Here is a 57,671-nt window from a genome sequence, read left to right as displayed (position 1 = left end):
AAAGCATATAGAAATCAAGATGATGCCAGAAGCAGAAGCAGAAGCAACATTCTGTTTATGGTTAATCAAAGATGAACACTTGCACGAAACAGAAATCGAACTGAAGCTGTTTCTCGCCCATCCTGAAGATCCGAAATATCGTGCTGCCTCCTGGGAGACTGATGGCAGACAAAAACCCTCATTTCATTACAGCTCACCCAGTGTTTTACAACTGTTTTATGCCAAAGCCGGTTATATGACATTAGGCGTGATGCTGCTGTGCATTGTTGTTTTTATACTTCAGATGTTTGGATTACAACAAACGATGTTCAATCTGCTCCATTTCCCGGCCTCTCAGAGCGAAGGTTGGCAAATCTGGCGTTGGGTTACTCCTGCATTTCTGCATTTTTCTGTCCTGCATATCATATTTAACCTGTTGTGGTGGTGGTACCTGGGGGGCGACCTTGAAAAACGTCTGGGGGCATTGAAGTTAGCGAACTTGCTGATATTGTCTTCAGCCGGCTCTGGCATCGTGCAGTATTGGAGCGATGGTCCGAGGTTTGGTGGGTTATCCGGTGTGGTCTATGCGTTGGTCGGTTTCATTTGGATGATCGGTTGGAAGCGCCCTGAACTAGGGTTATCAATCCAGAAACCGTTACTTGGTTTTATGCTGGTCTGGTTAGTGATTGCTTTTGTACAGCCCTTTATGACTATTGCCAATAGTGCTAACGTTACCGGATTACTGATTGGGATGGGACTCGGATTGTATGAGTCGAAACGTGCCCCGGCCAACGTGTAGTCAACCGTTCGCGCGCTGTGTACAGATGTCGTTAACCGATCATGGAAACGGACAGGCCGTCTCTTTTCAGCAGACGGTCTTTTGTTGAGTGCTGTCGTTATAAATTGAGATTACTGATAAATATATTTAGTAAATAGTAAGTCAGCGACGATGGAACGTCCGGTTTCCGGCAGAAGCAAATCATTGATTTTTTTCACCAATGTCTTCCTCAGATCCTCTCTGCCTGCAAGAGAGCGAATGGTATCCGCAGTCTGTTTTCCCATCAGTTCGACCACGGTATCGCGAATCAATGGCTGATGTTTTTCGATGATCGGTAGATCAGAATTATTAGCGACCATAATTTCGATACGCACTTGAATATATCCAAGCTCTTTTCCTTTGGTAAAGAAATTGGTAGTTAAATCGGGTTCCAACGTAAAATAGGCAAGTTTTGGAGCGCCTGAATCTTCAGCTGCGTTGCTAAGAGAGACAGTAAACAGGCCTGTCATAAGAATGATGAGGGCTAAATAACGTTTCAGCATAATAATGTTATAATCTGACAAAGGTTGATGATATTCGAATCGCTCTAGTCTTGTTACAATAGTTTACCCGTTAGTAACAAAGTTGACAGCCTTCGACATTCGCTTCAAAACAATATCCTAATCAGGATATTATGCAATCACAAAGGCATTCACATAAAATAGTAGTATGCATCAATCAGTTTCGCCTTATCTATCGCTATTAAACCAGATAATCTGGCAAGAATGCGAAAACTTTTATTTTCCGACGCCAAAGATTAGATACTGGTTACAAGAACCGGGATCGCTTTCTCAGTTGATGAAAAACTATTGTCAAACGCTATCCGTTGAGGTACTCCGGCATGACTGGGAAAAAACGTCATGGCTTTCGGCGCAAGAGCAAGACTTGTTAGATTCGCCGCAACGATGCCTGATTCGTCAGGTGTTACTGTCGGGAGATGAAACCCCGTGGGTTATTGGTTACACGCTGATTCCACAATTGGAGCAGAGTGATTTGTCGAATCCGATCTTTCAACTGGGAGCAACTTCACTTGGGGATTTTGTCTTTCAGTCGGAGGATGTTCAACGAGATGCGCTACAGGTCGCAAAAGTGGATACCGAAGATGGCGTATTGTGGGCGCGTCGCTCAAGGCTATGGATGGCAAATCAACCTATGCTGGTCACAGAACTATTTTTACCGGACGCCCCTGTGTATGTGAAGGAGAACAAAGAATGACTGTATCAAAGGCAAAAGCATACTGGCAATTGATGCGAATGGATCGTCCCATTGGTTCTTTGCTGTTGTTATGGCCGACGTTATGGGCATTGATTCTTGCTGCCGAAGGCATTCCGGATCTGAATGTTCTGTTGGTCTTTGCACTTGGTGTTGTTTTGATGCGTTCAGCGGGCTGTGTCATTAATGACTTTGCCGATCGCCATGTTGACGGCCATGTTCAGCGAACGCACATGCGTCCTTTACCGGCAGGTCTTGTGACTGAGAAAGAGGCGGTCGGCTTATTTCTGATTCTCTCATTGTTCTCTTTCGCGCTGGTGTTGACGATGAATAAGCTCACCATCCAGCTCTCCTTTGCTGCGATTGTATTGGCATTTATTTACCCGTTCATGAAACGTTATACGCATTTACCGCAGGTTTTTCTGGCACTGGCTTTTAGCTGGGCGATTCCGATGGCCTGGGCGGCACAATCCAACAGCCTGCCGGGCGTGGTCTGGTTTATTTTTCTGATTAACTCAGTCTGGACCGTTGCCTATGATACCCAGTATGCGATGGCTGATCGGGAAGATGATTTAAAGATCGGGGTGAAATCAACCGCGATTCTGTTTGGTCGTTTTGATAAGCTGATTATTGGTATTCTTCAACTGATCACGTTACTGATGTTGATTGGGGTAGGGGTGATGTATCAGTTGGGGGCTGCGTTTTATTGGAGCATCCTGATCGTCAGTGGATTGTTTGTGTATCAACAGCATTTAATTCGACATCGTCAACGGACTTTGTGTCTGCAAGCATTCCTGAACAACAACTATGTCGGCATGGTGATTGCGGCGGGACTGTTGATATCTATGTCGTTCAATTAAGCCATGCATATTGACCATCCGGATAACAAAAACGGCATCATTTGATGCCGTTTTTGTTGGTCTCAATAAACCCAATGACGCTTTTAATCAATCAGGTAGATACTCTCTCTGATCGTCAAGCGGATTTCAGGATAGAGCAACGTGAACATCAGTTCAGACAGTTGCTGACACTTTTCCGCACAGAGTTGCTGATCATGGTTGAGATAACCTTGCTGTTTCAGGGTCGTCATTAAGGCAGTGAAGACGCCTTTATCAAAAAATTCCGGCGCATTGATCCCATGGAGTCGTCCCAGACGGCGGGCAATTTCCTGACTATTTTTCTCGAGCTCGCTTTTACCCATATCCGGTGTCGAGACCAGTAGATTTAACGTAATCGCATAACGTTGCAGCGTTTCGGAAATCGTTCTGCCGAGTAAGATTAACACCTGTGTTCTGGCTGGATTGATAGACACAGTGTCGTCTTCATACTGGATTAACTCCTGCCGCTGCAATTCACGCAGATAAGCCTCAATATGTTCATTGAGTGCTTCCGGCTGATAACTCAGGAACAGCTCTTGCTGGATGAACGGATAGATGAGTGCTACATAATGGCGTAGTGTCTCGAGCGGCAGATATTGGTGACTCACCAATATCTGAGCAATCAGTGACGGCAGCGCCAACAGATGAATAATATTGTTACGATAGTAAGTCATGAGAATCGACTGGTGACGATCCAGTGAGATGATTTCACCAATACTATCGGATTCGATCAAAAACTTGTCGAGAGATGTTGCATGACTAACCAGCGATTCGGCACTCTCTGTCGGGACGGTCATGGTGTCCGAGTAAGGGACATTCCGCAGCAGGTTAAGATAGCAGTCGATCTGCTTGATTAAGTTTTCCCGGGCAAGGGCACGCTGACGGGATGCAAGCAGCGCTGTCGCACATAACGTCATCGCATTCGCTGCCGCAGCATCATTGATGCGGGTCATCATCTTGTTTGCCAGTTGATTGACCAGCGGTGTGATCCACTGAGGACGACTATTCCCGACCCGGTCAATATCTTGAGTCCAGTCCGGCACTTCTTCATTCAAAAACTGATTGAGCAGGATCGGTTCGCCAAAGTTAACATATCCTTGGCCGAAGTTTTTCAGTTTCCGAATGGTGCGGATCACCAGACTGGCATTTTCTTTTTCTTTTTGCTTACCGCGCAGCTCTTTGGCATAGGTTGAAACTTCCATAACATGTTCATAGCCAATGTAGACCGGCACCAGCGTGACGGGGCGGTTGAGACCTCGCAACATGGCTTGAATCGTCATAGCCAGCATCCCGGTTTTAGCAGGGAGCAAACGCCCGGTACGCGAACGACCCCCTTCACTGAAATACTCAACGGAGTAGCCTTTGGCGAACAAGTCCGCCAGATATTCGCGGAAAATCGTTGAATAAAGTTTATTCCCTTTAAAACTGCGGCGGATAAAAAACGCTCCGCCGCGGCGGAACAAAGGACCGGCCGGGAAAAAGTTCAGGTTCAGACCCGCAGCAATATGGGGCGGCACCATCCCTTCGTGATACAACACATAAGACAGTAACAGATAGTCCATGTGACTCCGGTGACATGGCACATAGACAATCTCGTGACCATCTTGAGCCAGACGGCGTACACGCGCAGCGTTGTGCACGTTGATACCTTGGTAAATCCGGTTCCAGAGCCATTTTAGCAAGCGGTCACTTTTGCGCACGAGAGAGTAAGAGAAGTTTGCTGCAATCTCATCTAAGATTTTCAGGGCTTCTTTTTGTGCTTTTTTCGGTGAAATGTTTTTCGTTTTGACTTCTTCATTAATCGCATTGCGAATGGCTTGTGATTGCATCAAGCGCTGGAGTAATACTTCACGCTCCGGCAGTTGCGGCCCTGAAGCTGCCAGCTTCTGGCGAGAAAAATGAATTCGGGCAACCCGTGCAACTTTATGGGCAATTGCTGCATCCGTGCCGTGACTGTCTGCCATATAACGCAGCGAAACAACCGGGCTGAAACGGACTAAGCAATCTCTGCCAGACAGCAATACCGCCTTGGCTTTTTGTGGGCCGTTCATGGGTTCCAGATAAGCTTTGCTCTGATTTTCCTTACCGGGTTTTCTGCCCCAAAGTACTGAGGTTGGCAGGAGCTGAATATCCAGTTCAGGGTTGGCCTGATGTAACGCGAGTAACTCAGTAAATTGCGTCACGGAGCCTTTCGGCACATCTTCATCACTGCGGATTAGCGTCGGCCGGGAGGCTATAAAAATATAACGTGTGAGTTTCTTCCCATTGATTTCTAAAGGCTGAAATGGATCCGGCAGCCCTAGTTTCTCTGTCTGTTGTTTTAAAGTCAGCAGATCAACGGTTGATTGAAACGGGAGTGCATAGACAATCGGTTTCTCCAGATCAATCTGATGATCAGCAATTGGATCAGCAGGAACAACTGTACTTTTGGTCAAAGCAGAGACAGGGATTGTTAGTAGTGAACGTGATACTGATTGTCGGACTGACATAAAAGCTCGGACTCTCAAGAATGAATAACGAAAGTGGGGCCGGATCGTCACGATATCAAGCATGTGAACCCAGCCACCGGAATGTTGTCTAGGATAACAGAAACAGGGTTAACCTTTTACTATTCACGACTATTTTTGTGTACGACTACAGTTCTCGGCCATCGTCGTGATAGTATTCACCCTGCTGTCGGATGTCGTTATTCACATGTGCCTGTTCACGTTACTTAATCGGAAAAATCTATGCAAAATAAACCAGCTCAAGGCTTGAGACGTATATTGAATGCTGCCAAATATTCCTATCAGGGCATCCGCGCCGCGATTATCGGTGAAGCGGCTTTTCGGGAAGAGTTAATTGTATGTCTGATCCTGATCCCCATTGCCTTGTTCGCCGATGTGACGCAAATCCAACGTTTATTGCTGATCGCGTCATTGCTGTTTGTCTTGATCGTTGAGCTATTGAATAGCGCCATTGAGGCAGTGGTCGATCGTATCGGACTTGAGCACCACCAACTGGCGGGGCAAGCTAAGGATATGGGGTCGGCAGCCGTGTTGCTCTCGATTGGGATGTCACTCTATATCTGGGTAGATATTTTCGTATTTTAACGCTTTGAAAGATTCACTTTCCATTTATCAGAATACTGGATATACTCACAGTTAACTGTATAAAAAGACAGGTGAATTATGAAGCCTTTAACACCACGCCAACAACAGGTCTTTGATTTGATCAAAAGCCGGATTGAAGATTCCGGAATGCCACCGACTCGGGCTGAAATTGCCAAAGAGCTGGGGTTCCGTTCTGCCAATGCGGCTGAAGAACATTTGAAAGCACTTGCGCGTAAACAAGTGATTGAAATTGTTCCCGGCGCCTCTCGTGGGATCCGTATTTTGCTCGATTCAGCGAATGACCCGGTTGAAGAAGGTCTGCCGCTGATTGGTCGCGTTGCTGCGGGCGAGCCGATTCTGGCGCAGGAACATGTCGAAGCGCACTATCAGGTTGATCCGGCGATGTTCAGACCCCAAGCTGATTTCCTGCTACGCGTTCATGGTGAGAGTATGAAAAATATCGGCATCATGGATGGCGATTTGCTGGCTGTGCATAAAACGCAGGATGTCAGAAATGGTCAGGTTGTCGTTGCTCGTGTCGAAGATGATGTCACGGTCAAACGACTGGAGCGTCAGGGTGCCAAAGTGCTGCTCCATGCAGAAAATGAAGACTTCACTCCAATTGAAGTCGATCTCACTTCTCAGGAATTAACCATCGAAGGGGTCGCCGTCGGAATTATTCGTAATACCGATTGGATGTAACCAACGGCTGGTGAAGCATCTGACTGTGTAAGTTATTGAGAACATCTCTCAATAACTTGCTAATGGTATTGATATTCATTATCATCTAAATCAACTTTAGAGGATGATGACAATGTCATATTATTGCCGGAAGCATCGAGAACACTATCAGATTCCTGCGCATCTCGTTGAGCCGTTGTGGTTCAGAAGCCGGGAAAGCTTAGCTGACAACGGCCTAATTTATGATCCGATTGCTGCACAAGCCTGTTTATCCTGTCAGGTGGCGCTCGATTGCTGGGATGGCAATCTTGATCAGAAGCAGTTGTTACATGTCACGTTGACACAAATCTGTGACCAACAGGTCCGCGAGTTCCTTTCTACCTACCCGGATGCTTGGGTGATTAACGTCGGTGCCGGTTTAGATACGCGATTCTATCGGGTCGATAATGGTCGTTGTCACTGGCTGGAAGTGGATGTATCCGAACATCTGATCTGGCGCAAGCGGTTATTTCACCCCAGTGAACGCTATCAGCATATCAATGGCAGTGTGACGTCGCTGACATGGTTAAAAGAGATCCAGATTTCTGAGTCTGCTCCGGTGTTGATTCTTTGCGAATATGCTTTGCTTGAAACACAAGCTGAACATGTGGCTGCTTTTATCAGAACCCTCGGACTGACCTTTCCTCATGCCCATGCATGCCTGTTGCTTGCCGGAGATAAAACCGCGACCCGTTTAGGGCAACAGCTGGGATGCAGTGCTTACCAACATGGATTCGCCACCCCAGAACATGCGGTACTGAACTGTCTGCCGTGGGTCAAAGAAGTACGCCGCTTTTCACCGCTCAATTATCCTTGTCGCCGTTGGAAAATCTGGCACCGTTTGGTGTGTTATCTGACGACTTGCAAATACCGTTACACACCGGTGGTCATGCGCTTCTACTGGTAAAGTTCGGGCTTGATGAACAACCACCAAGCCCGGTATGAAATACAGACTATCCACCCCCCGGTAACATCGGGGAGCACGATTAAAACAGCCGATTTAAACCATTCAACGCTGCAACCCGGTAAGCTTCCGCCATGGTCGGGTAGTTAAAGGTCGTATTGACGAAATATTCAATGGTGTTGGCTTCACCTTTCTGTTCCATAATTGCCTGACCGATATGAATAATCTCGGCTGCCCGTTCCCCGAAACAGTGAATTCCAAGAATCTCCTTGGTTTCCCGGTGGAACAGAATTTTCAAACTCCCCACATCGGTGCCGGCAATTTGTGCCCGTGCCAAGTGTTTAAACGAAGAACGACCCACCTCATAAGGGATTTTGGCATTGGTCAGCTCCTGCTCGGTTTTGCCGACAGAGCTGATTTCAGGAATGGTATATATCCCGGTCGGAATATCTTCAATCAGCTGACTGTTACTCGCACCGAAGGCAATGATTTGAGCAACAAACCGGCCTTGGTCATAAGCCGCACTGGCGAGACTGGGGTAGCCAATCACATCCCCGACGGCATAAATATGTTCAACTTCGGTCTGATAACTGCGGTTGACTGCCAACTGGCCGCGCGAATCGGCTGCTAATCCGAGCACTTCGAGATTTAACCGATCGGTATTACCCGTTCTGCCATTAGCATAGAGCAGGCAATCGGCTTTCATTTTCTTACCTGATTTCAGGTGAACAATCACCCCGTCCTGACAGCCTTCAATACGCTGATAAGTTTCATCATTGCGAATGACAACCCCGTTATTCCAAAAATGGTATGACAATGCATCGGAGACTTCATTATCGAGAAATGATAATAAGCGGTCACGGGTATTGATCAGGTCGGTTTTCACCCCAAGGCCCCGGAAGATCGATGCATATTCACAGCCGATTACCCCCGCCCCGTAAATCAGAATATGGCGCGGGTCGTGCTCTAGGTTCAGGATCGAGTCACTGTCATAGATGCGCGGATGATTAAAATCGACATCATGCGGCTGATAGGGGCGCGAACCGGTAGCGATGACAAACTTATCCGCGGTATAACGCTCTTTGCTACCGTCATGTTGAAGCACTTCGACTGTATGACTATCGATAAACTGAGCGACGCCAAACAGTAAAGTACATTTGTTGCGATCATAAAACCCCTGACGTAACCGGGTCTGCTTATCGATGACAGATTTAGCATGCAACAGGATATTAGGGAATGTGGCGTGAAGACTGGTGTTGTTATGGCAAAACAGCGGATTGCTGTTAAATTCGATGATACGGCTGACGGCATGTCTTAAAGCTTTGGATGGAATCGTCCCCCAATGGGTACATCCGCCACCGACACTTTGTTCTTTTTCAACGATGGCGACATTCAGCCCTGCTTTGGTCAGCCCCATCGCGGCACCTTCACCGCCGGGACCACTACCGATGACAATCGCATCAAAATGATGAGTCTCTGACATATGACTTCCTGATGAATATTCGTTGGTTTTTTTGGTGAGTATATTGTAACGCACTATTTTAGTGGATCACTGTAACGAATCATTGTAACGGATTATTTACTTGTGTCGCTGTTCTGCCAAGCGATCAGTGATAATGATCGCTGATACTGCCATGAAATCAGTTTGAATAGACAATTTTGTGCGGGATGAGATATTGTTGATCGATAAAACAATAATTCGCGTTATAGTAGAGCGTTTTTTAGCTGTGATTTAGGAATTGTACGCCATGGGAATCCGTGCTCAACAGAAAGAAAAAACCCGTCGTTCATTAATTGATGCTGCTTTTCGTCAACTGAGCGCACAACAGAGTTTTTCCAGTTTGAGCCTGAGAGAAGTTGCCAGAGAAGCGGGTATTGCGCCGACCTCATTTTATCGTCATTTTGATGATATGAATGAGTTGGGTCTGACGATGGTTGACGAAGGGGGGTTATTACTGCGGCAACTGATGCGTCAGGCACGTCAGCGTATTGCGACCAGAGGCAGTGTGATTCGCACCTCGGTGGAGACGTTCATGGAATTCATCGAAAATAGTCCCAATGTATTTCGGCTATTATTGAGAGAACGATCAGGAACCTCCTACGAATTTCGGGCAGCGGTTGCCAGAGAGATTCAGCATTTTGCTGCCGAGTTGACTGAATACCTCGTCCTCAATGGTCTGGCGCGAGAAATTGCAGCCCCTCAGGCCGAAGCTTCCGTCACCTTAGTATTCAGCTCCGGCGCTGAAGCGATGGATCTGGGTAAGAATGAGCGGGATGAACTGGCAGAACGATTAATTACTCAGTTAAGAATGATAGCCAAAGGTGCAGCAAGTTATCGGATTGCACGTAAACATCAACAGAGAGATGGAGTTGATTAATGTCGGATAAAAATACTTCAGAACGCAAGAATCTGATTCTTGCTTTTATTGTCGGCGTGTGTGGCGATGCCATTTTGTCTTCAATGACCATGAGCGAAGTCGCGTTTTCTATTTTCCCCTGGATAGCCTTAATTCTGGCGGTTCAGGCGCTTTATCAGGAGTACTTGCGTCAGCCCGTTTCAGAAGATTTTCCGCTCGTCGGTTTAGCTTGTTTTTTTGTCGGGGCTTTCGGACACTCGGCTTTTGTCAAAGCACAGTACCCTGATGCGGGTTCGAATTTTTTCGCGATCGTCGTGGTCCTCCTGCTGATGATCTGGATTGCCCGTAAAATGGGGTATTGGGGAAAACACTAACCCTGTACTGATATGGGTTGTTCATGTGACAAGCCGCCGTGGGAACACCATTCAATGATTTAGCGCCACACCGCATAGTAAAAGCCGGTCAGTTTACTGACCGGCTTTGTTGTTTGTGAAACGACTTTTTTCATCATTCTATCGCTGGCGTATGTGCCGGAGACAGTGAGTCTGCTGCGAGAGTGGCGTTCCTCTATTCTTCAATCACCGAAACTTTGCGCCATGCATAATCTTTAAAGTCACTTCTTTTGAAATCATAACGTTGAATAAATTTGTCAATCAACTGATCTTGTTGTTGCGTGGTCAGGTGCGTGCTCTTCGATGAGATAAAAAATAACCGCTCCTTGCCGGCAAAATTCTCCGAGGTCAGCATGTATGCGTCTTGGTTCATTTTTCCGCCATTGAGCAGCGCTTGGCTCAGAATAAAACTGCGACTGAAATGACTTTTATCCAGTTGGTATTGTTTGAGATCTTCTTGCGTCATATTGGGGTTTCTTGCTAAGAACTCTGCACGCTCCGCTTCAGTGACCGGTTGAATTTTAGTGATCCACAGTGAGGAATCTTGCTGATGCTTGTCACCGGGGTAATAGATGGACTGATTAATGTAATAATCCATCGTTTCAATATAGATACCAACCCGGTAGCCTTGTGTATTCTCGTGGCTCAAAAAGAGCGAGATGGGATTCATACCATTTTGAACATAGTCCTGATCAGCGTTGCGAAAGCTGGGGTGTTTCAGATAGTCCTGAATCTCTTTGACATAGCTGGAGAAACCGTACTGATTCGGGATCATATAGCCATTCAGTGGCATTTTGGCATTGGTATAGACGTAAAAAGACCCCAAGTCTTTTTCTCTTTGTTCGAGTGTTGTTTCGGCTTGCTTTAAGAGGTTGTATGCTTCCTGTTGCCTTTGATGATGCACATTGTTCATGATATTGACGGTATTCTTAATGGCAAGTTCATCTTGTTGTCGTTTCCATGAAATGCCCTGTAATGCCGCAATAAAACCGACGAGCAGACAGACAGCAACGATGAATTCAAGCTGACGCTTTTTATTAACCGCAGCCGCCATCTGTTCCGGGGTCAGGAAATGAATGTCATAGCCGAGAAGTTCATCTTCATTGGGTAGTCTGACTTGGCCGACATCTTCGAATGGCACATAAATCACCCGTCCGTTTTTTAATGTCACGATCGCGTAAGCATCGGCGGTCTCGACAAGGCCATGATTTTCGATACACACATACGAGATTTCCCATCCGGGACATTTCGCATGCGAGTAAAGCTCTGCTTGTTTATCAATGAGTCTAATGGCTCTCTGGACGTTGGTATAAAAGAACATACGTGATGACTTCCGTTGATGTGATAAGACGATTTCAATATGAGCATATCAATATGCACATCATGTGAATACCGATCTATGGCTGATTTAACGCAGACTGACGATACTAACAGGCTCACTTGACTAGGAGAGGAAGATTATAATGAAATCCCGGTATTGTTCTTGATAGATTGATATATAAAAGAACACACTGTGAAATTACTCGCAAAATAATGTCGAACTAATTATCAGAAAAGTATGAGATTTCACCAACTCTCTCGCGCTTTGCCAAGTGAACACTCGCCAACAAACCAGACACTGCTTACGCTGCACCGGCACCGCTAAAAAACGGTGTCGGGATTGGAACACCGAGTAATAACACCAAATGCATAAACCATCGCCTTGTGCTACTTCATGTTTATGTGTAGCCTTGGCTCTCTCATATTATGGTGAGCTGACAAGGCAACCTTGTGTTGACCGTTTGGTGTTAACGGTAGTTCCAAACCTTGTTCAGCTTGCCACCCATGGAGATTGGAACCTTCAGTGTGGCTGTATTCTCTCATTAACACCAAAGAGGTTACGATGTCTAATTCACAACCTAGTTTACACCTCACCGCTCGCGGTTATCTGATTGATTTTCTTGCTACCAGCACCGCACCTTCCGTTGACCAAAATGAACTGCGTGAGATTCTGCTATTTCTCAATAATCTGATTACGTTTGATGAGATAAATTTGATTAAAGAAGACGTAGAAGGGATTTAATGGAGAAAAGGGGGATCAGGTTGCTGATCCCCCGTAGTCGTTCTAAGGTGAACCATATTTCTCGCGCAGGTCACCGACGTTGAGGATGGTCAGGCCTTGAGCGTATTCGTTTTCTGTCAGGATATGATTCATGGCTTGCAGCTCACGACTCGGTTGCGCCCATTCGGATTCGGGCAGTGGCTGACTCCATTCAGCGACTTCAGGAAAGCTGTCGACCAGACGGCTTTGTCGCTTGCGAGCGCGGTTAATCCGCCACAAGCCAATTAAGCGACCATTGAGATACCACCACCAGCGAATGCCATTCGGAAAATCTTGTACCGCAATTTGTTTTTGTTGGCAGTACTCTTCAATCATGCCCTGAAACGTGACCAGCTGTGGCTTCCCGATTGCCTGCGGGCCATCTTCCATAAAGCGGCGGATCATTTCCCACTTGGCAGTAGCGTGAATGAGATCCTGTGCACCAATCTGTTTGGATGACCAGAAATAACCGGGTTCGTCCTCGTCATTGGCTGCAATCAGCAGATTCCCGCCGCTCATGACAGCGCCGGCTCCGACAGCGCTACCTTCACCAACCATGGCACAGACCGATTCCCATGGGAAAAAGCGGATCTCGGTTTGTTGTGTTTTCCTATTCCAGCGCGACATCATCACTTCGCGTCGCTGACGGTGAAAGCGAAATGGCAGAACCTGAGACAGAGCTTTGCGGGTTTGGTAAATAGCCCTTAATGGTAAAGTCCAGAGTAAAGGCCCTGCTAGATACATCATAGATCCGGCGAGCAACTCCATATATTGGATTTTATTAACCCATTGACCGTCAATTAACTCTTCTTTATACATAGCATGGTACAAACCGGAGATACCTCCCCCCGCACTATAAAGTAGTAAGAATACAATCAAACCTAACAAAAAGTGGGTCCACATCATCTGACTCTGAAAAACTAATCCACCATATCCACCCAGCTCAAGGTAACTATCGGTTTTGCTGATAACGCTGTCATCACTTTGGGTCGGTGGGATCTGCGTTTTGACCGGCAACGGGCTGAGCACATTGCCGCGGCTAAAGGTCTTATCGCTGCGCTGCCCGGCGTAAAAAGGAAAAGGTTGGGTCACAAAAAGGCTCCTCTCAGTGTGAGTGATTTAAGAAATATAAAGAGGGATCAGAATTTTTCTATATTCATGATGCTTTGGCAAAAATATCAATTTCCCGGCCGGTAGGGGGGATATTCTGCTCTCGCTGATTGCGAGCCATTTCGGTCAGCGTTTTATCAAACTCTTCATCTGACATACTACGCCAGTAATTTGGATTGCGTTGATGTTGTTGATCGTAGGCAGCGGTTGTCGGGTCTAAATCACGAAACTGCTCTAACATCGGGACATCAGGCAAGGGTTTGCTGACATCCATATATTGCTGAATCATATTCCATAGACGTTTGTACTCAGCCAATGGAGCATTGACACCGACCAAGGAGCCAATATTGACCCCTTGGGCATAATCACTATAACGATGGACTAACATCAGCCGATAGCTCAACAGGCCTTGGTGGTTCGGATTGCTGGCCAGGATGCAATCAAACTCGATAAATGGATGGCTGAAAATCTTACGATTCCCTTCTCCATATAGGGTCACCATACCCGTTTCTCGATTGAGGCAGTATTTTTTACGGGCAAAAAGAGAGAGGTTTGTTTTATCAACTTTGGGATTTAGCCAATTAACCCAAAGGATCGGACTATATATAATGATAGAAGGAACAGCGATATATAGTGTCATTGTTAAGAAAATATCTATGGCACTGTCTGGAGTACTTTGCATGAAATACACAATTAAAGATGAAATGACAAAAAATGGGTAAGCGATAATAAGTGCAAATTTTGCTATCCCGGCCAGAAACATATAAATGCCAGCCCAGCGAGCAAATGTATATGGCTGCATCTGCTGGTGTGTCCAAAAATCATCGACACCGACCTCACTATTGAGTACAGAGGGTTTAGGACTCCTGACAGCACTAGTTGCAATACAATCACTAGCCTGAGAAAACGGAAAAATTTCTCCCCGTTTATGCATTCTTTCTGACCAGCTTCGTTTCTCATTAGGGCTCGGCTGAGGTGTAAATGCTTGACTATTGTAGGCCGTGGACTGGTAACTCATTTAGCTTTCTCTGTTGAACTTCGGGTAACTGATAACATAGCTAGGTATTATCTTCATCTCGGTTGATTTCGTTGAGTTGCGGAGTATCTGATTTTTTTATTGTTACCGTAAGCCATGCATGCAAGCGTTGCCAAAATGAAGGTGGTAAAGGAAATTCAGGTTGATATCCGGCTCGGTATTTTGTGCAGCCTTTCTCTTTATCACATGTCCAGTTATCGTCGGAGAGACTCACGACCCAATCACTTGGCAGAGGTGTAATAATCAAATTTTGCTGATCATTTAAGCGTTGCAGAATAAAGACGGTTCGGCTGGTTGTTGGGACGATCAGTGCTTTATATCTCCCATCAGGAGAGTTGCTCACATATGCGTTTTTTCCTGTGTAATCAGGAGTCATCCATACATCGAAGCAGATCTTAAGTATCAATAACATCAAAGCAATAAGACAAACACGTCGAACCCACATACCTGCTATAGTGAATACCATTATCTGATCCCCCCCAGTTCTCCAAGTATTGTTCACTGTAATGAACTCCAAGCTTTTAACGAAATTGAAGCCCACCGTTTCGTTCTAATGAGACCGAAAAGACTCTATTTTTCTCAATGCAGTTTTTCGACGTTTTCATATCACTAAAACAGAGTAAATCAGAATCTTGATCAACCATTCGATCAACCCGATAACCGGAGCCAATATCCCAGAAAGTAATTTCAAAAGTTCCATCATTAAATGGTTTAGGAATACCATACTTTTCTTTTAAGAAATCCTGATGCTCTTGCCACCATTGGATTTTCCCCCAGCGGGTTGACGGAAAATGTTTAACAACAATATCAGTCCAGTGTTTATCCTGATGAACGTCAACGATCTCTGCAGGCTGAAGTTTTTGATAGCCGAAATAGATCAATCCACAAAAAATAAGAGCCAAAATCATCCATAACGTCTTACTCATATTTGATCTAAGCTAATGATTATTAAGATAAATTTTGCGAGAAACATTAGAGGTGGCGCCTTCTCTAACATCGTCAAGATGGTGAGGAAACTTGGTATGATTGCCTGCTACAGGAATCACAGCATTTTTTCGTTTGAATGACAGCATGTTCATTACGCTTTGGCAAAAATATCAATTTCGGGGCCGGTTTCCGACATCTTGCTCTGTTTGGCCTCAATTTGCGTGATCGCCTCTGCGTAAGCGTCATCAGACATATCCCGCCAGTAGCGTGGGTTCCGGCCGGTTTGTTGGTCGTAGGCCGCGGTGGTCGGGTCTTTGGGACGGGCTTCTTCGAGTAATAAAATATCCGGTAATGGCTGGGTGACATCCATATAGCACTGAATCATATTCCACAGCCGGTAATATTCAGCGACAGTTTCATGCGGGGTCACTAACACCCCCAGAGGCACGCCATGCATCGAGCCGCTATAGCGGTGTGCCAATAACAACGAGTAATTGACTAAGCCCTGCTGACTCGGTGTGGTGGCCAGAATGCAGTCAAACTCAACAAAGGGATACGAATAACGGACTTTGCCGCCCCGTTTATATAGGGTCACCATACCGGTACGGCGGTTGAGCTCAAACAGTTTCCGGGCATCGAGTAATTTACTGAGTAACTTAGGTTTCCAGTAGCCTCGGTTATAGAGTTCGAATTGTCCCCAGATGATGGAACAAGGAATTATTACATATAAAAAATATCCTGTAATAAACCTTATCATTCCATCGATTCCACCAGCAATAAACGATGTAAGAAACACACTAAAAATTGCTATAGGTGTAAGATACAATATAGTAACTTTAGCCAATCCTGAGAAAACTAAATATACCCTGACCCAAATATTACCCGTTAAGCCTTCTAACGTCTGTTCGTTCCAAAAACACTCCTGATTTGGGGCGATTGTTTTCATCTTTTGCCACTGGCTGGGGGAGACTTGTGCAGTGCGGGTACTCACCGTCTGGGTCGGCCGGCTCCAGGGTAGCATTCGTTGCCCGGCAGACAGTAAGCGCTGGGCGAGTGTTTTCTCCGGGCGCGGCTTTTGCGGACGGACCTGATTGCTGCGATAGGCGTGTTGTTGGTAGACGGTTTCACTCATGGATGATGAACTCTGTGGTGATGCGGGTGAAAAATATCAATCTCGGGGCCGGTTTCCGACATCTTGCTCTGTTTGGCCTCAATTTGCGTGATCGCCTCTGCGTAAGCATCATCAGACATATCCCGCCAGTAGCGTGGGTTCCGGCCGGTTTGTTGGTCGTAGGCCACGGTGGTCGGGTCTTTGGGGCGGGCTTCTTCGAGCAATAAAATATCCGGTAATGGCTGGGTGACATCCATATAGCACTGAATCATATTCCACAGCCGGTAATATTCAGCGACGGTTTCATGCGGGGTCACTAACACCCCCAGAGGCACGCCATGCATCGAGCCGCTATAGCGGTGTGCCAATAACAACGAGTAATTGACTAAGCCTTGCTGACTCGGCGTGGTGGCCAGAATGCAGTCAAACTCAACAAAGGGATATGAATAACGGACTTTGCCACCCCATTTATACAGGGTCACCATACCGGTGCGACGGTTGAGCTCAAACAGTTTCCGGGCATCGAGTAATTTACGGAGTAACTTAGGTTTCCAATAGCCTCGGTTATAGAGTTCGAATTGGCCCCAAATAATTGAAGAAGGCAAAATTACGAACATAAAATATCTAATAGAAAAATCAATTATATGATGAACAAGTTCTCCAGCGGATAACAAGTATGTTAATAATAAAATTATTAAGAAAACTGGTGTAATAAATAGTAAGGTGATTTTTCCTAACCCAGATAAAATTAAATACACCCTGACCCAAATATTACCCGTTAAGCCTTCTAACGTCTGTTCGTTCCAAAAACATTCCTGATTTGGAGCGGTTGCCTTCATTTTTTGCCACTGGCTGGGGGAGACTTGTGCGGTGCGGGTACTCACCGTCTGGGTCGGCCGGCTCCAGGGTAGCATTCGTTGCCCGGCAGACAGTAAGCGCTGGGCAAGCGTTTTCTCCGGGCACGGTTTCTGTGGAGGGATCTGATTGCTGCGATAGGCGTGTTGTTGATAAACGGTTTCACTCATGGATGATGAACTCTGTGGTGATGCGGGTGAAAAATATCAATCTCGGGGCCGGTTTCCGACATCTTGCTCTGTTTGGCCTCAATTTGCGTGATCGCCTCTGCGTAAGCATCATCAGACATATCCCGCCAGTAGCGTGGGTTCCGGCCGGTTTGTTGGTCGTAGGCCACGGTGGTCGGGTCTTTGGGGCGGGCTTCTTCGAGCAATAAAATATCCGGTAATGGCTGGGTGACATCCATATAGCACTGAATCATATGCCACAGCCGGTAATATTCAGCGACAGTTTCATGCGGGGTGACTAACACCCCCAGAGGCACGCCATGCATCGAGCCGCTATAGCGGTGTGCCAATAACAACGAGTAATTGACTAAGCCCTGCTGACTCGGTGTGGTGGCCAGAATGCAGTCAAACTCAACAAAGGGATACGAATAACGGACTTTGCCGCCCCGTTTATATAGGGTCACCATACCGGTACGGCGGTTGAGCTCAAACAGTTTCCGGGCATCGAGTAATTTACTGAGTAACTTAGGTTTCCAGTAGCCTCGGTTATAGAGTTCGAATTGTCCCCAGATGAGTAGACAAGGAGTAATAACGTACATTATATACCATAGGAATGTATCCATTATTTGGTCTGCGCTAACTTCTCCAGCAAGAAGAGCCGTAAGAAAGACAGAAACGATGAACATGGGAGATATAAAGATTATTACAATCTTGGCTAGTCCTGCTAAAATCAAATAAACTCTGGCCCATATATTGCCAGTTAGTCCTTCCAACACCTGCTCATTCCAAAAACATTCCTGATTTTTTGCGGTTGCCTTCATTTTTTGCCACTGGCTGGGTGAGACTTGTGCGGTTCGGGTACTCACAGTCTGGGTTGGCCGACTCCACGGCAGCATTCGTTGCCCGGCAGACAGTAAGCGCTGGGCGAGTGTTTTCTCCGGGCACGGTTTCTGTGGAGGGATCTGATTGCTGCGATAGGCGTGTTGTTGATAAACGGTTTCACTCATGGATAGTTACCCTTGCTGTAATTGTGCTTGCGGAACGGCCGGTGTCTCCGGTTGTGGGTCATTTATTCGTTCTTTCCTAAGCTTTAATTGAGCACGCAGTCAGGGCATCTTTAAATGTCATATGAAGTTGTTCGTGTTGATTCAAAATTAATCTCATATCAATAATCTAAATATCCTCACTTGAGGATGAGCGATTATAACTCAATCTAAATATGAATCATGATGAATTGGTGTTTCAAAACAGCACAGTGTGAAATTACTCGCAAAATAATGATGACCCCAGTGTGAGCAAAGTATGAGATTTTACGCTATGACACGCGCTTTATTTTCTTATGACTCGTCAGCAAACTAGACACCGCTTACCCTGAATTCGCACCGATAAAATTCGGTGTCGGGATTAGGAACCCTGCGTAAAAACTCAAGACATATAGACGTCGGTATATACAGACTTTACTATATGCAGTCTTGCACACCTAAATTATGGTGGACTGGACAGGCTGATTTCGGTCAGGCCGTTTCCTTGAGTGCGGTAGTTCCTAACCTCGTTCAGTTCACCACTCGAAGATTAGGAACCTTTGATTGGTGATAGTTTATAACCAACTCAGGGAGTTACTTATGTCAAACTCACAATCTAACCTTGATTTACACCTGACTGCTCGCGGTTATTTGATTGATTTTCTTGCCACCAGCACCGCACCTTCCGTTGACCAAAATGAATTGCGTGAGATTCTGCTATTTCTCAATAATCTGATTACGTTTGATGAGATAAATTTAATGAAGGAAGACGTTGAAGGGGTTTAATAAGAATAAAATTGGGGATCTATGATTAAGATCCCCATTACATGAAATTTATGGTCTTGGATTCATTTCGTCGATATAGATAACAGGAGTCATATTATTTATTATTAACTTAGCTATTTCACGTGCTTGGTCAACTTCCTCATTAGTCAAAGCTTTTACATCGTTTTCATCTAACATGGATTTGAATAAACCTAATTCAGTTTCATTGTCAGTTTCATTTTTTATAATATCAGTTACGTATGCGTATGCAGCCCCTGTTATTATATTATTACGACTATTAGAATCTGAAAAATATTCCATACATGAGTATTGTTGAGAATTTAATTTCAAGCATCTATTTATCATTTCTATCTGATATTTCTTATCTAAGAGGTATCTGTCAGTATATAATATTTTATTTATTGCTGGTGTAAAATTATTATTTGCTGGAATTTTCGCAATTTTAACTAATATTTTTTTTGTTCTTCATTTGGGGGGGGGGCTCTATTGAAGAAGGTCAAATATCGACCGTCATAATAATCATAAAACAATCTCATTAAGGGCTGATAATAATGGTTCTTAGCATTTTCAGTGACTAGTTGTTCCAGCTCTTTATGCACTTCTTCTGAGCTGTTTTCATCATACTGAAGCAGGTAATATTCTGCTTTTTTATCACCTTTCTCTGCTCGCTCTTGCAGTAGTTTTCGCCCGAGTTTACCCCACTTTTGATCACAGTAACCGCTCATAAACATCTGGCATTCACGGTTGTTGCTATCTAGACGGAGTGCGGCATAGGGATTCCCCAGCTCGGCTGACTTCTGGAATAACTTGGCCGCCGGGCCGCTGGAGTAGTAGCTATCGTCATAGGTGATTTGAGCCAACCAATACATCGCATCAGCATTGCCTTGTTCGACTAAGGGTTTCAACAGCTCTTCGGCTTTTCCCTGCCGATGTCTTTGGATATATAGGAGGGGCTCATACAGCGGATCTCCGGGACGATAGGTACTGGAGATGTACGGGTCGGGGTTAAATGGCTGACTTTCTTCAGCCATTTTCAACAGTTCCGTCAACACCTTGGGGCCTTCCGATTGGCGGGACTGAAAACCGGAAGGGATCGCCAGATAGGCCAGCAGTCCGCCGGCCGCTAAAATAATCACACCAACGATGGTCAGCAGTGTTTTGTAAATCAGTTTCTTATTGATATTCATGCTTTAAAGTGTCCAGCTTTTTTCTTTCCACGGGTTGTAGGTGGTTTTGTTCCAGAAGTAACCGTTGTCTTTTCTCGTCTCTGTTTTGAGCATTGTATGATGCGCTGAATGTTTTCGATTTCAGTCACTTCTGCGTCTGCGCATCAGATACTTTTGGCTTGGCCCCAAAAGTATCCAAAAAGGCCGGTTGTTCAGCTTTCGTGCCGGCTATCAGGGGCGCTTTTATTCGCATCCTGCTCACGAAAAGCTAAAAAGTTCGTCCTGAACTTTTTCCCCTGAGTTCATCGCTTCAAGCGACATAAGCACACAGGACGATCAAACTGAACTGATAGTGTGATGCTGAGATTTACGTTTAATCACTTTGTTTCAGGTTGACCTTGTAAATGACTTCATTTGAGCGGTTTGATTGTACCCCAATCTAAATATGAATCATGATGAATTGGTGTTTCAAAACAGCACACTGTGAAATTACTCGCAAAATAGAGGGGGGAATGATCAGAAAAGTTTAATAAACAGTTAAAAGGGGAAACCTTTTAACTGTTTTAAGGGAAAGTGTAATTTATCGGATATCAACCCTTGGGTTCATCTCGTCTATATAGATAATAGGCTGTTTATTCTTTATTAATTCTCTCGCAGATTTTCTTGCTGATATGACTTCTTCCTTTGTTAAAGGGGAGATTTTTTTTTCATATAAGCTATATTCATACAAAGATAAATTTCTATCCTTATCATTTTCTGTAATCATATCATCCCCAATCGCACACGCTGCAGACTTTAATATATCTTCTCTGGTGTGCTCTTTCAATTCAGGGTAAGAGTAAGTACATAAAAAGTATCTACTACTTAATAGATTGCTACGCTGAATTGTTTTTTTTAAATAATCTTTAGAATAAATAGATATATATGCAAGTGCTCTTTCAAATGCTGGAGGATAATTGTTATTAATCATTAATTTTGTTAATTTTGATAAAATTAATATCTCCTCTTCTGATTGTTGAGATTTTCTATCGAAGTAAGGGTAGTACCATCTTTTTTCATAATCTATTGTCATTCTCATCAATGGCTGATAATAATGATTCTTGGCATTTTCAGTGACTAACTGCTCCAGTTTTTTATGTACCTCTTCTGAGCTGTTTTCATCATACTGAAGGAGATAGTATTCCGCTTTTTTATCACCTTTCTCTGCCCGCTCTTGCAGTAGTTTTCGCCCGAGTTTTCCCCACTTTTGATCACAGTAACCGCTCATAAACATCTGGCATTCACGGTCATTGCTATCTAAACGGAGTGCGGCATAGGGGTTCCCCAGCTCGGCTGATTTCTGGAATAATTTGGCCGCCGGGCCGCTGGAGTAGTAGCTATCGTCATAGGTGATTTGAGCCAACCAATACATCGCATCAGGATTGCCTTGCTCGACTAATGGCTTTAATAGTTCTTCGGCTTTTCCCTGCCGATGTCTTTGGATATACAGCAATGGTTCATATAGTGGATCTCCTGGGCGATAAGTGCTGGAGATATACGGGTCGGGGTTAAATGGCTGACTTTCTTCAGCCATTTTCAACAGTTCCGTCAACACCTTGGGGCCTTCCGCTTGGCGGGACTGAAAACCGGAAGGGATCACCAAGTAGGCCATCAGTCCGCCGGCCGCTAAAATAATTACCCCAGCGATGGTCAGCAGTGTTTTGTAAATCAGTTTCTTATTGATATTCATGCTTTAAAGTGTCCAGCTTTTTTCTTTCCACGGTTTGTAGGTGGTTTTGTTCCACAAGTAACCTTTGTCTTCGATCGCTTGAATCGTCTCTTCAAGGCGTTTGCGGTCTGCAACCACTTGTGGCTTGTCACCTTCTTTAGCAACCCGAATGGTTAAGTAGTCATATTCACCATCCAATAAATGAGCCATGGCATCCGAGTGCTCTTCAGCTTCATAATGATATCGTTTCATATTACTACAAAGAATAATTGATTGGCTCTGAAAGCCATTTCTAATTCTTACATATTCAGTTGCTGTTGGTGCTAAAAAGGTTAAAGTTTGATTAATAAACTTTGCCAATTGCATCCAACTTTGGGTGAAGCGTCGCCACTGCTCCATCGGGAGCCGGGCGGATTCATAATTGCCCCCCATGCGGATCAGGGTCTTTTCAAACTGTCGGCGTTTTTTCTCAATATCCGCTTCACTGGCACCTGTTTTTGGGGATATCCATTCTAAGATCTGCACAATGGCTAAGGCCTTATCGACTTCTTGATTCTGTCGGGCAACTTTCTCTTCGTCATTTTCGAACAAGCCACCTTTGTTTTGGTTACTCAGGCAATCTAATAAGTTGCAGAGTGTCTCAGGCGGTAAATCAGAGACCCACATCTGAATTTTCTTTTTACCCTCTTTGCCTTCATCTTTTTTGATGATCCGTCTGGCGATTAACGGTGCATAATCTTCCTGCAAACCATCTTTGTGAATAAATGACAGGGCTTTGGCCAGCAGCAGCAGGATTTCACCTAAAGTCAGACCGAGTGCGACCGCCGCGGTCAGGTAGCGGTTGAGCTCTTCAAAGTCTTCGTTGCGGCCTTGCTCATCCACTTCACCGAAAGCTTCAATGCGTTTAAAGCCAGATTCATTGAGCATGGCGAGCAGGCATTGAATAAAGCGGTCAACATTGAGTGCATCAAGGGCGATCGCGACTTTGCCTGATGCCCCGGGGCCGCATACCAGTTTGGCTGCGACAATCACATATAAAGCTCCTCGGTGGAAGGTAATGCTAAACTGAGCTGATAAACCGACCCCGTAACTAACGGCTGCCTGAACCGCTAAACTCCCTAAGCGCATCATCTTGCCGCGCTCCGCGCTATTGGAGATGTCAATCGTCGGTGGCCGCCAGTAGACTTCACCACTCAGCTCACCGCCGACTTCAACCCCGGCAAAGGCATCGACGGTAATTCCTGCTTGTGCGGCTGAGTTCTTTTTGAGTGTGCCGAGAGCCCTTTGCCCGACGGATTGCTCTGACTGTGGCAAGGGTGCTGGCGGTGCTGCGCGGACATGGCTGATTTCACCGGCATTATAGTCCGCTGTTGTAATCGCCTTACCCCGGACACCGAGTTCACCTGCTTTTGTTGTGGCCGGGCCGAAGCAAAGATTCCCGGCGATACTGACACTGGCGGCGGCTAAACCATAAATCGTGGCGGAGACGCGCATAAACATCTCACCGGCATCATAAATGTCCTTTTTATCTTGCCCATCCACGTTTTTCAGATAATGGATTGCTAGTGGTTTCCCTTTGAACTGGCGTTTGTCTTTATGGTCATCATTTTCAGGTTGCAGCGGGAACCACGCCTTCGCCGTTAATTGGGCCCGGAATAAATCCGCAGTGAAATTGAGTGCGCCACCGGCAGTGGTATCGGTATTGACCGCAAGATTATTGTATTCGCTTAACGGGAGGTTGAGGTTGGTCTTCACACTGGAAGACAAGCGCATAAATTGTGCGGAAGCATCAACCACATATTGAGAGGATTTGCCGTCCGGCCCGAGTCCTTCTTCCCAGTGATAGCTGTCTGACCAGAATGCCGATACTTCTGATTTTTTCTCTGCGGCTAAGTTGATTGGGTTGAGCAGGAACTTGCCATTCAGCATACTCGCTTTCAATGCCTTAACGCTATCCGTTTTGATGGATGTACGGATGGCTTTCATCGCCTCAGACAGGGTCGGAAATGCATTGGCTTGTGCGGTCTTAATATTTTGGGGTGTTTTGCTGTCGGCAGCCGGGCTGACCAGCGCGACCTTGGTGGTAATATCGCTGAGGTGGCCTTTTGCCAGCAGGGTGTCTTTTTCGTCTTTAGGTAAATACCACGCCGGGCCGCGTACCCAACCGAGTGTTCCTTCAGACATCAACACACATTCAACCACCTGAAGGTCGGCCTTGCCGGTCTCTTTATGGAAGACTTTGGTCTTTTTCTCTTTGGGTCGATATTCTTTTTCTTCCCAGAGCAGCAGGTAGCTGGTTGGGATTTTATCACCGCTAAGGTAGAAGTTTCTCAGCGAGTCAGGGCCTTTTTGGGCTCTCGATGTGGCGATGGTTTTCAGCGCATCAATTCGCGCCATGGCGAGCTTTTTCAGCCACAGGAAGTCACCGAACATATCCGGTGCAGGCATCCGTTTGTTTTGCTCATCTTTATCAAGGCCCAGCAGTTCATCTAAGTCAGCTATCCACTTGGTGATTGTCGCATCGACCAGTTTGACCAGCGCCAGGCAGGGGTAATAGGCCCATTGCCCTGCGCAGCCCTGACTGAGCAGTGATTTAATCAGCTCTTCTTCGGTCTGTTTACGAGTACCGTCGATATTTGTGGCGTGCAATGCTTCCTTATTGACCTTGAGCTCGGTCAGCAAGTCGTTGACCAGCTTTGCCCCTTCGGTAATTTTGACCGGTAGTCCGTTGTCAGTGAAAAACTTATTTTCGCGCCATTCTGAAAAGTTCTTCTCAAGGGTTTTGGGGCCGAGGTGTGCCGGGCTGGTACCTTCCAGCTCGGCCATGGTCAGGCACTGCTCTTTTACCACATAACCGCGCAGGTTTAATGCATTCAGTGTTCGGGTAAAGTTCCATGCATACGGTAGGTTATTGTAGGAATATGGCCCGACAGTGACCAGTCTTTCATCCTCATGGGCCTCTCTGGCTGCGGTACATTTTTTGATAAACTCGTCGGCATACTTGACTTCACGATCCCATAAATTTTCGATCAGTTGTGTTGCCTGTTCATGGGAATCAAGCGCTAATTTGGCATCAGTTCCCCACATCTTGCGTTCCCGGAGCAACATTTTGACCGAGTTTTCTATCTCTTTTTCATAGTTACTGGTGAAGTAGCTCCGCTTTTTATCATAAACATAAGAAGAGCCGTCGTCGGCATTTTTGTTTTTCGCGGTAAGTTCTGCAACCTTATCCAGTTTTTCGATCTCATCGTCGAGATGATCCTGTAAGGTTTCTTTTAACTGTTTTCGGGCTTGCTTTAGGTGGTAGGCTTCTTTACTCGCCTCTTTGAGATAGTCTTTCACATTGTTACTGGTGAGCAGTAATGTCCGAGCAATTGGACTGGTCCACATGACCCCGATAAATGTCCAGTATTTGAGTTTTTCCCAAGTGGTATAACGGTCAAGCAGTTTATTGGTGTCAAAGCCTTCTTGTTCGGCAAGGCTGACGATAAACCCATTTTCGCCACCATTTTGATAATTTTTAGCTGCACCGGAGCGAATCGTCTTCCGCGCATGGAACAGAAAACGGTAACGCTTCAGGTCATCTTCTGATTCGAGGAACATCTCATGCGGACTGGTATAAAAGCGTGAGAGAATTCCGAGACGATTGAGGTTTTGGATGGTCTCAGTTTGATCGGCAACGATCGATTTTGCTAAGCGTTTATGCTCTGCCTGAATCGCTTGTTTGACTTCATCGGTAATGGCGTAAAACCGTTTTTGTTTTTCGGTCGGGTGTGACGGAACATACAGGATATCGGTAAACGGGGTATCCTTTCCGGAGCATAGATCACCTGCACAGGCGTCTTTTTCCGGTGGCTTGGGGATTTCATCACGGCTGCCGGGCTGATTATCGATTGCTGAGTTTGCATCCTCTCCGGGCAGAATAATGGTATCACCGGCATAGATCAGATCGATATCGTCAATCAGATCGCTGTTCAGTTTTGCGAGAATTTCCGGCTTGGTACCAAAATGCTCTGCAAGCAGACTTAAACAGTCACCGGGTTTTATTGTATAAGTTTTCGGTGTCTCAGTTGGATTAGCCATAACGTTGTTCTACCAATGCGTTAAATACGGGGGATTGTAAATGGTACGGTAACTGGAAATCGGCTTCGGTCTTCGCCTCGGGAAACTGTCTGAGTGAATGGCCGTTCTGCTGGCTGTCTACCCAACTCAGTGCCTGACACGGGCCCAGCAGTGTACATCGATCCTCTGCGGTGGTTTCTGGCGCAACGTCATTCCACATCGGGCTGGCATAATAACGAAATAGAATCGGGGAATCAGCAACGACCACATAAAGCAGTGCCTGAAAATGCTGAATGACCGATTCAGTCGCAACAGACGGATCACAGGAAAACAGCACGCTACTGGTTCGGAGTGCAAAATCTTCTTTGAGCTGTCGCTCGATTTCTGTCACACCGCTATAGCGGAAAGCCACCGGGCTTTGCTCAATTAAATGATCGAACGGGGTACCGGCAAACAGGCGATATAACTCAATGTTTTTCTCATACTGGTAAACGAGTTGGGTGATATCCGGTACCCGGACGGAATCAACCACCAGCCAATGTACCAGTGAACTATCTTGTAATGCTGGGAAAAGCCTCATTATTTATGCCTCCGAGGTACACGGACAGTCACCACGCGGACAGCTTCCGTCCGGCTGGCGCTGACACATTTTCGACATCGGTGTGTTCTGCATTGAAACCTGTTCAAATGCTGGTGCCTGAATATTTTTCGGCGAAGCAAGCGTGTAGATCGCCGGGGATGCAGGCGTTTGGGTTGCGGTGATATCTAAAGCCTGTGCCTCCTCCGGAGCTGTTAACGCGGTGAGAAGATTCGGCATGGTTGCAAGCTGGCCGGCGTAACCGCTGCCGCTGCCGGCACTGCCGCCGGAGTTAAGGTTGATCGCACCGCTGACCACATGTACGCCGCCTGCATCGACTTTGATAAAACTGCCGCCGACTTTGACGGTGATTTCATTACCGGCATCGAGTACCACAGCGTTTCCGGCCTTGAGGTGCACTTCGCTGCCTGAATCGACAATGGTTTTCTGACCGACCTTCTGATGCAGTGAGGCATCGGTTTCGAGGGTGAGGTTCTGTTTGATTGCGGTCCGCTGCTCACCGTCAATACTCAGATGGTCGTTGACCTGCACATGGCTGTAACGGTCATTTTCAACCGTGAGATGGCGGTCATGCTTAATCTGGGTGGTGCTGTCATTTTCAACCAGCGCTTCATAGTCTTTCTGCGCATGAAGATAAATCTTCTCGCTGCCGGACTGGTCTTCAAAACTTAATTCGTTGAAACCGGTGCCCTGATGGGTCTGGGTGCGAATCACGGTTTTGGTTTTGTGATCCGGCAGAGGATAGGGCGGCGTGTTGGTCGCATGATAGGTGCGCCCGGTCACCATCGGTTGATCAGGGTCACCGTTGAGGAAGGTGACAATCACTTCATGACCGATACGAGGGATCGCCATCATACCGTACTGGGCGCCTGCCCAGCCTTGTGCGACGCGCACCCAGCAGGAGCTGTGCTCGTCTTCGTTGCTGGAGCGGTCCCACGGGAAAGAGACTTTCACCCGGCCATGTTCATCACAGTAGATTTCTTCGCCTTTGGGGCCGACAACAGTCGCGACCATCGGGCCATCGACTTGCGGTTTTGGCTGGGGCTGCATACGCCACAGAGTTTCATTCGGGATGACGACAAACTGGTTGCTGTAAGTGGTGGCACCGCTGCCACCGGATTCTTCCAGTGCCTGAGGCTGACTGCCCTGATGGTCAATCCCGACAATCAGCCAGGGGCGGTTCATTGCACTATCAAGATGGTCGGCCAGTGTAAACACCACCCCGGCCTGAAGTTTGGCTTCGTTACTTTTACCGGCTGCGGTATGACTGGTGCGGCGCAGATGTTCGAGCTTAATCTGACTGAAGGCTTTGCCGCTGGCATCGTCTTTATAGCGCCCCGGTGCATCGTAGTGTTGGTAGTCCGGCAACTGATAGGCCATATCACTGCCCAATGCCGACTGTTTAAAACTGTAAGACGGCTTTTTAAAACTATAGTCACGCTGCGTCACTTCGGTGACTTCGGACTGTTTGGTCTCACGCATGGCGGAGACATATGGGGTGTCAGCCACACCACCGGAGAGCACGTTATACGGCACAGTACCGCCCAGCTGAGTAAATCCGGCGCTATTGTCGGTGACAATTAAGGTATGTTTTTCGGCCTCGTGGCTGAAGGTGTACATTAAGCCTTCTTCTGCCGCCAGCCGGTGGAAGAACGCTAAATCGGTCTCCCGATACTGAACACAGAACTCCCGCGGTGCACATTCGCGTTTGACGGAGAAGGCGTAGTCGGTGATGTTCATTTCCGAGAGGAGCATCGCCAGAATCTCAGGGACGGTTTTCTGTTGGAAAATCCGGCTGTTATGGCGCAATGACAACCGCTCAAGCGCGGGCACCAGTGTCAGGGAATAATAAGTGTGATGATGGCCGGTATCACCGCGGCTGAAGCTGCGCACAATGCCGTGGACTTGCTGCACCACTTCGCCATTGCGGATGACTTCCAGCACGGCTGCGGTATCAACCAGTTGCTCGGCACGGATGCCGGAATCGCGGCTGGCCAGCTCGATGTGATAGCGAAAGCCATACACCGGGTTGCCCTGTGCATCCAATGAATCAGAGATCGATTCATGTCCCTGATAGTCACGGACGACCAACGCTTCACCGACACTACTGACAAGACGGAAGTTCAAAGTCCCCATAGTTTTTACCTGACATTGTGAAATAAGCAAATGATGAAGATGAACTGCTCTGTCTGAATGTGGATGCGTTTATCTATTTATTTTTGCAGACGAAAACAGAGCCAGCGCTATTATAACGAAACGGTTATATGAATCCTGATGAAAACAAAAATATGACTGATAAATGAGAAGAAAAGCGCTTTTCCTGAAGGGAGGTCTCACTTTTATAGAGATAGATAACAGTGTGAAATTACTCGCAAAATAATGATGACCCCAGTGTGAGCAAAGTATGAGATTTTACGCTATGACACGCGCTTTATTTTCTTATGACTCGTCAGCAACTAGACACCGCTTACCCTGAATTCGCACCGATAAAATTCGGTGTCGGGATTAGGAACCCTGCGTAAAAACTCAAGACATATAGACGTCGGTATATACAGACTTTACTATATGCAGTCTTGCACACCTAAATTATGGTGGACTGGACAGGCTGATTTCGGTCAGGCCGTTTCCTTGAGTGCGGTAGTTCCTAACCTCGTTCAGTTCACCACTCGAAGATTAGGAACCTTTGATTGGTGATAGTTTATAACCAACTCAGGGAGTTACTTATGTCAAACTCACAATCTAACCTTGATTTACACCTGACTGCTCGCGGTTATTTGATTGATTTTCTTGCCACCAGCACCGCACCTTCCGTTGACCAAAATGAATTGCGTGAGATTCTGCTATTTCTCAATAATCTGATTACGTTTGATGAGATAAATTTGATTAAAGAAGACGTCAAAGGGGTTTAAAAAATATAAAGAGGGATCAGGTTGCTGATCCCTCTTTTTCTATATTCATGATGCTTTGGCAAAAATATCAATTTCCGGGCCGGTTTCCGACATCTTGCTCTGTTTGGCCTCAATTTGCGTGATCGCCTCTGCGTAAGCGTCATCAGACATATCCCGCCAGTAGCGTGGGTTCCGGCCGGTTTGTTGGTCGTAGGCCGCGGTGGTCGGGTCTTTGGGACGGGCTTCTTCGAGCAATAAAATATCCGGTAATGGCTGGGTGACATCCATATAGCACTGAATCATATTCCACAGCCGGTAATATTCAGCGACAGTTTCATGCGGGGTCACTAACACCCCCAGTGGTACGCCATGCATAGAGCCGCTATAGCGGTGTGCCAATAACAACGAGTAATTGACTAAGCCCTGCTGACTCGGCGTGGTGGCCAGAATGCAGTCAAACTCAACAAAGGGATACGAATAACGAACTTTGCCGCCCCGTTTATACAGGGTCACCATACCGGTACGGCGATTGAGTTCAAACTTCTTTTGAGCATCAAGTAATTTACGAAGTAACTTTGGTTTCCAGTAGCTTCGGTTATACATTTCGAATTGTCCCCAGATAATGCTAGCGGGAAAAATCGCATATAGAAAATAAGCCCAAAGTGCTTCTATCCAATCAGATAGACCAAATCTTCCAGTCGTAACTAAAGACGTTAATAATAAAGTAACAATAAATATTGGTGTAAAATATAATATTACGAATTTTCCTAGTCCCGAAAAAATTAAATATACCCTTGCCCAAATATTACCGGTTAAACCTTCTAACGTCTGTTCGTTCCAAAAACATTCCTGATTTGGGGCGATTGTTTTCATCTTTTGCCACTGGCTGGGGGATACTTGTGCAGTGCGGGTACTCACCGTCTGGGTCGGCCGGCTCCAGGGTAGCATTCGTTGCCCGGCAGACAGTAAGCGCTGGGCAAGCGTTTTCTCCGGGCGCGGTTTCTGCGGAGGGACCTGATTGCTGCGATAGGCGTGTTGTTGGTAGACGGTTTGACTCATGGATGGTTACCCTTGCTGTAATTGTGCTTGCGGAGCGACCTGTGTCTCCGGTTGTGACTGACTGTCCGTTTGTTTATCGGTAGCAGTAAACTGATACTCTCGCTCACGGGAGTCGGCCCAGAAATAATTGACCGGGTGGCTCTTCGGCTCATTCATCAGGGTCTCCCAGAAGCCGACGGGCTGACCGTCATCAAAATCAGCAACCTTGATGCTAATTTTGCCCTCAGTCAAATGCCGCTGGGTTTCTTTAAATTCAGCCAACGGGGGCTGAGGGAAGACCATATTTTTTACTTCGACCTGTGCCAATACCTGAATATTGCGCTGGTAGCGTGTGATTGCCTGAGGAGATACCACACTCTCTTGGTTTGCATAGGTGTTTTTAAACAGATAAATGCGTTCTTCTGCGTTGGTGATGGTTTCAGCTTCCTTAATCGATTGATGCTTAATCACCTGCCACATCGGGCCCCTGAACCTTGCCGCTGTTTCATCGCCAAAGGTGCGTTTCATATTTTCTCTGGCTTCTATCTCCCCTCTGTTTTCACTGACCCGCTCCAGCACTTGCCGGAATTTCACCTTGAATTGGATTTTATTATCCTGAATATTGAATAATTGCGCCACATTGGATTTGATCCGCACACAGTGAGTGATGCCGGTGGTTTTATAGGCGTGTCGTTGGGTGGCACTAAAGGGCGCTGCATCAATGGGGTCAACCTGGATACGCAGAGACACAAACAGGCTGAGTAACTGTTTATAGGCTTCTTCCGGCTGTTGGGTCAAAAAGGCATAGTCATCATCACCAGAGGCCGGATCTTCACCGAAGGGGCCATTTTTAATCCATGCTTCTAATGGCCCGTCGGTAAACAGATAGGTAATCAAAAAACCGGCCCCTATAACAATTAATGAGATCCAGCCGATCGGCCCCATGCCTAAAAATGTCCAGGTAGAAGAGAAAAACAGCCCTGCCACTGAGCCGAAGACAACCCCGGTCGCCATTAAGGCTGTGCCCCAAGCCGCATCATTATCTTTTCTGTTAAACAGGCGGATCATATCCCATACCATCAGTCCTGCTGTCAGTAACCCAGCAGCAAAGCCAGCAAACTCCAGGATGGTAACCCGTCCAACCAGTTCAACACCGAGCTTGCCTTTCGGCCAAGCGGCCTGTGTTTCAGCACTTAACTGAATCATAGTTTTATCTGATAGGGCAAATAACCGCCCATTGTTTGCTTTTAGTAAATTTCGGCTGTGAACACTGGCTATTGATATATCCATTATTGCGCTGCTTAAATTAAGTATGGAATAGGCATTATCTTTACCAATATTTTTATATATATAACTCAATGCATTCCAGCAATTTATCAGTTCTATGCCCAAGACAAATAAAGGAATATGGAATTTCTCGTAGGCATTGGTTTTGGTGACATGGTCTTTAGATAAATCTGCGGTTTTGAGCTCATCAATCAGCTTATGGTTATTTTTGATAAACAGGGCTGCTTCTGAATCGACATCTTTCAGCATGAGCAGTTGTAAATCTTCCTGAATATCCAGACTGGTGTTTTTGGGCATCCGTGCTTTGCTGGTTGACGCGATTTTCTCACCGTCCACAGACAAATCACCGTGGGCAATTTGTCTGCCTTGTGTGTTGCGGTAACTCCCTGATGATTGCTCAGGACCAACACCGAATTTGGCATCAGGGTTGTCGAGACCAATCACAAAACCTTCAATTTTTTCACCAGTTACCGGGACAAAGGTCAGCGATTTTAAGGTATCACCACCAAACATTTTGGCCATGCCCACGGCATCGGTATAGAGCTTTTTAAACGGCATTGAGATGGTGGCTTGTTTTGTTTCAGCCAACGCTCCGGCTAATGTGGTTAAATCCAAGCCGTGTTGGAAATAGCTGCTGAGCATGGCATCGATAGCCCCCATAATACGGCGCACTTGCGGAAATTCCGATTGTTCCGCATCTTGGGATATTCGAATTAACGTGCCGGCTTCTACCTGCTCAAGGCTTTCAGGTTTGATCTCCAGCCCTTGCGAGACGATTTTAGCCAGCAGAGCAACATTGATAATGCCGGAGCCGTCATTGGCTTCACCTTCCAGTTTCTCCAGCTCTTTTTTGTAAGGTGCAGTTTCTTCGGCGGTATCTAAATATTCGTTGAGGGTTTCCTGAGTTTTTTTGCTCCCGAACAATACCTCTCTTAATGGGTGAGAACTATCTTCGACAAAGATTTCATTGACCGCTGCCAGTGAGGATGAAAAGTCACGACGTTTATGTTTTGGCAGCAACTGATCACATTGATCCGGGTCAGATAAGAGCGCATGGCGACAAGTATTGACCTGTATGAGTGCGCCCAATGCGTTACCGTTACCCATACTGATCATATCTTTTAGAGCGAAAGCGTATTTGTGGTCTTTCAGTCGCTCAAGGACTTTCTTTTGCAGGCTCCTCACATCATCACGTATTTTCTCTCGCCAATGAAAACGCAAGGTCCGTTTAAACGGACTATGATCTTTCAAATCAACATGTTTTTTCAGTTTGTAGGATGGATTCTCTTGTTCTCCGAGTTTCGGGGTTAAGACGAATATCTGTAAAAGTTCAGCGCTTTTGTAGAAAGGCTGACTCATTGCATCCAGCTGAATCTGCTGTAAAAAGCTATTCGCGTATTGCAAGATTGCGAGGTGATGCCGCAGGTTGAATACGGGATCGGTTAAGTAAAGGACTTGCAGTTTTCTTGCTTTTGCATCGGCAAGATAATCTCCGGTCGCTTCGCCTTCCCATGAAGAAAAATCAGGCTCAGGGCCAAGTTTTTCGACCTTAGCATCTTTTTGTTTTTGCCAGAGGACCCGACCTAAAACCGAAGAACGTGCATCATACTCATAGTTCATTTCACTATAGGTGGTAAAGGCGTCATCTTTGCAGTATTCCTCACGCTCTTTCTGGGCCGATTGGAGGCGTGTTTGCAGAACCGCTCCGGATAGGTCTTTATTGAATGCACAAGGGTCAGCTAACTGAAGCTCTGAAACGTCGTCTCTGGCTCGCATTTCTAGCATATCGGACGCCCGGTTCAGGTCGTCAATCTGTTCCATTCGTACATTGAATTCGGATGGGTTTGCCTCTAGGTTGTTGATCCGCTCACCGCTCCACTGTACCTCTGAGTACGCCATGCGAATATCGGTTTTACGGCCATTCTCTTTGGCCGGGTACCAAATCTCTTTTAATGCTTCGCCCGTGACTTCACGTTTCGTCTCGGTTTTGACCGGCTTATCCCGGCCTTGCCGATAAGCAAAGAGGTTAACGTCTTTGAAACAGGGCTCTCCGGCATCTGTGGCTGAAACTTCGATTTCCCGCCAGATTTTGCCGTTGTAAGCAATATAGAGATACCCCTTGCGTAGCGGGGCAATGCGCTCTTCAGGGGTTGCGTGCTCTTTAAATGTGGGTAACAGCGTCAGCGGGATAAATGAATGGAGCTGATATTTTTGCGGGCCTTTTGCGATCCGTTGGGTATGGCTGACATTGTCGAACAGCGGCAGCATGATCGGGCCATCGCTGGCTTTCACCGAGAGCCATACATTGCGATTTTCTTTTTCCTGACACCAGTCCCAGCCGTAGATCGTCGTTTCAGCGAGGGCTTTGTCGGTATACTTCTTTCCCTCCAGCGCTGATTGTTGCTTCATATCGGTCAGATCATAGAACGCAAAATCCTGCTGGGTGTCGTGTTGGGTACCGGTGACTTCGATCAACAGCAGTTTGTTATGATCACATGTACAAGCCATAAGTTATAATCCTCTCGCCACGCGTTGTTCTAATTGTGCTATTTTCTGCTCCGGCTGGAGCGCTAAGAATTGCTCTTCCGGCTGGAAGGTATCTAAATAAAACTGGTTCTGCTGAGCCCACAGACGTAACTGGTTTTGCAGCGGCGCTGCTTGAATGTTGTGGTTGTCGCAGAAACGGGTAACCTGATGCTGACATAACCAGTCAATCTCACGGATATCAGACTGCTGCGCCCATGCCGCAATGGTTTTATCTTCGCTCAGGCGTGTCAGTGCTTGCGCTTGACCGGGCTGCATCACCCAGACATCCGGGTCCGCTTGACTATGCCCATCACCGACTTCGACCCAGCCTGGCGGCTCACTCAATTGTTGGCGATAGACCATTGCTGAGCAGCATAACCCAAGCCATCCACTGGTTTCTTCAGCGGCTGCCAGCGTGAAAAAGTAACTGGCAACCTGAGGATGATAGTAATGGAGCAGGCCGGTTGTATTACCTTCAAAATAAACCACCATCCGCGTACGCAGTTGATGGAGTACTTCGGCCAGCGACACCTGCGCCGGGGCAGAGAAGTAAAGCGTCTGCTCAGGCGGGAGTTTGTCAGTCAGCGGGTCACCGCTACCATATTTCAGGGCAATCACCAGCGGGCTCTCATCCTGTAAGGTCTCTAAAACGGTCATCAGGTAAAGCGGCTCAATCTGATGGCCGTCAATCCACTGATAAACCGCAGCCGCCAGCCCGGTATCACCGCGAACCACGGCATACCAGTTGACCGCCTGACCGTGATATTCGTGTGTTAAATTCAGCATCAGGCGTCTCCGCCTTCAAACGGACATGGGCCGCCCACAGGGACTTTACAAACCGGTGTGACCGGGGTGCCAGTCAGCATATCTGCTTCAACCTGTTGAATCAGGTTCGGAGAATAAGGAATCAGCTGGGGTGATGCTTGCACCTCGCTTGCCGTAAATGACGGTGCCTGCGCCTCTTCCGGAGCTGTTAACGCAGTGAGAACATTCGGCATGGTTGCAAGCTGGCCGGCGTAACCGCTGCCGCTGCCGGCACTGCCGCCGGAGTTAAGGTTGATCGCACCGCTGACCACATGTACGCCGCCTGCATCGACTTTGATAAAACTGCCGCCGACTTTGACGGTGATTTCATTACCGGCATCGAGTACCACAGCGTTTCCGGCCTTGAGGTGCACTTCGCTGCCTGAATCGACAATGGTTTTCTGACCGACCTTCTGATGCAGTGAGGCATCGGTTTCGAGGGTGAGGTTCTGTTTGATTGCGGTTCGCTGCTCACCGTCAATACTCAGATGGTCGTTGACCTGCACATGGCTGTAACGGTCATTTTCAACCGTGAGATGGCGGTCATGCTTAATCTGGGTGGTGCTGTCATTTTCAACCAGCGCTTCATAGTCTTTCTGCGCATGAAGATAAATCTTCTCGCTGCCGGATTGGTCTTCAAAACTTAATTCGTTGAAACCGGTGCCCTGATGGGTCTGGGTGCGAATCACGGTTTTGGTTTTGTGATCCGGCAGAGGATAGGGCGGCGTGTTGGTCGCGTGATAGGTGCGCCCGGTCACCATCGGTTGATCCGGGTCACCGTTGAGGAAGGTGACAATCACTTCATGACCGATACGAGGGATCGCCATCATACCGTACTGGGCGCCTGCCCAGCCTTGTGCGACGCGCACCCAGCAGGAGCTGTGCTCGTCTTCGTTGCTGGAGCGGTCCCACGGGAAAGAGACTTTCACCCGGCCATGTTCATCACAGTAGATTTCTTCGCCTTCGGGGCCGACAACGGTCGCGACCATCGGGCCATCGACTTGCGGTTTTGGCTGGGGCTGCATACGCCACAGGGTTTCATTCGGGATGACGACAAACTGGTTGCTGTAAGTGGTGGCACCACTGCCACCGGATTCTTCCAGTGCCTGAGGCTGACTGCCCTGATGGTCAATCCCGACAATCAGCCAGGGGCGGTTCATTGCGCTATCAAGATGGTCGGCCAGTGTAAACACCACCCCGGCCTGAAGTTTGGCTTCGTTACTTTTACCGGCTGCGGTATGACTGGTGCGGCGCAGATGTTCGAGCTTAATCTGACTGAAGGCTTTGCCGCTGGCATCGTCTTTATAGCGCCCCGGTGCATCGTAGTGTTGGTAGTCCGGCAACTGATAGGCCATATCACTGCCCAATGCCGACTGTTTAAAACTGTAAGACGGCTTTTTAAAACTATAGTCACGCTGCGTCACTTCGGTGACTTCGGACTGTTTGGTCTCACGCATGGCGGAGACATATGGGGTGTCAGCCACACCACCGGAGAGCACGTTATACGGCACAGTACCGCCCAGCTGAGTAAATCCGGCGCTATTGTCGGTGACAATTAAGGTATGTTTTTCGGCCTCGTGGCTGAAGGTGTACATTAAGCCTTCTTCTGCCGCCAGCCGGTGGAAGAACGCTAAATCGGTCTCCCGATACTGAACACAGAACTCCCGCGGTGCACATTCGCGTTTGACGGAGAAGGCGTAGTCGGTGATGTTCATTTCCGAGAGGAGCATCGCCAGAATCTCAGGGACGGTTTTTTGTTGGAAAATCCGGCTGTTATGGCGCAATGACAACCGCTCAAGGGATGGCACCAGTGTCAGGGAATAATAGGTGTGATGATGGCCGGTATCACCGCGGCTGAAGCTGCGCACAATGCCGTGGACTTGCTGCACCACTTCGCCATTGCGGATGACTTCCAGCACGGCTGCGGTATCAACCAGTTGCTCGGCCCGGATGCCGGAATCGCGGCTGGCCAGCTCGATGTGATAGCGAAAGCCATACACCGGGTTGCCCTGTGCATCCAATGAATCAGAGATCGATTCATGTCCCTGATAGTCACGGACGACCAACGCTTCACCGACACCACTGACAAGACGGAAGTTCAAAGTCCCCATAGTTTTTACCTGACATTGTTGAGTTGACTGAATTTCATATACCCATTGATTTTGTCATCTGTAGAATCAGTGCATCTTGATGGATCACCACAAACATCAATGACATGGGTTCGGCCCGGTTTTCCGGTTATTTTTGTTAGAAACGTGACGTCTTGCCATCCTGTATGGACACAAAAATAAACACTTTGTCAAAACAGAACGATAGCGAAACGCAAAATCCGATTATAACCGGATGAGTATATGAGTCTTGATGAAAATGAAAAATTGGCGGGGAAATCAACGAGAAAGCAATTTTCCTGAAGGAACCTCTCAGTTTTGAACTATCGCCCCAGCCATCTTGCCTCACAACACACATACCTGAATAACCTCACGAGCAGCGCTTTTTTGCTCAAAGTTGTTCAGGTATATGGTCTTATCGTTTTGAAAGTAATTTCTCTCATGAATATGTGATTGATATAAACAATGTTGCCCACCCATCGGTGAGCAACAAGACAATCAAAGCATTGTCGAACAGACACCCACGGTGCCTGCTCATCAGACAATTAAGCTTCGATTGGTTTACGCCAGTCGTCAGCACCTGAAGTACCCGCGTTAACGTGGTCCCAAGTGATCTTACGGTAAGACATTGAGACAGTCAGGTTCTGAGTGAAATCAGCATCTGCTGGGTTTTGGCAATGTGGCATTGCACACTCGATGTTCACAATTGTTGCGTTTTCAAGTGTTGTAGTGAAGAAGTTTTCTTGTTTACCTTCGATTGAAGTGCGGTACCACTTCAAAGTAACAGAAGACATTTTCTCGCCAGAAGCCAGTGCGTTATATAGCAGAGGAACGGCTTTGTTGAGGTTCACTGTGAATTTGAAAGGCTTGTGAACACGTTGACCTGCTGGCTGACCAGACTGAGGATCAGTAGGAACACTTACGACGTGGTCGAACTGTTGAACCATCATTTCATCTTCGTGACCTTCAACGAAAGAGTCACCGATAGAATCTGCTGTACAAGCGCCTGACGTGATTAGCCCCTGAGTTTCACCTTCGATAGAGATATAACATGGAGTTGGCATTCTGAATTCCTTCAATTATCTATAATAAGTTCATGTTTTTAATGCACATAGAACCTTTAGGCTCTTGAATAATAAGAGCAAAGGGTGTGCCAACTCGCGCAAATCAATTAAATCAAAGGGTTATAAAAACAGAAAGATAAATACAAGCAAGAAGTTGCCCGCAGTCGAGCAAGAAGTTGCCCGGTGAGCAAAAACTTGCCTGAACGAAGTGGAATAAGTATCACGGAAGTGTTTTATTTTTGAGAACTGTATGAGCATGGGATTGCATAAAAAATTCAGTCGACACTTGCTGATAGGCATGAAAGGTGCTTCAGCAGCGAGCCCGAAATTTGGGTGAGAATCGATCGCGAACGTCGTCTCGCTCTCCCGTCTGTCTGATACTGTGCAGGCAACACCGTCTGAATCGTTATTTGAGCGCTTTACTAAAGGTCTCGGTCAGTATGCTGACTAAAAGTGAACGGTGGGCCATATTTTCTCGTGCTAACGCGTCATCAACTAATCCGTGCATCGCATGAAACATCATCAAAGCCATCATTTGGGGGGCTGCAACTCGCCATGCATTCGCTTTATTGCCTTGTTGTAACAGCGTACATAGCTGCTCAATGACTGGATTTTCACTCATAAGGCTTCGCTCTTGGTTTGGGTTGATCCCCTGAAAGAGCATGTCGTGCAGAATAATCTGATCCAGTAATCCGTCGACTGCTGTTGCGAACCAGCGATGTAGTTTTGCTGCCCAGTCATCGGGGGAACATTGGGCAAGTGCTGTATCAATCCGGGCACAAAAGCTGGTCATAAAACGCTGTTGTAAGGCGTGTAACAGAGTATCGCGGGAATTAAAGTAAATATAGAAGGTCCCTTTGGCGACATGAGCCGCGGTTGTAATGTCCTCGATCCGGGTCTCATGAATCCCTTTGGTTAAAAACAGATGTTCAGCTGCATCCATCAGCGCGGTGCGTCTGGTATGCGGCGAGCGTGTTCGTCGATGCAACTGCGTTTTTTTTATCTCGGTATGATTATCCATTGCTACGCCCATGATTGGTCAGAGGGATGATCTGTGTCGGCTGCCAAATCGAGCTATCTCTGTGGGTGACGATAATCAGCGTCGCGGGGAGAGCTCTTAAGGATGCAGCGATGTGGCGTTCTGTCTCTTTATCGAGTGCTGCGGTTGCTTCATCAAGAATCAGGATCGGAGCCTTTTTGAGTAGCGCCCGAGCGATAGCAACCCGTTGTCTTTCTCCACCAGAAAGGGCGCTGCCCTGATGACCGACAGATTGATCAAGCCCCTTGGGAGAACGGTCGATGAGGTGGCCCAACATCGCTTGTCTTGCGACGGTTTCTATTTCTGAATCACTTGCCCCGGCTCGCCCTAAACGAATATTTTCGGCCAGAGTCCCCGTGAATACCACCGGCTCTTGCGCAACATAAGCAATCTTTGACGTCAATTCGGCGTAGCGCATCTGATTTAAGGGGACGCCTCCCAGAGTGATCTCTCCGCCTTGTGGATCATCAAAGCGCATCATGAGTTCAAGTAAGGTACTTTTTCCGCAACCACTTGGTCCGGAAATGATGACATTCGCACCCGGTTCAATTTCAGCATTGATCTGCTTGAGAACAGGCATCTGGCGAATGTTCTTCAGGGATATATGGTATCCATCCGGCACGCAAGCTTCGGCCGATGCCGGTTCTGATAAGGTTGGAATCTCGGTATTTGTGCGGTAGTCGTTCAATGCTGCTCGTAAATTATTAATACTCAGACCAGCCAGAACAAGTTCCCCCAGTGGTGCCGCAGCTCTGGCCACTAAAATGAGTAGTGCCAGAGTCATGATGGGCGAGCTGATTGCAGTGATAGTCAGATAAGCACTGATGCAGGCTAGCGGTAGAGATTTGGCGATGGCTGAGAGCAAGGTTGCTTTTGCTGCGGCTCGGTTGGTTCGAGCCAGCACATTTTCTTGTGTTTGCCATTGTTGTTCGATGCGTGTGATTGCTCTTGCAGGCCCGGCGGTGGTGCGTAACAGCTCCAGATGATCAACAAATTCGATAGTCGCGTTTGCGGTGCCGATATTCGCCTCATGCCTTGTTTTATCGCTTTCAATAAGAGCCATCTGAGCTTTAAATTGCAGCAGCAGTGACAGAGCAAGTGTCCCCGCGGTGATGAGTGCTACTTCTGGCCCTGATAACCATGCAATGCCGCAGACCAAAAACAGTGGTAGTAGGGGGGCATGCAAGAACGTTTGCATCTGGTGGGCCGGTACACTCATGAAGCCCGGGATTCCTTGGGAAGCTAACGTTGCCAATTGGGCGCGGCGTGTATCGGTAAACCATGAAAGTTTGGCCCGGGCCAGCACTTGGCCCAATGTTTCAAATAAATCACCGGCAAGGCGAACGCCACAGAAAAAACCTGCACGTGTTGTGAATATCATCACAAGTACGGCAATACCGGCTGAGATGATGACCCAGACCGGATCTTGTTGGAGCGTGATAGCCTGTGCCAGCACGGTATAGGCACAGGCTTCCAGTGCAGCAACGACACACCAGCTGATACTGATCCAAATCAGCCGGCGTTTGGTGTGCAATGGCCATATGGTGTGGGTCAGGCCGGTTGGGTGGCGGGCGGCGAAAGTCATACCGTGAATTCCTTATGATGTTGTGGCGCTTTGTTGAGATGAATGTGTTGGTCAGCCTGAGAAGCCAGTGCCGGATCATGCGTCACCATAATCAGGGTTTTATGCCGGGTATGGGTCAAATGTAACAATGCTGCCATGAGTTGATTTGCCCGAATATGGTCTAAAGCACTGGTTGGTTCATCCAGCAGCAGTATCGCAGCAGGACTCAAAAATAAGCGTGCAAGCCCGACTCTTTGCTGCTCTCCGCCAGATAGGGATGCCGCATCCATATCTAAGTCGATCTCAAGTTGGGCATGATTCAGCGCATCATGAAGCTGTTCATCCGTGGCCTGTGGATCGGTTAGCAATAAGTTATCCCGCACCGTCGTATTTAGGACGGGTTTCGTTTGCGGGATGAGCTGAATCTGCTGGTGGCGGAAGTGCTCATCGAGTGAGGCTATATGATGGCTTCCCAGCCGAACCTCGCCGCTCTCTGAGCATTCAAACCCTGCAAGTATCCGCAAAAGCGTTGTTTTGCCACTGCCGCTTGGCCCCATCATTGCTGTGATTTTTCCCGGAGCAAACCGATAAGAGAAGTTATCAATGAGCGATCCGTTCTCGGTATGGATACAGAGGTTTTGCACCGTGAGGACTGGGTGATTGATCTGCGGCGAAGCGTTTCCACCGGGGAGTGGCATCTCATGCAGCAATTGAGCGATCCGTTGGTTCGCTGCCCGCCCGGCGGAAAGGTAATCGAGGCCATGTCCGAGGCGTAATGAAGGTGTGACGATTGCCAGCCCGAAAAACATGGTCGCCGCGATCGATACAGGAGTGAGTTGATAAGATGTCCAATAAGCAATCGCAAATGTTGCAACAGCCTGTAATAGTGCGGTTGCAATTGCGGCTGCGGTTGCCACATGGCTCACCCAAGTGATCATTCCCCGGGTGAAGCGATTCGTCGCTGCATGGTAATCGGCAAGCGCTCCGGATTGTGCATCAAAAAGCCGATTGATTCGGATCCCACGGACATAGTCGTTAATCGCCGTGACGATGGTCTCCATTGCTTCCACTCGCTCCGCATTAAAACGGGCGGAATAACGCGGTATTAAAATCAGGTAATACATTGCGGCGATACAGCCGGGGAGAAGTGCGAGTAAAGAAACGGGGCCTGACATGATGAGCAGCATGATCACCGAAGCGATAGGGACAATTATAAACGTCACGATTTCTGCGGGTAAGTGAGCAATCATATGGTGCAGGGCGGTAATATCTTCAGACACTAACCGCCGCAGAGCGTTGTCACCGTAACGTGCTAAAGTCCGGGTCGGGAGTTGTGTTAAGTGAGTGGCGACCTGACGACGGAGTCTTGATGAAAAATCAGCTTCGGCCTGATGGGAAATCCAAGCCGCCCCTGATGAACATATCGCACTCACACACCAACATGCACACGCATAGAGCACCCAAGTGATGGTTAGCGCCTCGATGAGGTGGATGAGGCACCAGAGTGCTGCTAGCTTCGCTAAACCGGAAATCCCCTCTGCAAGTATGCCGACCCCGAGCCGTGGCAGTACCGGTTTGATCGCTGGTATCAATACTGGGTCGAAGAAGTGGGCTTGGGATTGTCCTTTTCTCATTGATGATTCCTCATGGCTGCGGACATTGGCGTATGATTATATTTAAATGAAAATGATTATCAATTGCTAGTGACTTGCGGTCATTATTGATCAAATGTTCGACAAAATTCAATTGGAAGTAAGATCGATACACTGATTTTTCTGCTTTTTAGGAAGGCTTGTTTGAGGGAGTAGCGGATAACGCGAACGTGTTTCGAAACATTTGTGAAGAAAAATGGCAGTGTACCGCAGCGAGCCTGCCATTTCCTTATCTCTCTATTTGTTTCCTGATGCCCCCGCCATTCATGTCAGGGGCTGTCATTCAATTGTCTGGCGCGGCAAATCTGGGTTATGAATTCGTTTCTGACCGGAGAGTTAACGATGGTGCAGAAAACCCATAAATGCCAATGAGTGCCGGTAGTGTTGTTAATGCGGCATAAGCACCGACATAACTGACATCATACTCAGATAAGAAGCTCACAATTAATGGGCTCATCCCGCCAAAAATCGAGAGCGCAATATTATAGCCAAGCCCGAGAGAGGTCGTGTTATTGCCGGCGATAGAAAAGAGGACGGTTGCCAGATTGGCTAAAATCAGCGCTGAAATCAGGCTGATCGTGATAAATGCTATCCATTGCTGCCACCCATATTGACTATGAATGAGCAGATAATAAGCCGGATAAGAAACCACTAAGCCAGCCAATAATCCGCCCGAAAAGCTTTTCTTGGGAGAGGACAGATATTTGTCTGTGATCCATCCGACCAGCAATATCATCACAAGTAAGGTCACTGAATTGACTAAAGCAAATGGCTGGATGGGAAAATCTTTGGCTAAAATCGTACTGGAGATATTCTGTACATAGAACACGACCGCACCTGTTGCAGACACCAAACCAATCCTGACCGTCGTTCTTAAGTCGTTACTTAAGCGAGCTGGCTGTGAGGCCGGAAGCGCGGCTGGCAATCGAATGCGAAACCAGAAACTCATGGCAATGTTGACTGCCCCAATGATTAAAGGAATGCGCCATCCATAAGCTTGCATCTGGCTTTCGGACAAGGTGCCTTTCAGCCCCATGACGATTAAGACGGATGCAATCACCCCGACAATCGAACTGGCAACAATCAGACTGCTGAGACGCGCATGTTGTTCACGCTGACTCCCTTGGTGCAGGTATTGAATAATCGTCGGGTATTCGCCGCCAAAACTGAAGGCCTGAACCATTTGCAGGCATAAAAGGAGGACGACAAGGCTTTCTCCTAACATATTGACGGGCAAAGCCGCCATTAGCAGCGTTGCGCTGCCGGTCAGGCTACTGGTGATGATCAGGGCTTTTTTTCTTCCTTGTGTATCGGCAATTTTACCAATGACCAGCCCACCGAGCGGACGGATTAAAAATCTGAGTGCGAAAATCCCCCATACCATCCATTCAGAATGAACGATGCCGTGGCTGGACAGTAAATGAGACAGGTAAGGCGAAATGGCGGCATAAACTGCAATATCGTAAAACTCGAATGCATTGCCTGAAACAATCCCTAATCGTTGTGGCCAACTTAGCATGTTAATTCTCCATAATGATTTCAATCTGATTCCCATCGGGATCATGGGTGAAAAAATAAACAAAGCCCCCCAGTCGGGCCGTTTTAATATCTGTACAGGGGGCGAACTGAGAGAGCTGCTGACGTGTTGCTGTAATGTCGTCAACCTGAATCGCAATATGTGTTATCCCTATGGTTTGAATATCGGGTACCGACTCGATATTTGAGATTTGTGGTGCTGCACGTTGTATCGCAGGGAAACAGAACAGTTCGATAGCCAGACCGGTTTCGGCCGCCATCATGACAATTGAGACTTGTTCATCGCTGTAGCTTTTGAGTTTCGTGTAACCGAATTGTGCATAGAATCTCTGGCTTCTATCGAGATCCTGACAGGTTAAAGAGACGTGGTGTAAACATTCAGACATGCATCAAGGATCCCATGTTTTTGGAGTAACTTAAAAAAGGTGGCACGATTGCCGGTACAGCGGAGTTTTCTCTTGATGGTTTCAATGCGTTTTCGTTCTGCTGATTCACTGCAATGATGTTCCCAGGCGATTTCTTTGGGCGAGTGAAAAGATAGCAGGAGGCGAATGGTGCTCATCTCTTTCGCGGTCAGGACAATATCACCAAACCGGAAATGGTCCTGCTCATTCATATGAGTATTTTGCGTATTGGATAAAGCGGCAGTGGACTGATAGGGGAGTGTTGCAACCTGATGTTTCAGCCATAATTTGTGAGCATGATAAGCCAGATAGGGACGAAGGACTGCCAGTTGATGACTTTCCTGACTAGTGAGTTGACGGCGACAGGCTAAAGAGACGATTTCGGCGCGTTGTGAGCATAACCAGGTATAATCCACTTTGTCCGGGATACGATATTTGCTTAATAAATGATGATATTCTTCATCTTTGTCCCGCCACGATGAAATCCCCGGCGACATGCGTTTCCCCACGGTGGTGTTTAATCCTTGATCCCAGTAGCTGAGGTGCCAGTCATAATCTGTTGATAAGGTATAGATTTCTTGAGTGTCTAGTGAAACCACTGAATAACTGATATGTATGGCATCATCATATATTTTGGAAATAAGTCGGCTAAACTGGGTGCAAGCCTTTGCCATTTCTATTGAACTAACATCCATTTTGGGCGGGTTCCTATTTTAATGAGCATGCATATAAAAGAATTGGCAAGAGTATACTACTAGTTGCTATTCCATTTGCAACCTGTCAAAAAATACCACCTGTTTTTTATATTTTTTTGCGGCATGATCAAGTGATAACAATCAAATATTGGTTAGAGATGTGGCTTATGAACAGTACTCAACATAAACTTGATGAGATTTTTTTCTGGTGCAATGTGGTCATGGAGTGCCGTAAACACCAAGAAGCCTATCCGACTCAAAAGCAGGAAAGAGCCGCTTTGCTACGTTCTATCGAAGCATTACAGACAACAATCAGTCTGAATATGGAATCACTGATGATCGGTGACTCCAAAGGGCAAGCTTGAGATAATCATGAGCGGTAATCATGAGATGCAGCCGCACATCCTTGTCCAGCTATAGAACGTGACGGTCTGATCATAACTGACCGGATAGGCATTTTCTTTGGGGGTAATGACTGCTCCCGCATCGCATCCGAAAGCGATTTCTGAACAACGAATATCTCTGCAATTTTTACTCAATTCGCTCCAGCAGTACGCCCGCCTCCATATGGTGGGTATAGGGGAATTGGTCGAATAGCGCAAAACGTGTGACGTGATGTGTCTCACTCAGAACCATCAGGTTTTCTTTCAGGGTTTCCGGGTTGCAAGAAATATAAAGAATACGCGAATATTTCTGCACCATTTTGCAAGTATCGATATCCATACCGGAACGTGGCGGGTCAACAAAAATCGTTTCGCATTGGTAACTACTGAGTTCAACACCGGCATCTTTCAAACGACGGAATTCTCGTTTCCCTTCCATTGCTTGGGTAAATTCTTCTGCAGACATGCGGATGATTTGCACATTATCGATCTGGTTGGCGGCAATGTTATATTGCGCCGAATCGACGGAAGGTTTCGCGAGTTCTGTCGCCAGTACGCGATTGAAATTTTGTGCCAGCGCCAGCGAAAAATTCCCATTGCCACAGTAGAGTTCCAACAGGTCCCCCTGACTGTCCCGGGTGGAATCCACCGCCCATTCCAGCATTTTCTCGGCAATCCGCCCGTTGGGCTGCGTAAAACTATTTTCCACTTGTTGGTATGTGTAGGTTTGACCATGGACAGATAGTTTTTCGATCACGTAATCACGATCTAAGACCATCTTTATTTTTCGCGCCCGTCCGATGAGGTTCAGATTAAAACCTTGTTGGCACAGGGTGTCTTTTAAGGTTTGCGCAGCTTGCTGCCACTGTTCGTCAATCTGGCGATGGTAGAGCAGCGAGACCAGAATTTCTCCGCTGAGCGACGATAAAAAATCGACCTGAAACAGTTTGTGACGCAGAATGTCGTTGTCGCGAATCTGTTCGAGTAAAGCGGGCATCAATTGATTGATCAGTTGGCTTGCTGCCGGGAACTGATCAACGCGATATTTCTGACGGGTTTGCTGATCGAACATGATGTAATAGAGATCATTGCCTTCATGCCAGACGCGAAACTCAGCGCGCATCCGATAATGCTGTTCTGGTGATTCAAAAACGTCGAGTGCTGGCATGTGAAATTCAGAAAACATCTCAGTAAGCCGAGTGACTTTCTCTTGCAGTTGATTCTGGTAGCGTGCGGGATTTACATCAAGAGTAGCCATCGTATTACCTTTATTTTTACAGAACGAAACGCTTTACAGAGCGAACAATGAAAGAGCGCAGATTTTATTCAATTCCGTCATGATGTCCAGTCTGTTCGTGGATCCGCGGAGGATTTTCTTCATGAGTCGAGTGAATATCATCTGGACAAGCTTTATGTAGGCCAATACTATCGTGCCAGTTGGTACCCCCAAATGACAATATCTGTTTGTCAAATGGGGCGTTGAAAAGGGAATCTGGTGAAAATCCAGAACTGACGCGCAGCGGTAAATAGAAGACAAGATCTCAAGAGACACTGCATCGGATGTGGGAAGTCGAGATTTTGGCGGTTATCTCAGAGGTAATCATATTCTTAAGTCCGAAGACCTGCCAGCAACCGGGAGAGAACAGGAGCCCCGGTCAGATTAACGCGAATTCAGGATATAAAAATGAAAAAAACAGTTTTAGCGATCGCAGTGGTATCGCAGCTTTCTTGCGCCTTTTATTCTTATGCAGACAGTTTAAACGCAGACACCGACACAATGGTTGTGACTGCGAATCGGTTTGAGCAGCCGGCGAAATCGGTTCTAGCGTCTACAATCACAGTCACAAAGCAAGATATCGCCGCACTTCAGGCTCACAGTGCATTAGAGGTGCTGAGAACGTTACCTGGTGTGGAAGTCGTTTCTTCGGGAGGAAAAGCACAGGCGACCTCTATTTTTCTTCGGGGGACGGGGTCTAAACATACATTGGTGCTTCTTGACGGCGTACGAATTAATTCATCAACCAGTGGCGGATCTTCAATTGGTTTGATCCCAGCTTTTGCAATTGAAAAAATTGAAATTATCAAGGGACCTCGGGCCGCCGCCTATGGATCCGATGCCATTGGGGGCATCATCAGTATTACGACAAGTAAGGATTTTGCTTCGGAGCATCAGGCCCGTTTAGGCTATGGTTCACAGGATCATAGTTTGCTGGGATGGAAGAGTGTCGGTCAGTTGAATGACAATACTCATGGTGAAGTTATCGTATCGCAAGAGAAAAGCGATGGTTACAAAGTGTTGGCTGCCGCCCCTGATGGTGAAGAGTATGGGTATAAAGCTCAGACCTTCGTTGGCCATCTTCAGCATCAATTTGATGAACACTGGCAAGGTAAATTGACCCTTCATAAAGCAGATTATTATTCAGAATATGCTTCTGGTAAAAATATTGAACAGAAAAAGTCTGATACTGAATCTGAGCTTTTGGCCGGCTTACTTCGCTATTCTCAAGGTGATTTCTTCTCAGAGTTACAAATTTCAACGCGATATAATGAATCCGCGGATGGGTTGGCGAATGATTCTGATGCAAAACAGATCATCAGAACCCGTCAAAATGCATTAAGCTGGCTGAACAATAGCGTGTTTGCCAATATAGTTCATTTGCAGGTCGGGTTGGAGTACTCACAGGATAAAGCTGATTTACTCGGTGGTTATTCGGCGAGCTATGACGACACGGAAAAACATATGCGGTCAGTGTTTGTTACCTCGTCTACTGATATGAACGATGTAACGCTAGAAATCAGTGGCCGTTATGATAACTCCAGTACTTTTGGTCAGCATAAAACATGGAACGGCGGTATTGGTTACTGGATAACTGATGAACTGCAAATATTGGGGAACGTTGGTACGGCATATAAAGAACCAAGTTTTAATGACCTATATTGGCCGGATAGCGGTAAGCCAAATTTAAAACCGGAAGAATCGAAGTCAAGAGAGCTAGCGGTGAAAGGTTTTCATGATCTTCTGTCTTGGGAGTTATCGGTGTACCGAACAGACTTGAAGGATATGATCGATTGGAAAAATGTGGGGGGTAGTGTATTGAAGCCTTCCAATGTTGCCCGAGCTCGTATTGAGGGGCTAGAGCTGAGTGCGACGGTCGAGACTGGTCCGATTGAGCATAAATTAAGTGCTGCGTGGAAAAAAACGAAAGATGCATCCGATGGAGCCTTACTTGATAAAAGAGCTCAGAATAACTATAGCTGGGCTATGATTTATTCACAAAATCAGTGGCGCGGTACAGTCACAACTAATTATGTTGGTAACCGTGTCGACTCAAGTCAATGGTTAGGCGCTTATATTACCGTTGATACCGGTGTTTCTTATCAGTGGAATCGTCAAACATCTATAGGGATTAAAGTCGATAATCTTTTCGATGAAGACTATAAAACGGGCTATTACAGTTATGCTGACTCTTATTATAAAGGGAATGAAAGAACTGTTTTTGCTGAAGTTGGTTACCAATTCTAGTCATGCCGCCAAACCGCCTTCGGGCGGTTTGTTCTCTTTTGAAAATCATGATTGTCAAAATTGACGGGAAGCGTATCATGCGTTTTCATCTTTAGTATTTCGATGTAGTTCAACGTGTCCTCACAAGTTTCTAATATCTTAATTTTTGACTCCGGTGTCGGTGGCCTCTCGGTTTATCGCGAGATTCAGCAGTTGCTCCCTGAGCAAAACTATTTCTATTTGTTCGATAATGAAGGTTATCCGTACGGAGAGTTGCCACAGCAAAAATTACTCAACCGAGTTGAAAGCTTAGTCTCGTCGCTCGTAACAAAGATGGCGATAGATATTGTGGTAATTGCTTGCAATACCGCCAGTACAATTGTTCTGCCTAGCTTACGTAAGATATTAGATATTCCGGTTGTTGGTGTGGTTCCCGCGATTAAACCTGCCTGTAATTTGGCGCAGCGATGTGTCGGCCTTATTGCAACACCTGCAACCATTCAACGGCCTTACACTCATGAGTTAATTCGGGATTTTTCATCTGACAAAGAGATCTGTCTGCTTGGGTCAACCGCATTAGTGGATATGGCTGAACGCAAGTTACGTGGTGTACCGGTCAATCTATCTGAACTGAAAAATATTCTTCAACCGATCCAAGGGAAAATCGATGTCGCTGTACTTGGTTGTACACACTTTCCACTATTGAGAGATGAAATTCAGCAGGTATTGGGGGCGCATGTGATATTGGTCGACTCAGGGAAAGCCATTGCACGAAGGGTCGCGAGTCTGATTTCTCCGGGAATGTGCCGACATGTATCACAGACGGCCCGGATATTTGCCAGTACCTCACCATCTGATGGAGAGGCACTGACACGAGTGTTATCCGATTGGGGATTTAATCGTATTGAGAGTTTTCCGATTCAGGGTTTTTCGGATCATTCGCAACCCGAACTTTAAGCGTCCTTTCCATATAGCTGGACTCATTAAGTTTCGTAATTGCTTTCTGTGCATCAGCTTCGGGCATCACCACAAAGCCAAATCCACGTCGCTTGCCTGTGCGTTTGTCTTTCATTAAACGGACGGCAAAAACTTCACCATAATCTGAAAATAGGTTTTTTACATTCGACTCATTCGCCTTATAGGGAAGATTGCCGACATATAATGTTGTTGTCGCCATCTGTGATTCTTGTTGAGCAGACGAATTTTGTGAAGTGAGAATAAAAACAAGAGTTGCCCCTGCCAATCCAACCAGAAAAGCAACAACCGAGGGAATTGCGAGCTGAGAAAGTGCAATCACACCTAATACAGCAAATGTGGCAAGCCACAAAAAAGATTTAGTTAAATTCATATTGGAATACTACTTATCAATTAATAAGAAAGATGAATACATAAATAAAATGGAACAGATAGATGAATCTTACGTTTATGTCTGGGGTTTTTCCAACCTATTGCTGTGATAATCCTCAAAGGTTGTAACATTATTTATAACGTTTCTGATTTCTTTTTAAGCAAACGGAAAAAAAAGTAAAGAAATCACTTGCGACAAGTTATTTGTTCCCTATAATGCCGCCTCACCGACAGAGAGTGTCTGAAAACGGCAAACTCAAGGTAAAAGAAAATCCTAAAAAATGTTGGCAAATATCTGTTGACTTGATTTTCGAAAGGCGTAAGATACGCACCCCTAGCCAAGGCGACAAGCCAAGCGCTAGATGCTCTTTAACAATATAGACCAATCAATCTGTGTGGGCACTCGTCGATAAATATCCAAAAAGATTTTATCAATGAATCGAGTGACCAAATCAAGTTGGATACAGGCAACTGTCATTCAATAAGAGCACAGTCAATTCAACATTACATTATGTAATGTCACTTTTTGCTTCTGCTCTTAAAGCAGAGACAAAAAGCAGTATTCATTGAGCCGACACATCGTGTCACAAAAACTTTAATTGAAGAGTTTGATCATGGCTCAGATTGAACGCTGGCGGCAGGCCTAACACATGCAAGTCGAGCGGAAACGAGAGAAAGCTTGCTTTCTCGTCGTCGAGCGGCGGACGGGTGAGTAAAGCCTGGGAAATTGCCCTGATGTGGGGGATAACCATTGGAAACGATGGCTAATACCGCATGATGTCTACGGACCAAAGAGGGGGACCTTCGGGCCTCTCGCGTCAGGATATGCCCAGGTGGGATTAGCTAGTTGGTGGGGTAATGGCTCACCAAGGCGACGATCCCTAGCTGGTCTGAGAGGATGATCAGCCACACTGGAACTGAGACACGGTCCAGACTCCTACGGGAGGCAGCAGTGGGGAATATTGCACAATGGGCGCAAGCCTGATGCAGCCATGCCGCGTGTATGAAGAAGGCCTTCGGGTTGTAAAGTACTTTCAGCAGTGAGGAAGGATGTAGTTTTAACAGAGCTGCATTTTGACGTTAGCTGCAGAAGAAGCACCGGCTAACTCCGTGCCAGCAGCCGCGGTAATACGGAGGGTGCGAGCGTTAATCGGAATTACTGGGCGTAAAGCGCATGCAGGTGGTCTGTTAAGTCAGATGTGAAAGCCCGGGGCTTAACCCCGGAGTTGCATTTGAAACTGGCAGGCTAGAGTACTGTAGAGGGGGGTAGAATTTCAGGTGTAGCGGTGAAATGCGTAGAGATCTGAAGGAATACCGGTGGCGAAGGCGGCCCCCTGGACAGATACTGACACTCAGATGCGAAAGCGTGGGGAGCAAACAGGATTAGATACCCTGGTAGTCCACGCCGTAAACGATGTCTACTTGGAGGTTGTGACCTAGAGTCGTGGCTTTCGGAGCTAACGCGTTAAGTAGACCGCCTGGGGAGTACGGTCGCAAGATTAAAACTCAAATGAATTGACGGGGGCCCGCACAAGCGGTGGAGCATGTGGTTTAATTCGATGCAACGCGAAGAACCTTACCTACTCTTGACATCCAGAGAAGCCGGAAGAGATTCTGGTGTGCCTTCGGGAGCTCTGAGACAGGTGCTGCATGGCTGTCGTCAGCTCGTGTTGTGAAATGTTGGGTTAAGTCCCGCAACGAGCGCAACCCTTATCCTTGATTGCCAGCACTTCGGGTGGGAACTTCAGGGAGACTGCCGGTGATAAACCGGAGGAAGGTGGGGACGACGTCAAGTCATCATGGCCCTTACGAGTAGGGCTACACACGTGCTACAATGGCATATACAGAGGGCGGCTAACTTGCGAGAGTGTGCGAATCCCAAAAAGTATGTCGTAGTCCGGATTGGAGTCTGCAACTCGACTCCATGAAGTCGGAATCGCTAGTAATCGTAGATCAGAATGCTACGGTGAATACGTTCCCGGGCCTTGTACACACCGCCCGTCACACCATGGGAGTGGGCTGCAAAAGAAGCAGGTAGTTTAACCTTCGGGAGGACGCTTGCCACTTTGTGGTTCATGACTGGGGTGAAGTCGTAACAAGGTAGCGCTAGGGGAACCTGGCGCTGGATCACCTCCTTACGTAAAGATATTTTGGATGAGTGTCCACACAGATTGATTTGGTTTATAAGCAAAGAGAAATTGCACCGTGGTTTTTCTGAGTTCAAGGAAGGCAATTGACGAGGGAAGGCGTTTACATCAGTAAATAACTGACCGAGGATAAGCAGTCTGACGCAGAAGTCAGGGAAAGCACACAGCAAGAGATGGGTCTGTAGCTCAGGTGGTTAGAGCGTTCGCCTGATAAGCGAGAGGTCGGTGGTTCAAGTCCACTCAGACCCACCAAAATCATTTTCTTCTGCGTTAGATTGTTCGTTGCATATTGATATATGCGGCCTCACAATCTGCCTTGAATAAAAAGATTTGAAGAAATATCTCAAGATGGGGCTATAGCTCAGCTGGGAGAGCGCCTGCCTTGCACGCAGGAGGTCTGCGGTTCGATCCCGCATAGCTCCACCATCTTTAAGGGTTTTTAATGAAGAATCTTTAAACATGGTTTTGTCGATACAAAATCATTGCTCTTTAACAATTTGGAAAGCTGACAAAATAATGTTTGTTTCTTTTAGAAACAGATGATTATTTGTAAAAGTTCTCAATACTTTCTCGAAAGAGAAAGACCAACACAATCAAGTGTTCTTGGGAATACACAGGCAACTGTGTATTCAAATTGAGTCCGGCAAAACCAAGTCACACACTCATGTATAAAATATTGTGTGACACCTAGGTTACTGATAATGCAGCTCGAAACCTCTTCGGGTTGTATGGTTAAGTGACTAAGCGTACACGGTGGATGCCTTGGCAGTCAGAGGCGATGAAGGACGTACTAACTTGCGATAAGCGCAGATGAGGCAGTAAGAGCCACTTGAGTCTGCGATTTCCGAATGGGGAAACCCAACTGCAGCAGCAGTTATCATTAACTGAATTCATAGGTTAATGAGGCGAACCGGGAGAACTGAAACATCTAAGTACCCCGAGGAAAAGAAATCAACCGAGATTCCGAAAGTAGCGGCGAGCGAAATCGGACTAGCCCTTAAGCTTTGATAACGTTAGGTGAAGTGTCTGGAAAGGCACGCAATAGAGGGTGATAGCCCCGTAACCGAAGGCGTTATGAGAGTGAAAACGAGTAAGGCGGGACACGTGATATCCTGTCTGAAGATGGGGGGACCATCCTCCAAGGCTAAATACTCCTGACTGACCGATAGTGAACCAGTACCGTGAGGGAAAGGCGAAAAGAACCCCTGTGAGGGGAGTGAAATAGAACCTGAAACCGTGTACGTACAAGCAGTAGGAGCCTCCTTTGTGGGGTGACTGCGTACCTTTTGTATAATGGGTCAGCGACTTATATTCAGTGGCAAGGTTAACCGATTAGGGGAGCCGTAGCGAAAGCGAGTGTTAACTGCGCGTTTAGTCTCTGGATATAGACCCGAAACCGAGTGATCTAGCCATGGGCAGGTTGAAGGTTGAGTAACATCAACTGGAGGACCGAACCGACTAATGTTGAAAAATTAGCGGATGACTTGTGGCTAGGGGTGAAAGGCCAATCAAACTCGGAGATAGCTGGTTCTCCCCGAAAGCTATTTAGGTAGCGCCTCGGACGAATACTACTGGGGGTAGAGCACTGTTAAGGCTAGGGGGTCATCCCGACTTACCAACCCTTTGCAAACTCCGAATACCAGTAAGTACTATCCGGGAGACACACGGCGGGTGCTAACGTCCGTCGTGGAGAGGGAAACAACCCAGACCGCCAGCTAAGGTCCCAAATTACAGCTAAGTGGGAAACGATGTGGGAAGGCTCAGACAGCTAGGATGTTGGCTTAGAAGCAGCCATCATTTAAAGAAAGCGTAATAGCTCACTAGTCGAGTCGGCCTGCGCGGAAGATGTAACGGGGCTAAGCTGTAAACCGAAGCTGCGGCAATGTACTTTTGTATATTGGGTAGGGGAGCGTTCTGTAAGCCGTTGAAGGTGGATTGTAAAGTCTGCTGGAGGTATCAGAAGTGCGAATGCTGACATGAGTAACGACAAAGGGGGTGAAAAACCCCCTCGCCGGAAGACCAAGGGTTCCTGTCCAACGTTAATCGGGGCAGGGTGAGTCGACCCCTAAGGCGAGGCCGAAAGGCGTAGTCGATGGGAAACGGGTTAATATTCCCGTACTTGTTGTGAATGCGATGGGGGGACGGAGAAGGCTAGGTGGGCCTGGCGACGGTCGTCCAGGTTCAAGTGCGTAGGCTGTAGAGTTAGGCAAATCCGGCTCTACGATAGGCTGAGACACGATGTCGAGTCACCAAGGTGATGAAGTCATTGATGCCATGCTTCCGGGAAAAGCCTCTAAGCTTCAGTTCACAAGAAATCGTACCCCAAACCGACACAGGTGGTCGGGTAGAGAATACCAAGGCGCTTGAGAGAACTCGGGTGAAGGAACTAGGCAAAATGGTACCGTAACTTCGGGAGAAGGTACGCTCTTGCTGGTGAAGTCCCTTGCGGATGGAGCTGATGAGAGTCGCAGATACCAGGTGGCTGCAACTGTTTATTAAAAACACAGCACTGTGCAAAATCGTAAGATGACGTATACGGTGTGACGCCTGCCCGGTGCCGGAAGGTTAATTGATGGGGTTAGCTTAGGCGAAGCTCTTGATCGAAGCCCCGGTAAACGGCGGCCGTAACTATAACGGTCCTAAGGTAGCGAAATTCCTTGTCGGGTAAGTTCCGACCTGCACGAATGGCGTAATGATGGCCACGCTGTCTCCACCCGAGACTCAGTGAAATTGAAATCGCTGTGAAGATGCAGTGTACCCGCGGCTAGACGGAAAGACCCCGTGAACCTTTACTACAGCTTGGCACTGAACATTGAGCCTACATGTGTAGGATAGGTGGGAGGCTTTGAAGCAGTCACGCTAGTGATTGTGGAGCCGACCTTGAAATACCACCCTTGTATGTTTGATGTTCTAACTTGGCCCCATTATCTGGGGTGAGGACAGTGCCTGGTGGGTAGTTTGACTGGGGCGGTCTCCTCCCAAAGTGTAACGGAGGAGCACGAAGGTGGGCTAATCACGGTTGGACATCGTGAGGTTAGTGCAATGGCATAAGCCCGCTTAACTGCGAGAGTGACGGCTCGAGCAGGTGCGAAAGCAGGTCATAGTGATCCGGTGGTTCTGAATGGAAGGGCCATCGCTCAACGGATAAAAGGTACTCCGGGGATAACAGGCTGATACCGCCCAAGAGTTCATATCGACGGCGGTGTTTGGCACCTCGATGTCGGCTCATCACATCCTGGGGCTGAAGTCGGTCCCAAGGGTATGGCTGTTCGCCATTTAAAGTGGTACGCGAGCTGGGTTTAGAACGTCGTGAGACAGTTCGGTCCCTATCTGCCGTGGGCGTTGGAGAATTGAAAGGGGCTGCTCCTAGTACGAGAGGACCGGAGTGGACGAACCTCTGGTGTTCGGGTTGTGATGCCAATCGCATTGCCCGGTAGCTAAGTTCGGAATCGATAACCGCTGAAAGCATCTAAGCGGGAAGCGAGCCTTGAGATGAGTTCTCCCTGGCGCTTCAAGCGTCCTGAAGGGTTGTTCGAGACTAGAACGTTGATAGGCAGGGTGTGTAAGCGCTGTGAGGCGTTGAGCTAACCTGTACTAATTGCCCGTGAGACTTAACCATACAACACCGAAGGGGTTTTGTGGCTCAATAAGAACGATTGATTGTGTAGAGAACAGAAAGACGGCTTTCCGAATTAAAGAATTTGCTTGGCGACCATAGCGTTTTGGACCCACCTGATTCCATGCCGAACTCAGTCGTGAAACGAAACAGCGCCGATGGTAGTGTGGGGTCTCCCCATGTGAGAGTAGGACATCGCCAGGCTTTATTTGCGTTACTTGCTTCGTCAAGAAGCAGGTCACCATAAAGCTTTTGAAAGATGAAAGTTTTATGTTGACTTTCAACGTGGGAAGCGTATTATACGCGTCCTGCCTAAGTGCTAAAGCACTGAAAGCAAAGCTCTTTAACAATATAGACCAATCAATCTGTGTGGGCACTCGTCGATAAATATCCAAAAAGATTTTATCAATGAATCGAGTGACCAAATCAAGTTGAATACAGGCAACTGTTATTCAACAAGAGCACAGTCAATTCAACATTACTTATGTAATGTCACTTTTTGCTTCTGCTTTTAAAGCAGAGACAAAAAGCAGTATTCATTGAGCCGACACATCGTGTCACAAAAACTTTAATTGAAGAGTTTGATCATGGCTCAGATTGAACGCTGGCGGCAGGCCTAACACATGCAAGTCGAGCGGAAACGAGAGAAAGCTTGCTTTCTCGTCGTCGAGCGGCGGACGGGTGAGTAAAGCCTGGGAAATTGCCCTGATGTGGGGGATAACCATTGGAAACGATGGCTAATACCGCATGATGTCTACGGACCAAAGAGGGGGACCTTCGGGCCTCTCGCGTCAGGATATGCCCAGGTGGGATTAGCTAGTTGGTGGGGTAATGGCTCACCAAGGCGACGATCCCTAGCTGGTCTGAGAGGATGATCAGCCACACTGGAACTGAGACACGGTCCAGACTCCTACGGGAGGCAGCAGTGGGGAATATTGCACAATGGGCGCAAGCCTGATGCAGCCATGCCGCGTGTATGAAGAAGGCCTTCGGGTTGTAAAGTACTTTCAGCAGTGAGGAAGGATGTAGTTTTAACAGAGCTGCATTTTGACGTTAGCTGCAGAAGAAGCACCGGCTAACTCCGTGCCAGCA

Annotated in this window: 44 protein-coding genes, 2 tRNA genes, 4 rRNA genes and 1 riboswitch (2 of these 51 running past the window's edge); of the genes, 20 read left to right on the top strand and 30 right to left on the bottom strand. The window is 47.1% G+C overall.

The window, feature by feature from the left end; translation table 11 throughout:
* A protein-coding gene (glpG, locus tag OCV37_RS14510) for a rhomboid family intramembrane serine protease GlpG (RefSeq protein ID WP_038185517.1) crosses the window boundary here: on the top strand, positions 1-778 show its 3' portion. It extends 65 nt beyond the left edge of the window; the window shows 778 of its 843 coding nt (coding positions 66-843); its start codon lies off the left edge, out of view; its stop codon occupies positions 776-778.
* Between the two features lie 110 nt (positions 779-888).
* Here glpG and OCV37_RS14505 read toward each other — a convergent pair whose 3' ends face one another.
* The gene (locus OCV37_RS14505; RefSeq protein WP_038185520.1) at positions 889-1,299 is read right to left on the bottom strand and encodes a flagellar basal body-associated protein FliL; all 411 of its coding nucleotides are present in this window, start codon (positions 1,297-1,299) and stop codon (positions 889-891) included.
* A gap of 166 nt (positions 1,300-1,465) precedes the next feature.
* Between OCV37_RS14505 and OCV37_RS14500 the strand changes: the two genes are divergently transcribed.
* Entirely contained in the window at positions 1,466-2,011 is a 546-nt protein-coding gene (locus tag OCV37_RS14500; RefSeq protein ID WP_038185523.1) for a chorismate lyase, read from the top strand.
* Entirely contained in the window at positions 2,008-2,868 is an 861-nt protein-coding gene (gene ubiA, locus OCV37_RS14495; RefSeq protein ID WP_038185524.1) for a 4-hydroxybenzoate octaprenyltransferase, read from the top strand. Before OCV37_RS14500 ends, ubiA begins: the two co-directional genes overlap by 4 nt.
* A gap of 83 nt (positions 2,869-2,951) precedes the next feature.
* On the opposite strand, the gene plsB is transcribed toward ubiA, so the two are convergent.
* Entirely contained in the window at positions 2,952-5,375 is a 2,424-nt protein-coding gene (gene plsB / locus OCV37_RS14490) for a glycerol-3-phosphate 1-O-acyltransferase PlsB (protein WP_038185526.1), read from the bottom strand.
* A 240-nt stretch (positions 5,376-5,615) separates the two neighbouring features.
* On the opposite strand from plsB, the gene OCV37_RS14485 reads away from it, so the two are divergent.
* The 3 genes from OCV37_RS14485 (at position 5,616) to OCV37_RS14475 (ending at position 7,605) form a co-directional block, all read left to right on the top strand.
* Positions 5,616-5,978 carry a diacylglycerol kinase gene (locus OCV37_RS14485; RefSeq protein ID WP_038185528.1) on the top strand — a complete coding sequence of 121 codons (363 nt, stop codon included), beginning with the start codon at positions 5,616-5,618 and terminating at the stop codon, positions 5,976-5,978.
* Positions 5,979-6,056: 78 nt separating this feature from the next.
* Positions 6,057-6,680, top strand: a complete 624-nt coding sequence (gene lexA, locus OCV37_RS14480; protein WP_038185529.1) for a transcriptional repressor LexA — start codon at positions 6,057-6,059, stop codon at positions 6,678-6,680.
* Between the two features lie 106 nt (positions 6,681-6,786).
* Positions 6,787-7,605: a class I SAM-dependent methyltransferase gene (locus OCV37_RS14475; RefSeq protein WP_051680875.1), complete on the top strand. Its 819-nt coding sequence runs from the start codon at positions 6,787-6,789 to the stop codon at positions 7,603-7,605.
* 79 nt (positions 7,606-7,684) lie between these two features.
* Here OCV37_RS14475 and sthA read toward each other — a convergent pair whose 3' ends face one another.
* Positions 7,685-9,085 carry a Si-specific NAD(P)(+) transhydrogenase gene (gene sthA / locus OCV37_RS14470; RefSeq protein ID WP_038185533.1) on the bottom strand — a complete coding sequence of 467 codons (1,401 nt, stop codon included), beginning with the start codon at positions 9,083-9,085 and terminating at the stop codon, positions 7,685-7,687.
* Between the two features lie 265 nt (positions 9,086-9,350).
* Between sthA and fabR the strand changes: the two genes are divergently transcribed.
* Together fabR and OCV37_RS14460 are read left to right on the top strand one after the other, a co-directional pair.
* Positions 9,351-9,980 carry an HTH-type transcriptional repressor FabR gene (fabR, locus tag OCV37_RS14465; protein ID WP_038185535.1) on the top strand — a complete coding sequence of 210 codons (630 nt, stop codon included), beginning with the start codon at positions 9,351-9,353 and terminating at the stop codon, positions 9,978-9,980.
* Positions 9,980-10,333: a YijD family membrane protein gene (locus OCV37_RS14460; protein WP_038185538.1), complete on the top strand. Its 354-nt coding sequence runs from the start codon at positions 9,980-9,982 to the stop codon at positions 10,331-10,333. Before fabR ends, OCV37_RS14460 begins: the two co-directional genes overlap by 1 nt.
* Positions 10,334-10,526: 193 nt before the next feature.
* On the opposite strand, the gene OCV37_RS14455 is transcribed toward OCV37_RS14460, so the two are convergent.
* A complete protein-coding gene (locus OCV37_RS14455; RefSeq protein WP_157635089.1) occupies positions 10,527-11,573 on the bottom strand; it encodes a hypothetical protein in 1,047 nt (348 codons plus the stop codon).
* Positions 11,574-12,233: 660 nt separating this feature from the next.
* Here OCV37_RS14455 and OCV37_RS14450 point away from each other — a divergent pair.
* Positions 12,234-12,413 carry a hypothetical protein gene (locus tag OCV37_RS14450; protein WP_038185544.1) on the top strand — a complete coding sequence of 60 codons (180 nt, stop codon included), beginning with the start codon at positions 12,234-12,236 and terminating at the stop codon, positions 12,411-12,413.
* A 42-nt stretch (positions 12,414-12,455) separates the two neighbouring features.
* Here OCV37_RS14450 and OCV37_RS14445 read toward each other — a convergent pair whose 3' ends face one another.
* The 7 genes from OCV37_RS14445 to OCV37_RS14415 form a co-directional block, all read right to left on the bottom strand.
* Complete coding sequence (locus OCV37_RS14445; protein WP_038185547.1) at positions 12,456-13,523, bottom strand: hypothetical protein; 1,068 nt, start codon at positions 13,521-13,523, stop codon at positions 12,456-12,458.
* A gap of 64 nt (positions 13,524-13,587) precedes the next feature.
* A complete protein-coding gene (locus OCV37_RS14440) occupies positions 13,588-14,559 on the bottom strand; it encodes a hypothetical protein (RefSeq protein ID WP_038185550.1) in 972 nt (323 codons plus the stop codon).
* A 40-nt stretch (positions 14,560-14,599) separates the two neighbouring features.
* Positions 14,600-15,043 (bottom strand): hypothetical protein, encoded by a 444-nt coding sequence (locus OCV37_RS14435; RefSeq protein WP_157635090.1) that lies wholly within the window; start codon positions 15,041-15,043, stop codon positions 14,600-14,602.
* A 55-nt stretch (positions 15,044-15,098) separates the two neighbouring features.
* Positions 15,099-15,503, bottom strand: a complete 405-nt coding sequence (locus OCV37_RS14430; protein WP_038185612.1) for a DUF943 family protein — start codon at positions 15,501-15,503, stop codon at positions 15,099-15,101.
* Positions 15,504-15,655: 152 nt separating this feature from the next.
* A complete protein-coding gene (locus OCV37_RS14425) occupies positions 15,656-16,636 on the bottom strand; it encodes a hypothetical protein (RefSeq protein WP_261888106.1) in 981 nt (326 codons plus the stop codon).
* Positions 16,633-17,640: a hypothetical protein gene (locus tag OCV37_RS14420; RefSeq protein ID WP_261888105.1), complete on the bottom strand. Its 1,008-nt coding sequence runs from the start codon at positions 17,638-17,640 to the stop codon at positions 16,633-16,635. The genes OCV37_RS14425 and OCV37_RS14420 overlap by 4 nt, the downstream gene beginning before the upstream one ends.
* A complete protein-coding gene (locus OCV37_RS14415) occupies positions 17,637-18,644 on the bottom strand; it encodes a hypothetical protein (protein ID WP_261888104.1) in 1,008 nt (335 codons plus the stop codon). Before OCV37_RS14415 ends, OCV37_RS14420 begins: the two co-directional genes overlap by 4 nt.
* 615 nt (positions 18,645-19,259) lie before the next feature.
* Between OCV37_RS14415 and OCV37_RS14410 the strand changes: the two genes are divergently transcribed.
* The gene (locus tag OCV37_RS14410; protein ID WP_038181615.1) at positions 19,260-19,445 is read left to right on the top strand and encodes a hypothetical protein; all 186 of its coding nucleotides are present in this window, start codon (positions 19,260-19,262) and stop codon (positions 19,443-19,445) included.
* A 48-nt stretch (positions 19,446-19,493) separates the two neighbouring features.
* On the opposite strand, the gene OCV37_RS14405 is transcribed toward OCV37_RS14410, so the two are convergent.
* The 6 genes from OCV37_RS14405 to OCV37_RS14380 all read right to left on the bottom strand — a co-directional run bounded on the left by OCV37_RS14405 (position 19,494) and on the right by OCV37_RS14380 (position 29,115).
* Entirely contained in the window at positions 19,494-19,775 is a 282-nt protein-coding gene (locus OCV37_RS14405) for a hypothetical protein (protein WP_157634976.1), read from the bottom strand.
* Positions 19,776-19,891: 116 nt separating this feature from the next.
* Complete coding sequence (locus tag OCV37_RS14400; RefSeq protein WP_038181610.1) at positions 19,892-20,632, bottom strand: SEL1-like repeat protein; 741 nt, start codon at positions 20,630-20,632, stop codon at positions 19,892-19,894.
* Between the two features lie 559 nt (positions 20,633-21,191).
* On the bottom strand, positions 21,192-22,340 hold the full coding sequence (locus tag OCV37_RS14395; protein ID WP_038181607.1) for an SEL1-like repeat protein: 1,149 nt from the start codon (positions 22,338-22,340) through the stop codon (positions 21,192-21,194).
* A gap of 3 nt (positions 22,341-22,343) precedes the next feature.
* Positions 22,344-26,402, bottom strand: coding sequence for a LysM peptidoglycan-binding domain-containing protein (locus OCV37_RS14390; RefSeq protein WP_038181605.1), 4,059 nt, complete (start codon positions 26,400-26,402; stop codon positions 22,344-22,346).
* Positions 26,395-26,961: a DUF4123 domain-containing protein gene (locus OCV37_RS14385; protein WP_038181603.1), complete on the bottom strand. Its 567-nt coding sequence runs from the start codon at positions 26,959-26,961 to the stop codon at positions 26,395-26,397. The genes OCV37_RS14390 and OCV37_RS14385 overlap by 8 nt, the downstream gene beginning before the upstream one ends.
* 3 nt (positions 26,962-26,964) lie before the next feature.
* Positions 26,965-29,115: a type VI secretion system Vgr family protein gene (locus tag OCV37_RS14380; protein WP_261888103.1), complete on the bottom strand. Its 2,151-nt coding sequence runs from the start codon at positions 29,113-29,115 to the stop codon at positions 26,965-26,967.
* Positions 29,116-29,702: 587 nt separating this feature from the next.
* Here OCV37_RS14380 and OCV37_RS14375 point away from each other — a divergent pair.
* Complete coding sequence (locus OCV37_RS14375) at positions 29,703-29,888, top strand: hypothetical protein (protein WP_261888102.1); 186 nt, start codon at positions 29,703-29,705, stop codon at positions 29,886-29,888.
* Positions 29,889-29,933: 45 nt separating this feature from the next.
* Here the strand turns inward: OCV37_RS14375 and OCV37_RS14370 are convergent, their stop codons facing one another.
* The 11 genes from OCV37_RS14370 to OCV37_RS14320 form a co-directional block, all read right to left on the bottom strand.
* Positions 29,934-30,926, bottom strand: coding sequence for a hypothetical protein (locus OCV37_RS14370; protein ID WP_261888101.1), 993 nt, complete (start codon positions 30,924-30,926; stop codon positions 29,934-29,936).
* Positions 30,927-30,932: 6 nt separating this feature from the next.
* Positions 30,933-34,700 (bottom strand): toxin VasX, encoded by a 3,768-nt coding sequence (locus tag OCV37_RS14365; protein WP_038181620.1) that lies wholly within the window; start codon positions 34,698-34,700, stop codon positions 30,933-30,935.
* A 3-nt stretch (positions 34,701-34,703) separates the two neighbouring features.
* Entirely contained in the window at positions 34,704-35,504 is an 801-nt protein-coding gene (locus OCV37_RS14360; RefSeq protein WP_051680560.1) for a DUF4123 domain-containing protein, read from the bottom strand.
* Positions 35,504-37,633, bottom strand: a complete 2,130-nt coding sequence (locus OCV37_RS14355) for a type VI secretion system Vgr family protein (RefSeq protein WP_261888100.1) — start codon at positions 37,631-37,633, stop codon at positions 35,504-35,506. The genes OCV37_RS14360 and OCV37_RS14355 overlap by 1 nt, the downstream gene beginning before the upstream one ends.
* 542 nt (positions 37,634-38,175) lie before the next feature.
* On the bottom strand, positions 38,176-38,694 hold the full coding sequence (locus OCV37_RS14350; protein ID WP_038180414.1) for an Hcp family type VI secretion system effector: 519 nt from the start codon (positions 38,692-38,694) through the stop codon (positions 38,176-38,178).
* A 406-nt stretch (positions 38,695-39,100) separates the two neighbouring features.
* A complete protein-coding gene (locus tag OCV37_RS14345) occupies positions 39,101-39,715 on the bottom strand; it encodes a TetR/AcrR family transcriptional regulator (RefSeq protein ID WP_038186269.1) in 615 nt (204 codons plus the stop codon).
* Positions 39,708-41,318, bottom strand: a complete 1,611-nt coding sequence (locus OCV37_RS14340) for an ABC transporter ATP-binding protein (protein ID WP_051680923.1) — start codon at positions 41,316-41,318, stop codon at positions 39,708-39,710. The genes OCV37_RS14345 and OCV37_RS14340 overlap by 8 nt, the downstream gene beginning before the upstream one ends.
* A complete protein-coding gene (locus OCV37_RS14335; protein ID WP_038186266.1) occupies positions 41,315-42,931 on the bottom strand; it encodes an ATP-binding cassette domain-containing protein in 1,617 nt (538 codons plus the stop codon). Before OCV37_RS14335 ends, OCV37_RS14340 begins: the two co-directional genes overlap by 4 nt.
* Positions 42,932-43,259: 328 nt before the next feature.
* A complete protein-coding gene (locus tag OCV37_RS14330; RefSeq protein ID WP_038186264.1) occupies positions 43,260-44,468 on the bottom strand; it encodes an MFS transporter in 1,209 nt (402 codons plus the stop codon).
* Position 44,469: 1 nt separating this feature from the next.
* Positions 44,470-44,871, bottom strand: coding sequence for a VOC family protein (locus OCV37_RS14325; RefSeq protein ID WP_038186275.1), 402 nt, complete (start codon positions 44,869-44,871; stop codon positions 44,470-44,472).
* Entirely contained in the window at positions 44,841-45,584 is a 744-nt protein-coding gene (locus OCV37_RS14320; protein WP_157635109.1) for a helix-turn-helix domain-containing protein, read from the bottom strand. Before OCV37_RS14320 ends, OCV37_RS14325 begins: the two co-directional genes overlap by 31 nt.
* 167 nt (positions 45,585-45,751) lie before the next feature.
* On the opposite strand from OCV37_RS14320, the gene OCV37_RS14315 reads away from it, so the two are divergent.
* Positions 45,752-45,949, top strand: a complete 198-nt coding sequence (locus OCV37_RS14315; protein WP_139344153.1) for a hypothetical protein — start codon at positions 45,752-45,754, stop codon at positions 45,947-45,949.
* Positions 45,950-46,115: 166 nt separating this feature from the next.
* Here the strand turns inward: OCV37_RS14315 and trmA are convergent, their stop codons facing one another.
* A complete protein-coding gene (gene trmA / locus OCV37_RS14310; protein WP_038186260.1) occupies positions 46,116-47,225 on the bottom strand; it encodes a tRNA (uridine(54)-C5)-methyltransferase TrmA in 1,110 nt (369 codons plus the stop codon).
* A 163-nt stretch (positions 47,226-47,388) separates the two neighbouring features.
* Positions 47,389-47,611, top strand: a riboswitch (cobalamin riboswitch).
* Positions 47,612-47,651: 40 nt separating this feature from the next.
* On the opposite strand from trmA, the gene OCV37_RS14305 reads away from it, so the two are divergent.
* Complete coding sequence (locus OCV37_RS14305) at positions 47,652-49,490, top strand: TonB-dependent receptor domain-containing protein (protein WP_038186258.1); 1,839 nt, start codon at positions 47,652-47,654, stop codon at positions 49,488-49,490.
* Between the two features lie 114 nt (positions 49,491-49,604).
* Positions 49,605-50,426: a glutamate racemase gene (murI, locus tag OCV37_RS14300; RefSeq protein WP_038186257.1), complete on the top strand. Its 822-nt coding sequence runs from the start codon at positions 49,605-49,607 to the stop codon at positions 50,424-50,426.
* Here murI and OCV37_RS14295 read toward each other — a convergent pair.
* On the bottom strand, positions 50,365-50,817 hold the full coding sequence (locus OCV37_RS14295; protein WP_038186254.1) for an RNA recognition motif domain-containing protein: 453 nt from the start codon (positions 50,815-50,817) through the stop codon (positions 50,365-50,367). The two genes, murI and OCV37_RS14295, sit on opposite strands and share 62 nt — an antisense overlap.
* A 595-nt stretch (positions 50,818-51,412) precedes the next feature.
* On the opposite strand from OCV37_RS14295, the gene OCV37_RS14290 reads away from it, so the two are divergent.
* The 6 genes from OCV37_RS14290 to OCV37_RS14265 form a co-directional block, all read left to right on the top strand.
* Positions 51,413-52,954: ribosomal RNA gene (locus OCV37_RS14290) — 16S ribosomal RNA — on the top strand.
* Positions 52,955-53,138: 184 nt separating this feature from the next.
* Positions 53,139-53,215 (top strand) — tRNA-Ile (locus OCV37_RS14285).
* Positions 53,216-53,313: 98 nt separating this feature from the next.
* Positions 53,314-53,389, top strand: a tRNA-Ala gene (locus tag OCV37_RS14280).
* Positions 53,390-53,693: 304 nt separating this feature from the next.
* Positions 53,694-56,582: ribosomal RNA gene (locus OCV37_RS14275) — 23S ribosomal RNA — on the top strand.
* Between the two features lie 85 nt (positions 56,583-56,667).
* Positions 56,668-56,783, top strand: a 5S ribosomal RNA gene (gene rrf, locus OCV37_RS14270).
* Between the two features lie 365 nt (positions 56,784-57,148).
* Positions 57,149-57,671, top strand: a 16S ribosomal RNA gene (locus tag OCV37_RS14265) (it continues 1,019 nt past the right edge of the window).
* The 16S, 23S and 5S rRNA genes sit together here with 2 tRNA genes alongside, the layout of an rRNA operon.

Source organism: Vibrio rhizosphaerae (assembly GCF_024347095.1).
Lineage (GTDB): Bacteria > Pseudomonadota > Gammaproteobacteria > Enterobacterales > Vibrionaceae > Vibrio > Vibrio rhizosphaerae.
Note: the sequence above shows the minus strand (reverse complement) of the source record. Positions and strands in the feature narration are given on the sequence as shown.

Bases quoted from the DNA above. Each gene is read 5' to 3' on its own strand.
- plsB (WP_038185526.1), bottom strand. From the start codon at position 5,375: ATGTCAGTCCGACAATCAGTATCACGTTCACTACTAACAATCCCTGTC.
- OCV37_RS14440 (WP_038185550.1), bottom strand. From the start codon at position 14,559: ATGAGTTACCAGTCCACGGCCTACAATAGTCAAGCATTTACACCTCAG.
- OCV37_RS14400 (WP_038181610.1), bottom strand. From the start codon at position 20,632: ATGAATATCAATAAGAAACTGATTTACAAAACACTGCTGACCATCGTT.
- OCV37_RS14320 (WP_157635109.1), bottom strand. From the start codon at position 45,584: ATGGATGTTAGTTCAATAGAAATGGCAAAGGCTTGCACCCAGTTTAGC.
- OCV37_RS14485 (WP_038185528.1), top strand. From the start codon at position 5,616: ATGCAAAATAAACCAGCTCAAGGCTTGAGACGTATATTGAATGCTGCC.
- OCV37_RS14395 (WP_038181607.1), bottom strand. From the start codon at position 22,340: ATGAATATCAATAAGAAACTGATTTACAAAACACTGCTGACCATCGCT.
- OCV37_RS14355 (WP_261888100.1), bottom strand. From the start codon at position 37,633: ATGGGGACTTTGAACTTCCGTCTTGTCAGTGGTGTCGGTGAAGCGTTG.
- ubiA (WP_038185524.1), top strand. From the start codon at position 2,008: ATGACTGTATCAAAGGCAAAAGCATACTGGCAATTGATGCGAATGGAT.
- OCV37_RS14350 (WP_038180414.1), bottom strand. From the start codon at position 38,694: ATGCCAACTCCATGTTATATCTCTATCGAAGGTGAAACTCAGGGGCTA.
- OCV37_RS14375 (WP_261888102.1), top strand. From the start codon at position 29,703: ATGTCAAACTCACAATCTAACCTTGATTTACACCTGACTGCTCGCGGT.
- OCV37_RS14420 (WP_261888105.1), bottom strand. From the start codon at position 17,640: ATGAGTGAAACCGTTTATCAACAACACGCCTATCGCAGCAATCAGATC.
- trmA (WP_038186260.1), bottom strand. From the start codon at position 47,225: ATGGCTACTCTTGATGTAAATCCCGCACGCTACCAGAATCAACTGCAA.
- OCV37_RS14340 (WP_051680923.1), bottom strand. From the start codon at position 41,318: ATGACTTTCGCCGCCCGCCACCCAACCGGCCTGACCCACACCATATGG.
- OCV37_RS14450 (WP_038185544.1), top strand. From the start codon at position 12,234: ATGTCTAATTCACAACCTAGTTTACACCTCACCGCTCGCGGTTATCTG.
- OCV37_RS14330 (WP_038186264.1), bottom strand. From the start codon at position 44,468: ATGCTAAGTTGGCCACAACGATTAGGGATTGTTTCAGGCAATGCATTC.
- OCV37_RS14380 (WP_261888103.1), bottom strand. From the start codon at position 29,115: ATGGGGACTTTGAACTTCCGTCTTGTCAGTAGTGTCGGTGAAGCGTTG.
- sthA (WP_038185533.1), bottom strand. From the start codon at position 9,085: ATGTCAGAGACTCATCATTTTGATGCGATTGTCATCGGTAGTGGTCCC.
- OCV37_RS14295 (WP_038186254.1), bottom strand. From the start codon at position 50,817: ATGAATTTAACTAAATCTTTTTTGTGGCTTGCCACATTTGCTGTATTA.
- OCV37_RS14415 (WP_261888104.1), bottom strand. From the start codon at position 18,644: ATGAGTGAAACCGTTTATCAACAACACGCCTATCGCAGCAATCAGATC.
- OCV37_RS14410 (WP_038181615.1), top strand. From the start codon at position 19,260: ATGTCAAACTCACAATCTAACCTTGATTTACACCTGACTGCTCGCGGT.
- OCV37_RS14325 (WP_038186275.1), bottom strand. From the start codon at position 44,871: ATGTCTGAATGTTTACACCACGTCTCTTTAACCTGTCAGGATCTCGAT.
- OCV37_RS14315 (WP_139344153.1), top strand. From the start codon at position 45,752: ATGAACAGTACTCAACATAAACTTGATGAGATTTTTTTCTGGTGCAAT.
- OCV37_RS14435 (WP_157635090.1), bottom strand. From the start codon at position 15,043: ATGGTATTCACTATAGCAGGTATGTGGGTTCGACGTGTTTGTCTTATT.
- OCV37_RS14460 (WP_038185538.1), top strand. From the start codon at position 9,980: ATGTCGGATAAAAATACTTCAGAACGCAAGAATCTGATTCTTGCTTTT.
- lexA (WP_038185529.1), top strand. From the start codon at position 6,057: ATGAAGCCTTTAACACCACGCCAACAACAGGTCTTTGATTTGATCAAA.
- OCV37_RS14390 (WP_038181605.1), bottom strand. From the start codon at position 26,402: ATGGCTAATCCAACTGAGACACCGAAAACTTATACAATAAAACCCGGT.
- OCV37_RS14365 (WP_038181620.1), bottom strand. From the start codon at position 34,700: ATGGCTTGTACATGTGATCATAACAAACTGCTGTTGATCGAAGTCACC.
- OCV37_RS14335 (WP_038186266.1), bottom strand. From the start codon at position 42,931: ATGAGAAAAGGACAATCCCAAGCCCACTTCTTCGACCCAGTATTGATA.
- fabR (WP_038185535.1), top strand. From the start codon at position 9,351: ATGGGAATCCGTGCTCAACAGAAAGAAAAAACCCGTCGTTCATTAATT.
- OCV37_RS14345 (WP_038186269.1), bottom strand. From the start codon at position 39,715: ATGGATAATCATACCGAGATAAAAAAAACGCAGTTGCATCGACGAACA.
- OCV37_RS14430 (WP_038185612.1), bottom strand. From the start codon at position 15,503: ATGAGTAAGACGTTATGGATGATTTTGGCTCTTATTTTTTGTGGATTG.
- OCV37_RS14475 (WP_051680875.1), top strand. From the start codon at position 6,787: ATGACAATGTCATATTATTGCCGGAAGCATCGAGAACACTATCAGATT.
- OCV37_RS14500 (WP_038185523.1), top strand. From the start codon at position 1,466: ATGCATCAATCAGTTTCGCCTTATCTATCGCTATTAAACCAGATAATC.
- OCV37_RS14360 (WP_051680560.1), bottom strand. From the start codon at position 35,504: ATGCTGAATTTAACACACGAATATCACGGTCAGGCGGTCAACTGGTAT.
- OCV37_RS14425 (WP_261888106.1), bottom strand. From the start codon at position 16,636: ATGAGTGAAACCGTCTACCAACAACACGCCTATCGCAGCAATCAGGTC.
- OCV37_RS14370 (WP_261888101.1), bottom strand. From the start codon at position 30,926: ATGAGTCAAACCGTCTACCAACAACACGCCTATCGCAGCAATCAGGTC.
- OCV37_RS14385 (WP_038181603.1), bottom strand. From the start codon at position 26,961: ATGAGGCTTTTCCCAGCATTACAAGATAGTTCACTGGTACATTGGCTG.
- OCV37_RS14305 (WP_038186258.1), top strand. From the start codon at position 47,652: ATGAAAAAAACAGTTTTAGCGATCGCAGTGGTATCGCAGCTTTCTTGC.
- OCV37_RS14505 (WP_038185520.1), bottom strand. From the start codon at position 1,299: ATGCTGAAACGTTATTTAGCCCTCATCATTCTTATGACAGGCCTGTTT.